This window comes from Parafrankia soli, assembly GCF_001854695.1.
GTDB lineage: Bacteria > Actinomycetota > Actinomycetes > Frankiales > Frankiaceae > Parafrankia > Parafrankia soli.
In genome coordinates this window covers 172,214-229,884 of record NZ_MAXA01000235.1, presented here as the reverse complement: position 1 = coordinate 229,884, position 57,671 = coordinate 172,214, and the positions used below count along the sequence as shown (strand labels likewise).

The 57,671-nt window shown below is 73.3% G+C and carries 40 protein-coding genes (2 of these 40 running past the window's edge); 32 read left to right on the top strand and 8 right to left on the bottom strand.

What is annotated here, in order from left to right; translation table 11 throughout:
- Both BBK14_RS38485 and BBK14_RS24745 read left to right on the top strand, forming a co-directional pair.
- A protein-coding gene (locus BBK14_RS38485) for a hypothetical protein (protein WP_157904328.1) crosses the window boundary here: on the top strand, positions 1-1,462 show its 3' portion. 125 nt of this gene lie to the left of the window's left edge; the window shows 1,462 of its 1,587 coding nt (coding positions 126-1,587); the start codon falls outside the window, past its left edge; it ends in the stop codon at positions 1,460-1,462.
- Positions 1,463-1,572: 110 nt separating this feature from the next.
- Positions 1,573-2,373 (top strand): YqjF family protein, encoded by an 801-nt coding sequence (locus BBK14_RS24745; protein ID WP_071065635.1) that lies wholly within the window; start codon positions 1,573-1,575, stop codon positions 2,371-2,373.
- A 2-nt stretch (positions 2,374-2,375) separates the two neighbouring features.
- Here the strand turns inward: BBK14_RS24745 and BBK14_RS24740 are convergent, their stop codons facing one another.
- Entirely contained in the window at positions 2,376-3,131 is a 756-nt protein-coding gene (locus tag BBK14_RS24740; protein WP_071065634.1) for an O-methyltransferase, read from the bottom strand.
- 123 nt (positions 3,132-3,254) lie between these two features.
- Between BBK14_RS24740 and hisD the strand changes: the two genes are divergently transcribed.
- From hisD to hisH, 4 genes are all read left to right on the top strand, one after another.
- Positions 3,255-4,550: a histidinol dehydrogenase gene (gene hisD / locus BBK14_RS24735; protein WP_198541422.1), complete on the top strand. Its 1,296-nt coding sequence runs from the start codon at positions 3,255-3,257 to the stop codon at positions 4,548-4,550.
- Positions 4,547-5,926 (top strand): histidinol-phosphate transaminase, encoded by a 1,380-nt coding sequence (locus tag BBK14_RS24730; protein ID WP_071065632.1) that lies wholly within the window; start codon positions 4,547-4,549, stop codon positions 5,924-5,926. Before hisD ends, BBK14_RS24730 begins: the two co-directional genes overlap by 4 nt.
- A gap of 133 nt (positions 5,927-6,059) precedes the next feature.
- Positions 6,060-6,647: an imidazoleglycerol-phosphate dehydratase HisB gene (hisB, locus tag BBK14_RS24725; RefSeq protein ID WP_020459523.1), complete on the top strand. Its 588-nt coding sequence runs from the start codon at positions 6,060-6,062 to the stop codon at positions 6,645-6,647.
- Positions 6,644-7,258 (top strand): imidazole glycerol phosphate synthase subunit HisH, encoded by a 615-nt coding sequence (gene hisH / locus BBK14_RS24720; protein WP_071065631.1) that lies wholly within the window; start codon positions 6,644-6,646, stop codon positions 7,256-7,258. The genes hisB and hisH overlap by 4 nt, the downstream gene beginning before the upstream one ends.
- Before the next feature lie 60 nt (positions 7,259-7,318).
- On the opposite strand, the gene BBK14_RS24715 is transcribed toward hisH, so the two are convergent.
- The gene (locus tag BBK14_RS24715) at positions 7,319-8,293 is read right to left on the bottom strand and encodes an ABC transporter ATP-binding protein (protein ID WP_071065630.1); all 975 of its coding nucleotides are present in this window, start codon (positions 8,291-8,293) and stop codon (positions 7,319-7,321) included.
- A gap of 95 nt (positions 8,294-8,388) precedes the next feature.
- Between BBK14_RS24715 and BBK14_RS24710 the strand changes: the two genes are divergently transcribed.
- Positions 8,389-9,576, top strand: a complete 1,188-nt coding sequence (locus BBK14_RS24710; protein WP_071065629.1) for an RNA-guided endonuclease InsQ/TnpB family protein — start codon at positions 8,389-8,391, stop codon at positions 9,574-9,576.
- Between the two features lie 45 nt (positions 9,577-9,621).
- Here BBK14_RS24710 and BBK14_RS24705 read toward each other — a convergent pair whose 3' ends face one another.
- Both BBK14_RS24705 and BBK14_RS24700 read right to left on the bottom strand, forming a co-directional pair.
- Complete coding sequence (locus BBK14_RS24705) at positions 9,622-10,611, bottom strand: ABC transporter permease (RefSeq protein ID WP_083391220.1); 990 nt, start codon at positions 10,609-10,611, stop codon at positions 9,622-9,624.
- A 3-nt stretch (positions 10,612-10,614) separates the two neighbouring features.
- Complete coding sequence (locus tag BBK14_RS24700) at positions 10,615-11,499, bottom strand: ABC transporter permease (RefSeq protein WP_083391219.1); 885 nt, start codon at positions 11,497-11,499, stop codon at positions 10,615-10,617.
- Between the two features lie 109 nt (positions 11,500-11,608).
- On the opposite strand from BBK14_RS24700, the gene priA reads away from it, so the two are divergent.
- From priA to BBK14_RS24665, 7 genes are all read left to right on the top strand, one after another.
- Positions 11,609-12,346: a bifunctional 1-(5-phosphoribosyl)-5-((5-phosphoribosylamino)methylideneamino)imidazole-4-carboxamide isomerase/phosphoribosylanthranilate isomerase PriA gene (gene priA / locus BBK14_RS24695; protein ID WP_071065628.1), complete on the top strand. Its 738-nt coding sequence runs from the start codon at positions 11,609-11,611 to the stop codon at positions 12,344-12,346.
- Positions 12,343-13,107: an imidazole glycerol phosphate synthase subunit HisF gene (hisF, locus tag BBK14_RS24690; protein ID WP_071065627.1), complete on the top strand. Its 765-nt coding sequence runs from the start codon at positions 12,343-12,345 to the stop codon at positions 13,105-13,107. The genes priA and hisF overlap by 4 nt, the downstream gene beginning before the upstream one ends.
- 397 nt (positions 13,108-13,504) lie before the next feature.
- Entirely contained in the window at positions 13,505-15,649 is a 2,145-nt protein-coding gene (locus BBK14_RS24685; RefSeq protein WP_071065626.1) for an ABC transporter ATP-binding protein, read from the top strand.
- Positions 15,646-17,412, top strand: coding sequence for an ABC transporter ATP-binding protein (locus tag BBK14_RS24680; RefSeq protein ID WP_071065625.1), 1,767 nt, complete (start codon positions 15,646-15,648; stop codon positions 17,410-17,412). The genes BBK14_RS24685 and BBK14_RS24680 overlap by 4 nt, the downstream gene beginning before the upstream one ends.
- 94 nt (positions 17,413-17,506) lie before the next feature.
- Complete coding sequence (hisI, locus tag BBK14_RS24675; protein ID WP_071065624.1) at positions 17,507-17,971, top strand: phosphoribosyl-AMP cyclohydrolase; 465 nt, start codon at positions 17,507-17,509, stop codon at positions 17,969-17,971.
- The gene (locus BBK14_RS24670; protein ID WP_071065623.1) at positions 17,968-19,536 is read left to right on the top strand and encodes an anthranilate synthase component I; all 1,569 of its coding nucleotides are present in this window, start codon (positions 17,968-17,970) and stop codon (positions 19,534-19,536) included. The genes hisI and BBK14_RS24670 overlap by 4 nt, the downstream gene beginning before the upstream one ends.
- Positions 19,533-20,153, top strand: a complete 621-nt coding sequence (locus BBK14_RS24665; protein WP_071065622.1) for a Trp biosynthesis-associated membrane protein — start codon at positions 19,533-19,535, stop codon at positions 20,151-20,153. The genes BBK14_RS24670 and BBK14_RS24665 overlap by 4 nt, the downstream gene beginning before the upstream one ends.
- A 3-nt stretch (positions 20,154-20,156) precedes the next feature.
- Here BBK14_RS24665 and BBK14_RS24660 read toward each other — a convergent pair whose 3' ends face one another.
- A complete protein-coding gene (locus BBK14_RS24660) occupies positions 20,157-20,387 on the bottom strand; it encodes a hypothetical protein (protein WP_131626002.1) in 231 nt (76 codons plus the stop codon).
- A 971-nt stretch (positions 20,388-21,358) separates the two neighbouring features.
- On the opposite strand from BBK14_RS24660, the gene trpC reads away from it, so the two are divergent.
- The 16 genes from trpC (at position 21,359) to BBK14_RS24580 (ending at position 49,132) form a co-directional block, all read left to right on the top strand.
- On the top strand, positions 21,359-22,165 hold the full coding sequence (gene trpC / locus BBK14_RS24655) for an indole-3-glycerol phosphate synthase TrpC (protein ID WP_020459536.1): 807 nt from the start codon (positions 21,359-21,361) through the stop codon (positions 22,163-22,165).
- A gap of 149 nt (positions 22,166-22,314) precedes the next feature.
- A complete protein-coding gene (gene trpB, locus BBK14_RS24650) occupies positions 22,315-23,703 on the top strand; it encodes a tryptophan synthase subunit beta (RefSeq protein WP_420849189.1) in 1,389 nt (462 codons plus the stop codon).
- Between the two features lie 38 nt (positions 23,704-23,741).
- On the top strand, positions 23,742-24,662 hold the full coding sequence (gene trpA / locus BBK14_RS24645) for a tryptophan synthase subunit alpha (protein ID WP_083391218.1): 921 nt from the start codon (positions 23,742-23,744) through the stop codon (positions 24,660-24,662).
- A gap of 223 nt (positions 24,663-24,885) precedes the next feature.
- Entirely contained in the window at positions 24,886-25,986 is a 1,101-nt protein-coding gene (gene lgt, locus BBK14_RS24640) for a prolipoprotein diacylglyceryl transferase (RefSeq protein WP_071065619.1), read from the top strand.
- A gap of 528 nt (positions 25,987-26,514) precedes the next feature.
- A complete protein-coding gene (gltB, locus tag BBK14_RS24635; RefSeq protein ID WP_071065618.1) occupies positions 26,515-31,167 on the top strand; it encodes a glutamate synthase large subunit in 4,653 nt (1,550 codons plus the stop codon).
- Positions 31,168-31,454: 287 nt separating this feature from the next.
- Complete coding sequence (locus BBK14_RS24630; RefSeq protein WP_071065617.1) at positions 31,455-32,900, top strand: glutamate synthase subunit beta; 1,446 nt, start codon at positions 31,455-31,457, stop codon at positions 32,898-32,900.
- Between the two features lie 245 nt (positions 32,901-33,145).
- Positions 33,146-33,745, top strand: a complete 600-nt coding sequence (locus BBK14_RS24625) for an adenylate kinase (protein WP_071065616.1) — start codon at positions 33,146-33,148, stop codon at positions 33,743-33,745.
- Positions 33,746-34,166: 421 nt separating this feature from the next.
- Positions 34,167-36,329, top strand: coding sequence for a phosphoinositide-specific phospholipase C-related protein (locus tag BBK14_RS24620; RefSeq protein ID WP_071065615.1), 2,163 nt, complete (start codon positions 34,167-34,169; stop codon positions 36,327-36,329).
- 203 nt (positions 36,330-36,532) lie between these two features.
- Positions 36,533-37,414 carry a L,D-transpeptidase family protein gene (locus BBK14_RS40600; RefSeq protein WP_241831818.1) on the top strand — a complete coding sequence of 294 codons (882 nt, stop codon included), beginning with the start codon at positions 36,533-36,535 and terminating at the stop codon, positions 37,412-37,414.
- Positions 37,415-37,667: 253 nt separating this feature from the next.
- Positions 37,668-38,123 carry a tellurite resistance TerB family protein gene (locus BBK14_RS24610; protein WP_071065614.1) on the top strand — a complete coding sequence of 152 codons (456 nt, stop codon included), beginning with the start codon at positions 37,668-37,670 and terminating at the stop codon, positions 38,121-38,123.
- 240 nt (positions 38,124-38,363) lie between these two features.
- Complete coding sequence (locus tag BBK14_RS24605; RefSeq protein WP_071065613.1) at positions 38,364-39,305, top strand: sulfite exporter TauE/SafE family protein; 942 nt, start codon at positions 38,364-38,366, stop codon at positions 39,303-39,305.
- 327 nt (positions 39,306-39,632) lie between these two features.
- On the top strand, positions 39,633-40,754 hold the full coding sequence (locus tag BBK14_RS24600; RefSeq protein WP_071065612.1) for a type IV toxin-antitoxin system AbiEi family antitoxin domain-containing protein: 1,122 nt from the start codon (positions 39,633-39,635) through the stop codon (positions 40,752-40,754).
- Between the two features lie 70 nt (positions 40,755-40,824).
- The gene (locus BBK14_RS24595) at positions 40,825-42,756 is read left to right on the top strand and encodes a methylmalonyl-CoA mutase subunit beta (protein WP_071065611.1); all 1,932 of its coding nucleotides are present in this window, start codon (positions 40,825-40,827) and stop codon (positions 42,754-42,756) included.
- Complete coding sequence (scpA, locus tag BBK14_RS24590) at positions 42,756-44,978, top strand: methylmalonyl-CoA mutase (protein WP_071065610.1); 2,223 nt, start codon at positions 42,756-42,758, stop codon at positions 44,976-44,978. Before BBK14_RS24595 ends, scpA begins: the two co-directional genes overlap by 1 nt.
- Positions 44,975-45,973, top strand: coding sequence for a methylmalonyl Co-A mutase-associated GTPase MeaB (gene meaB / locus BBK14_RS24585; RefSeq protein ID WP_255565674.1), 999 nt, complete (start codon positions 44,975-44,977; stop codon positions 45,971-45,973). Before scpA ends, meaB begins: the two co-directional genes overlap by 4 nt.
- 285 nt (positions 45,974-46,258) lie before the next feature.
- Complete coding sequence (locus BBK14_RS24580) at positions 46,259-49,132, top strand: Hsp70 family protein (RefSeq protein ID WP_071065609.1); 2,874 nt, start codon at positions 46,259-46,261, stop codon at positions 49,130-49,132.
- Between the two features lie 271 nt (positions 49,133-49,403).
- Here BBK14_RS24580 and BBK14_RS24575 read toward each other — a convergent pair whose 3' ends face one another.
- Positions 49,404-52,214, bottom strand: a complete 2,811-nt coding sequence (locus BBK14_RS24575) for a WD40 repeat domain-containing serine/threonine protein kinase (RefSeq protein WP_071065608.1) — start codon at positions 52,212-52,214, stop codon at positions 49,404-49,406.
- A 504-nt stretch (positions 52,215-52,718) separates the two neighbouring features.
- On the opposite strand from BBK14_RS24575, the gene BBK14_RS24570 reads away from it, so the two are divergent.
- Together BBK14_RS24570 and BBK14_RS24565 are read left to right on the top strand one after the other, a co-directional pair.
- Positions 52,719-53,537, top strand: coding sequence for a class I SAM-dependent methyltransferase (locus BBK14_RS24570; RefSeq protein WP_071065607.1), 819 nt, complete (start codon positions 52,719-52,721; stop codon positions 53,535-53,537).
- A 274-nt stretch (positions 53,538-53,811) separates the two neighbouring features.
- Positions 53,812-55,134 carry an ABC transporter substrate-binding protein gene (locus BBK14_RS24565; RefSeq protein ID WP_071065606.1) on the top strand — a complete coding sequence of 441 codons (1,323 nt, stop codon included), beginning with the start codon at positions 53,812-53,814 and terminating at the stop codon, positions 55,132-55,134.
- A 179-nt stretch (positions 55,135-55,313) separates the two neighbouring features.
- Here BBK14_RS24565 and BBK14_RS24560 read toward each other — a convergent pair whose 3' ends face one another.
- Complete coding sequence (locus BBK14_RS24560) at positions 55,314-56,360, bottom strand: hemolysin family protein (protein WP_071065605.1); 1,047 nt, start codon at positions 56,358-56,360, stop codon at positions 55,314-55,316.
- Positions 56,357-57,671: the 3' portion of a hemolysin family protein gene (locus BBK14_RS24555; protein ID WP_071065604.1), read on the bottom strand. 221 nt of this gene lie beyond the right edge of the window; 1,315 of the gene's 1,536 nt are visible here — the last part of the coding sequence; its start codon lies beyond the right edge, outside the window; the stop codon is at positions 56,357-56,359. Before BBK14_RS24555 ends, BBK14_RS24560 begins: the two co-directional genes overlap by 4 nt.

Genomic DNA, 57,671 nt, shown 5'->3' with positions numbered 1-57,671 from the left:
CCTCACGGCCGGCCCCGCCGGCGGCGTGTCCGCTCCCGGCGCCGTTCCCCTGCCCGTTCCCGCCGGTAGGACGGCGGCGGCGCTGGCCGCTCCCGGGTGCGGCTCGGGTCGGGTGGGCCACTCGCGTCTGCTGGTCGGCGAGAGCACCACCTTCGGCGGGTGCGGCTTCGCGCCGGGCACGCTCGTCGAGATCGCGGCCAACGGCGTCCCGTCGGACGCGACCACGGCGGACGCCGCGGGGAGGATCGCGGTCCCGGTCAGCTTCATGTCGCTGGGGACGAAGCTGCTCACCGCGACCGGCGCCGGTGCCCCGCTGGCCGCGGCTCCGGTCGCCGCCCCGGGCGCGGTCCCGCTCCCGGCCACCGGCGTGCCGGCGGCGGCCGGGGCCACAGGGGTCCCGGCCGCAGGGACGTCCCCGCTCACCCTCACCGCGACGGTTCTCGTGGTCGGGTCCCCGACGGGGGCGGACGATGACGCCGACAGCTCCGACTATGGGCACGGCGGACACAGGCCCCCGAAGGACCGCGGTAGCTCGACCACCACGCCCACCACGCCCTCCGGGCTGACGCTGGGGGAGGTCATCGCGCTCCTGCAGCTTCTCCAGAGCCAGCAGCGCGCCACGGTGGTCTCCGACCGCGGCTCCATCCCGCGACTGGGCGGCCTGACCCTGGGCGATCTCGCGGGCGACGAGGTGGCGGACGAGGAGGAGGCGGCGGCCGCGGGGGAGGCGGCGGCCGCGGACGAGGCGGCCGTGGCATCCGAACGGCGGCCCCCGGCGGCGTCCGCCGGCGCGGCCCCGCCCGAGTCCCCGGCTCCCGCTGCCGGCGGTGCGGCGGGTGGGCCGCCCGGTGGGCCTGGCGGGACCGGGAAGGGTCAGGCTGGGGGTGAACTGCCGTTCACCGGGCTGTCGGGTATCTCGCTGACCGTCCTGGCCGGCGCGCTCCTCATCGGCGGGTTCTGGTGGATGCACCGCCGCCGCGAGCAGTACTGGCGTCAGCCCCCGCCCGGCTTCGTCGGCCCGCCCTGGGCGCTCCGCGGTTGGCCGGACCCACCGTGGCCTGCCGCCCGCGCCTGGTCTGACGGCGGCTGGCCGGACGGCGGTTGGCCCGGTGGTGGCTGGCCGAGCGGTCGCCGGCCCGGTGACGGCGGGGCGCCCGGCCCCGGCTGGCCCGGGGGCTGGTGGCCCGGCGGCTGGTGGCCCGGCGCGGCCGGTGGATTCGCCTCGCCGGGCGCTCCCAGGGGCGCATCCGGGCCGGGCACCTCCCGGCCGGACGGCTCCTGGCCGCGCGCGTCCGGCCCCGGCTCGCCGGACTCCGACTCGGAGGAGTCGGAGTTCCTCGAAGAGCCCGAGACTCTCGGTGAGGCCGGGCTTCTCGATGGGCCGGACCCCGATGGGCCGGAGCGCGGTGGGCCGGAGCGCGGTGGGCCGGAGCGTCCCGGTGGAACCGGGGCGTCCTGGTGAGGCAGAGCGTCCCGCTGACACGGGGTCGGGGCGCGGGTCTGGGGCCGGTCCCCGTTCGGGCCCAATGAGACATCGGTGCGACCTGAGCCACCTGGTGCGACGATGTCGGTATGTGTCCGGATCATCCCGGCCTGCCGGATGGGCGCGACTGGTCGGACCGGCCTGTCGTCGAGCCCAGCTGCCCGTTCACCGTCGACCGGCCCACGATGACGCAGCGCTGGGAGCGGCTCACGTTCGTGCACTGGCCCGTCGATCCCGAGGCCGTCGGCCGGCTGCTGCCCCCCGAACTCGCCGCCGACACCTACGACGACCGGGCCTGGGTGAGCCTGGTGCCCTTCTACATGCGCGTCGCGACGCCCGGCGGGCGCGCCGTGCCCTGGGCGTCCCACTTCTGCGAGACGAATGTCCGGACCTACGTCGTGGACCGGCGGGGCCGGCGCGGGATCTGGTTCTTCTCCCTGGAGGCCGCCCGGCTCGGCGCGGTGCTGGTGGCGCGCAACGGCTTCCGCCTGCCGTACCTCTGGGCCTCGATGACGCTCACCGAGACCGGCGGGCCGTCCGGCGGGCTGTCCGGGGGGCCGGGCGAGATCCGGTACGAGTGCCGGCGCCGCTGGCCCGGCCCGCGGGGTACCTCGAGCCGGGTGCGCATCCGGATCGGCCCGCGCTACCAGCCCGGCGAGCTCGGCCCGCTCGACCACTTCCTCACGGCGCGCTGGATCGTGTTCAGCTCGACCGGATCGAGTCACCGCGCGGTGCGGGCCCACCACGAGCCCTGGCCGCTGTGGCGGGCCCACCCGGAGGAGATCGACGACGGTCTCGTCCGCGCCACCGGCCTGCTGCCGCTGCCCGGCGAGCCACTGGCGCACTACTCACCCGGGGTCGACGTCCGGATCGGCCGTCCGGAACGGTAGGGCTACGGCAGCTTGCGGGCGATGGTCAGGCCGTCCGCGACGGGGAGCATGACCACCTGGACGCGGGGGTCGTCGGCCACCATCCGGTTGAACGTGCGCACGGCGACGGCGCTCGGCTCCGTCACGTCCGCGTCGAGGACCCGGCCGGACTGCAGGACGTTGTCGACGATGATCAGGCCGTTGGGCTTCATCCGGGGCAGCAGCAGCTCGTAGTAGGTGGGGTAGGAGGTCTTGTCGGCGTCGATGAAGGCCAGCTCGAAAACCGGCTCCGCCGGCAGCGCGGCCAGCGAGTCGGCGGCGGGCCCCAGCCGCAGCTCGATGCGGTCGCTCACCCCGGCGCGCTCCCAGTACCGGCGGGCGACGGACGTCCACTGCTCGCTGACGTCGAGGCACAGCAGTCGGCCGCCCGCGGGCAGGCCGCGGGCGATGCTCAGCGCGGAGTAGCCGGTGAACGTGCCGATCTCGATCGCCCGGGACGGCGCGAGGGCCGCGGTCAGGATCGTCAGCAGCGAGCCCTGCTCGGCGGGAATCTGCATCCGGGCGACGCTCCCGAGCGCCGCGGTCTCGGCCGCGAGGTCACTCAGGACGCCGTCAGGCGGGGAGCCGTGCTCCATCAGGTAGGCGTACAGCGGCCGCGCCAGGAAGCCCGACTTGCCGTCGTACCTGCCTGTGCCATTGGGGGAGGCGCCCGGATCGGGGGCGGTACCCGGAGCGGGGGCGGCGTCCGAACTGGGGGCGGCGTCCGAACTGGAGCTCACCGCCGCAGGTTACCCCGCTCGGGCCGGGTCCCGGTGCCACCGCGCCCCGCGCCGTATAACGGTGTGGTATTCCCAAACAGTTCCACTGCTCGGACCGGCGGTCGGGCCGATACGCTCGTGGGCGTGCTCAGAAGGCTCGATCTGCGCTCCGCGCAGCCCACCACGTCGGACGTCCGTCGGCTCTTCCCGCGGGCGGCCGTGGACGTCGACGTCGCGATGGACGCGGTCCGTCCCGTCTGCGACGACGTGCGCGACCGTGGTGACGCGGCCGTCCTCGACGCCGCGGAGCGCTTCGACCGGGTCCGCCCGGCCGAGCTGCGGGTACCGGCCGACGCGCTCGCGAGCGCGCTCGCGGCCCTCGACCCGGCGGTCCGTGACGCGCTGACCGAGGCGATCCGCCGCGCGCGGCTGGTACACCGGGCCCAGCTCCGGGAGCCGGTGGTCGTCGAGGTGGCCCCCGGCACGAAGGTCACCGAGCGCTGGATCCCGGTCGGCCGGGTCGGCCTCTACGTGCCGGGCGGGCGGGTCGCCTACCCCAGCAGCGTGGTCATGAACGTCGTCCCCGCGCAGGAGGCCGGTGTCGCCTCGCTGGCGGTGGCCTCGCCGCCCCAGGTCGACAACGGCGGCCTGCCGCACCCGGTCGTGCTGGCCGCCTGCGCCCTGCTCGGGGTCGACGAGGTCTACGCGGCCGGCGGCGCCCAGGCCGTCGCGATGTTCGCGCACGGCACCGAGAGCTGCCCGGCCGTCGATGTCGTCACCGGCCCCGGCAACGTCTACGTCACCGCGGCGAAGCGGCTGCTGCGCGGGCTGGTCGGCGTCGACGCCGAGGCGGGCCCGACCGAGGTCGCCATCCTCGCCGACGGCTCGGCCCGCCCCGACTTCGTCGCCGCCGACCTGATCGCGCAGGCCGAGCACGACCCGATGGCCGCCTGCCTGCTGGTCACGACGTCGCCCGAGCTGGCCGACGCCGTCGACGTCGAGCTCGACAAGCAGGTCCCCGCCACCCGGCACCGGGAGCGGGTCACCGAGGCGCTGGCCGGCCAGGGCGCCGTGGCGATCGTCGCCGACGTCGACGCGGGTCTCGCGGTCGTCGACGCCTGGGCCGCCGAGCACCTGGAGATCCACACCGCGGACGCGGCGGGTGTCGCCGCCCGGGTGCGCAACGCGGGCGCGATTTTCGTCGGTGCCTACGCACCCGTCCCGCTCGGGGACTACCTCGCCGGCTCGAACCACGTCCTGCCCACCGGCGGCACCGCGCGGCACTCCAGTGGCCTCGCCGTGTCCGCCTTCCAGCGCCAGGTCCATGTCGTCGAGTGCGGCCCCGAGGCGCTCGCCGACATCGCGCCCCGCATCGCCGCGCTCGGCGGAGCCGAGGACCTGACCGCCCACGTCGACGCGGTGGAGGTACGGGCCCGATGACCGGGAACATCAGCGGAGCGGGCGACGCCGCCCCTCCGGGCGCCACCGCCGGCACGGGTGACGGCGCCGGGCCGGGGGAGACCACAGTCCTGGGCGACGCCGCTGGGCCGCCTGACGCCGCCGGTCCCGCCGGCGCGCTCCCGGGGGCGCCGGCCGGCCAGGGCGCGCCCGTCGGTGGCCACGGGAGGCTGCGTTCCGCCGCGGTCACGCCGGCCGACCGGGCCCCGTGGCGGCCCGTCACCCTGGACGACCTGCCCCTGCGAGACGACCTGCGGGGGATGTCCCCGTACGGCGCGCCGCAGATCGACGTCCCGGTGCGGCTGAACACCAACGAGAACCCGCACCCGCCGTCCGCCGGGCTGGTGGACGCGCTCGGCAAGGCGGCGACCCTCGCCGCGACCGAGGCCAACCGCTATCCCGACCGGGAGGCCGAGGCCCTGCGCGCCGACCTGGCGTACTACCTGACCCCGGACGCCGGTTTCGGCGTGCACGCGGCCCAGGTGTGGGCGGCCAACGGGTCGAACGAGATTCTCCAGCAGCTCTGCCAGGCGTTCGGCGGTCCCGGGCGGGTGGCGGTGGGCTTCGAGCCGTCCTACTCGATGCACCGGCTGATCGCGCTGGCGACCGCCACCGACTGGGTCGCCGAGTCCCGCGCGGCGGACTTCACCCTCGAAGCCGACCGGGTCACCGCCGCGATCCGCCGGCACCGCCCGGCGCTGCTGTTCCTGTGCTCGCCGAACAACCCCACCGCCACCGCGCTCGGCACGGAGGTCATCGCGGCCGCCTGCGACGCCATGGCCGAGGTCAGCTCGGGTGTCGTCGTGGTCGACGAGGCCTACGGCGAGTTCCGCCGGGCCGGCGTCCCCAGTGCGCTCACCCTGCTGCCCGACCACCCCCGGCTGGTCGTCACCCGGACGATGAGCAAGGCGTTCGCGTTGGCCGGCGCCAGGGTCGGCTACCTCGCGGCGCATCCGGCGGTTGTCGACGCGCTGCAGCTCGTCCGCCTGCCCTACCACCTGTCGTCGTTCACCCAGGCGGTCGCGCGCACCGCGCTCGCCCACGCCGACGAGCTGCTCGGCACGGTGGACGCGGTGAAGGCACAGCGCGACCTGCTCGTTCGTTCCCTGCCGGAGTTCGGCTGCGTGACCGCTCCGAGCGACGCCAACTTCGTGCTGTTCGGTCACTTCACCGACCAGCGGGCCGTGTGGCAGGGCCTGCTCGACGCCGGTGTGCTCGTCCGCGACGTCGGCCTCGACGGCTGGCTGCGGGTGACGGCCGGCCTGCCGAACGAGATGGAGTCCTTCCTCGACGCGCTGCGCCGGGTGCTGACCGCCCGCCCGGCCCTCCTGCGCGCCGCCGCGGAGATCAGCTCCTGAGCGACCGGGCCTGACCGACCCGACCCGAACATCCGGACCGACCCGAACATCCGGACCGGTACGACCGCCCGGACCGACCAAACAGCCGGCCGGCCGGTCCAGCGCCGCACCGGTGGAGAACCCGAGGGAAACGATGGCACGCACCGCTCGCGTCGAGCGCAAGACCAAGGAGTCGCACGTCCTGATCGAGCTTGACCTCGACGGGACGGGCCTGGCGTCGGCGGAGACCGGCGTCCCGTTCTTCGACCACATGATGGAGCAGCTCGGCAAGCACGGGGGCTTCGACCTCACCGTGCGCACCGAGGGTGACCTGCACATCGACGCGCACCACACCGTCGAGGACACGGCCATCGCGTTCGGCACCGCGCTGCGCGAGGCGCTCGGCGACAAGGCGGGCATCCGCCGTTTCGGCGACGCGACCGTGCCGCTCGACGAGGCGTTGGTGCAGTCGGCCGTCGACCTTTCCGGCCGGCCCTACTGTGTGCACGTCGAGCCGGAGCTGGTCGGCCTGATCGGCACCTACGACACCACGCTCACCCGGCACATCTTCGAGTCGATCACCGCCTCGGCGCGGATCGCGCTGCACGTGCGGGTGCTGTCCGGGCGCAACGCCCACCACGTCGTCGAGGCGCAGTTCAAGTCGGTGGCCCGGGCCATGCGCGACGCTGTGGCGCTCGACGCGCGGGTCGCCGGCGTACCGTCCACCAAGGGCGTGCTTTGAGCGGCCCGCGGCCGGACGTCGTCGTCCTCGACTACGGCTCGGGGAACCTGCGCTCGGCCGAGCGGGCGCTCGCCCGGGTCGGTGCCGAGGTGACGGTGACGGCGGATCTCGACGCCGCCCGGGCCGCCGACGGGCTCGTCGTCCCCGGGGTCGGCGCCTTCGCGGCGTGCATGGCGGGTGTGGATGCGGTCGGCGGCGGCGAGGTCGTGCGTGAGCGGCTGGCTGCCGGCCGACCGGTCCTCGGGATCTGCGTGGGCATGCAGATCCTCTACCAGCTCGGCGACGAGCACGGTGTGCGGACGGAGGGCCTCGGCGTGCTCGAGGGGAGCGTGCGCCGGCTGACGGCGCCGGTCCTGCCGCACATGGGCTGGAACGTCGTCACGCCCCCACCGGAGTCGGTCCTGTTCGAGGGCATCGACGCGGAGACGCGTTTCTACTTCGTGCACTCTTACGCGGCGGCGGCGCGGGCGGGTGACACCGTCGCCGAGCACGGCGAGGCGTTCGCCGCCGCGGTCGAGCGCGGACCGCTCGCGGCCACCCAGTTCCATCCGGAGAAGTCCGGCGACGCCGGTGCCCACGTCCTGCGGAACTGGCTGCGCACCCTGAGCTGACCACCTGCAGCGGCCAGCCGCCGCCGCCACAGGCGCAGGCGTCGGCTCCGGCCCTGTTGATCAGGGGGCGTCGGGGGCGAGTCGGTCGGTGGTGTAGAGGCGGGCGATGACGTCCTCGATCGCCGGCTCGCCGACCGAGAGGTCGACCAGCGGGTAGCGGGCCGCGATCTCGCTGACCAGCGGTGCCGCGCTGCCACCCGCCGGGAGCTCGAGCCACTGCCGGGCGCCGTGCACCCGCACGACGCGCGCCCCCTCGACGGTCATCGCCGGCAGCGGCTCGGCGAGGTCGACCCGCAGCGTCCGCGTGCCGCCGAGGCGCTCGCGCAGCGTCTCGAGCTCGCCGTCGAAGGCCAGCCGGCCATGGTCGATGACCATCACCCGCCGGCACAGCTGCTCGACGTCGGTCATGTCGTGGGTGGTGAGCACGATCGTCGTCCCCGCCTCGCGGTTGGTGCGTGCGAGGAACGCGCGGACCGCCGTCTTCGAGACGACGTCCAGGCCGATCGTCGGCTCGTCCAGGTAGACGATCTCCGGGTCGGGCAGGAAGGCGGCCGTGATGTTGCCGCGCATCCGCTGGCCGAGCGAGAGCTGCCGCACCGGGGTGTCGAGGATCGGCGCCAGCGCCAGCATCTCGACGAAATGCTTGAGATTGTTCCGGTATCGCAGCGCCGGGATCCGGTAGATGCGGCGGATCAGTTCGAAGCTGTCGCGTAGTGGCAGGTCCCACCACAGCTGCGAGCGCTGGCCGAAGACCACCCCGATGCGCCGGCTGAGCCGCAGGCGCTGCCGGGACGGGTCCAGCCCGGCCACCCGCAGCCGCCCACCGGACGGCGTCAGGATGCCGACCAGCATCTTGATGGTGGTGCTCTTGCCCGCGCCGTTCGGGCCGAGGTACCCGACGATCTCCCCGGCCCGGACCGTGAACGACAGGTCCGCGACGGCGTGGACGTCCACCCGTTCCCGGCGCATCCAGCCGGCCCGCCGCCGCAGGACGAACGTCTTGCTGACCCCCTCGACGTCGATGACGTTGGTCATCGGGAACTCGCCGTGGATACCCCGGCCTTCAGGCCGGGGAGGAAACGGCGTCCCACATTGGAACGCATGTTCGATCCTTTCGGTAGGATGTCGGCATGTCCCGCTTTCGCCTATACCCGTCTGCCGAACAGGTCGGCGGGCTGGTTGAGCACTGTGGGCATGCCCGTTTTATATGGAATCTGGCTGTCGAACAGCAGGCATGGTGGACGCCCTACCGGGGCAGGGCGCCGAACCATCTGGAGCGCTGCCGGCAGTTGACCGAGGCGCGGGCGGAGTTCGACTGGCTGCGAGCCGGGTCGCAGACCGTTCAGCGGCAGGCCCTGCGGGATTTCGACCAGGCGGTGCGAAACTTCTTCGGTGGTTCGCACCGGCGGCCGACCTATCGGAAGAAAGGTGAAGCCGAGGGCTTTCAGATCGTGGGGAAGAACGCCAGGGTCGAGAATCTGAACCGGAAGTGGTCGCGGTGCTGGGTACCCAAGGTTGGCTGGGTCAGGTTCCGTCGCACCCGCAGGATCGGTGAGGCCAGATCCTATCGGGTGACGCGGGACCGGGCTGGCCGCTGGCATGTCGGGTTCGCGGTGGCCCCCGTGCCGATCCCCGCCCCCGGTACCGGCGAGGTGGTCGGCGTCGACCGGGGTGTGGCCGTGTCGGCGGCCCTGTCGACCGGGGAGCTGCTGCGCTGCCCTGGCCTGCGGCCCCGGGAGGCCGCACGGTTGGTCAGGCTTCAGCGCAGGCTCGCGAAGGCCAGGCGGGGCGGCAACCGGCGCGCCCGGCTTCGTTCCCGGCTCGCCCGGATCAGGGCGCGGGAAGCCGACCGGCGGAAGGACTGGGTGGAGAAGACCTCCACCGATCTCGCCCGCCGTTTCGATGTGATCCGGGTCGAGGATCTGAAAGTCCGCAGTATGATCCGTTCCGCTCGGGGCACGGTCGAGAACCCGGGGCGGAACGTCGGGCAGAAGGCCGGCCTGAACCGGGGCATCCTCGGCAACGGCTGGGGTTTGCTCGTCCGGCGCCTGGAACAGAAAGCACCCGGCCGGGTGGAGAGGGTCCCGGCCGCCTACACCAGCCGGCGTTGCTCGGCCTGCGGGCATACGGCGCCCGGGAACCGCGAGAGTCAAGCGGTGTTCCGGTGCGTCGCCTGCGGGCATGAAAGCAACGCCGACGTGAACGCTGCACGTAACATCGCCGCGGGACGTGCGGTGAACGCGCGGGGAGGCGGCCCGGTAGGGCTTCCCGTGAACCGCGAATCTCAACGAACCACACCCCCTCTGGTGAGTGTGTAGGAGTTGGAATCCCCCACATTCATGCGGGGGAGGACGTCAAGGCACTCAGCTCCCGGTACTGCGGTAGTGGCGCAGACCGAGGCGCCAGGCCGCCCCGGCGAGGGCGGCGGTGACCATGGCCACGGCGGGCGAGAGGAACCGGGTGACCCCCGGCAGGCCGAACGGGTCCGGCTGGTCGAGCACGAACAGTGCCGGCTGCCAGTTCACGAAGGCGATCGGCAGCACCACGGTCATCAGCAGCGCCGTCCGGCGGCCGTAGACCGTCAGCGGGTACTGCGTCGCGAGCGCCGCGCCCTGCCGGACGGCGCCCACGGCGACGGACGCGTCCGGAGCGACGAACAGCACCGCCGCGGTGCCCACCGAGAGGCTCGCACTGATCACGATCCCACTGGTGATCATTAGTGGGAGGACGGCGACCCGGGCGGGGGTCCAGGGGACGTCCAGCGCGGTGAGACTGATCACGAGGACGGCGGCGGGCTGCACCACCCGGCCCAGCCGCTGCGGGGAGAAGTCCGCGGTCGCGGCCTGCACGAGCACGCTGACGGGGCGGGTGAGCATCGGGTCCAGCTTGCCGTCCTTGATCGGCCAGCCGAGGCGGTCCAGCGGGCCGACCGCGGCCTCGGTGGCGGCGAAGGCGAGGGCTGACGTCCCGTAGAGGAAGGCGACCTCGGCGAGCGAGAAGCCGTCGAGGTCGGGCAGGTGGGCGAACACGATGCCGATCGCGGCGAGGTCCAGCACCGTCGCCGCCATCTCGACGAGGGTGTACAGGACGAGTGAGAGCCGGTACTGGGCCGTCGAGCGGAAGGCGGCGCCGACCAGCAGCAGGTAGTGGCCCGCCTCCGCCCGTACCAGCCCGAGCCGCCCGCCCACGCCGCTGTCGGCAACCGTCGCGTGGGTGCCGCTCGCGTGGGTGTCACTCACGTGGGTGCCGGTCGCCGTGGTGCCGGCAGTGCTGATGCCGGCGGCGGCGGCGCCTGCGCCTGCGCCTGCGCCTGCGCCTGCGCCGGCGGCGGCGGCGGCCTCGTCCGTGGTCACCGGTCAGCCTCCCTGTACGACGAGGCGGCGCAGCGCGGCGGTCGTCAGGACGCGGCCGGCCAGGCACAGCAGCAGCGCCCAGACCGCCTGGTAGGCGAGGATCCGTTCCGGGCCGGCCGCCGCGCTCCCGAGGTATGCCGTGCCGCCGGCCGGCGACCCGAGGTAGAGGTCCATCGGCGCCTGGACGACGGCCCCGAACGGCAGGAACCCGGCGATCGTCCCGAGCACGCCGGGGAACAGCCCGAGGGGCAGCACGGCGCCGGAGAAGAACATCATCACGAGCGCGGCGACGGCCTGCACCCCCCGGTCGTCGGTCAGCCAGAACGCGCTGAGCGCGACCAGGTAGCGCAGGCCGAAGCTGACCAGGAGGGCCAGCACGAGACTCGCGGCGAACAGCGCTCCGGTGCCCGAGGACCGGGGGAGCCGCGGGTCGAACAGGAACGCTCCGACCACACCCGCGGGTATCGCACGGGTGGTCAGGTACACCCCGGCCCGCCCGACCTCCAGGCCGAGCCACCACCGCTGGAACCCGACGGGCCGGACGACGTCGGTCTCGACGCCGCCGTCGCGCACCCGCCAGGCCAGGTCGACCATGCCGCCGAAGACGGCGAAGGTGCTGACGAGGGCCTGCCCGACCACGGTGAAAGTGACCGCCGCGGTGGCGTCGTAGCCGGCGAGCCCGGGGCGCTGTTCCCACACGGCCAGTGCCAGGTGGCCGCGCAGGACGGTCAGCACGATGTTGGAGATGACCGAGGCCGCGACCGTCGCCCGGTCGGTGACGTACCGGCGCGCGGCGGCGGACGCGATCGCGGCCCACATCCGCGCGCTGGCCAGGGCGCGCCCGGTGGTTCCGGGCGTCGACGCCTGGCCTGCCACGTCGAAGGTCATCGCCGACCACGCTAGAGCGATCCGTGGTCGGAGGATCTCAGGTTGCGGCAACTCGTGTGGTCCGGTGGTGCGCCTCCTCGAGGGCCGGGGTGACCCGTAGGGTGGGGATGTGACGTTGACGTTGCTACCCGCGGTGGATGTGGCCGACGGCCTGGCCGTCCGCCTGGTCCAGGGCGAGGCCGGAACCGAGACCTCCTACGGCGACCCGCGCGAGGCGGCGCTGGCCTGGCAGCGCGACGGCGCCGAGTGGATCCATCTGGTCGACCTCGACGCGGCCTTCGGCCGCGGGTCCAACCGTGACCTGATCGCCGAGGTCGTCCGCTCGGTCGACGTGGCCGTGGAGCTCTCCGGCGGCATTCGGGACGACGACTCCCTCGACGCCGCGCTGGCCACCGGCGCGGCCCGGGTCAACATCGGCACGGCGGCGCTCGAGGACCCGGAGTGGGTGCGCAAGGCGATCGACCGGGTCGGCGACCGGATCGCCGTGGGCCTGGACGTCCGTGGCACCACCCTCGCCGCGCGGGGCTGGACGCGTGAGGGCGGCGAGCTCTACGAGGTGCTCGCACGGCTGGACGCCGACGGCTGCGCCCGCTACGTGCTCACCGACGTCCGCCGGGACGGGACCCTCACCGGCCCGAACGTCGAGCTGCTGCGGGCCGTGACGGCCGCGACGACCCGGCCGGTGGTCGCCAGCGGCGGCGTCTCCTCCCTGGAGGACCTGCGCGTGATCGCGAGCGTGCCCGGTGTCGAGGGCGCCATTGTCGGCAAGGCGCTCTACGCCGGCGCGTTCACCCTGCCCGAGGCGCTCGCGGTCGCGGCGGAGGGGCCCGCGGCGGGCGCGCCGTGACCGTCGCCGTCCGGGTGATCCCCTGCCTCGACGTCGACGGCGGGCGGGTCGTCAAGGGTGTGAACTTCACCGACCTGCGGGACGCGGGCGACCCGGTCGAGATGGCCCGGCTCTACGACGCCGAGGGCGCCGACGAGCTGACCTTCCTCGACATCACCGCGTCCAGCGGAAACCGGGAGACCACGTACGACATCGTCCGGCGCACGGCGGAGCAGGTCTTCATCCCGCTCACCGTCGGCGGCGGGGTGCGCTCGGTCGACGACGTCGACCGGCTGCTGCGTGCCGGCGCCGACAAGGTGGGGATCAACACCGCGGCCGTCGCCCGCCCGGAACTGGTCCGCGAGTGCGCGCTGCGGTTCGGCAGCCAGTGCATCGTGCTCTCGGTGGACGCCCGTCGCTCCCGCGAGCCGGGCGGCCCCGCCTTCGAGGTGACCACCCACGGCGGGCGCCAGGGCACCGGCATCGACGCGGTCGCCTGGGCCGCGCGGGCCGTCGAGCTGGGCGCCGGCGAGATCCTGCTGAACTCGATGGACGCCGACGGCACCCAGGACGGCTACGACCTGGAAATGATCACATCGGTCCGCGCGGCGGTGAACGTACCGGTGATCGCCAGCGGTGGCGCCGGCAGCCTCGACCACTTCGCCCCCGCGGTCGGCGCCGGCGCCGACGCCGTGCTGGCCGCCAGCGTCTTCCACTTCGGGCGGATGCGGATCTCCGAGGTGAAGAAGGTGCTGCGCGACGCCGCCATCGCGGTGCGCTGACGGCTGCGGGCCGGCCTGGCCGGCCAGGCCGGCCCGCGGTGCGTCCGGCTGTGGCACGGCCGGCCTCCGCCGGGGCACGGATCAGTCGATGGCGTCGGTCGTGGGCATTTCCTCGAACGCGGGTCGAACGTCGGTTGTCCATCAGCGGTCGGTTGGGTCATTGCCGGGCCGGCGGCCTTCGCGCGGGCCAGGATGTCGGGCGCGCCTTGGTCGTCCGGGTGGTGAGCCGGCGGGCACCGTGTCCGGGTCGCGCTGGTGAGCAGGCGTCTGACCGGGACTGTTACCGCCGGGTTGCGCGTTGAGTGACGAACGGCCGCGTCACCCGGGGGACGGCGTGCGGCGGCCGCCGATGCCGCGGGGGGTGTTCCGCGGCCGCCCGTGAAACGGAGGAGTGCCAGTGCCTGGTGACCCCGCGTCCGGCGAGGTGACCCGCAGGAAAGCAGCCCCCGGCGGTGCCGGTTCGCCTGGGCCCCCCGCCGCGGCATCCCGGCCTGCCGCGGAGCCCCAGCCCGTCGCGGCGGGCTCGCCCACGGTGATCAGGCGCGGGCTGGGCGTGCTCGCGATCGCCGTCCGGGAGGAGCCCAGGGTCTTCCTGATCGCGCTGGCCGGCAGCTCCCTCTACGCGCTGGCGACGGTCGCGAGCTCGCTCGCCCTTGGCGAGATCACCGAGCGCGTCCTCGTCCCGAGCATCGACGACGGCGCCGCCGACTGGAGCGCCGTCATCGGCGCGGCGCTGATCATGGTCGGCATCGGGTTCGCCCGGGCGGCCGGGATGTTCTTCCGCCGCCTAGTCTCCGGAATGATGCAGTACCGGCTGCAGGCCACCTACCGGCGTCGGGTCACCCGCCAGTACCTGCGGCTGCCGCTGGCCTGGCACCAGCGGCACTCGACCGGTTCGCTGCTGTCCAACGCGAACGCGGACGTGGAGGCCACGTGGGCGCCGATCGCGCCGCTGCCGTTCGCCGCCGGCGTGCTGGTCATGCTCGCCGCGGCGCTGGCCCTGCTGATCGCGACCGACCCGCTGCTGGCCCTGGTGGGCTGTGTCGTGTTCCCCGCGTTCGGTGTCGTCAACGTGGTCTACGGCCGGTGGGTGTCGCCGCTCTACGGCCGCGCCCAGCGCCTGCGAGCCGAGGTCAGCGGGGTCGCCCACGAGTCCTTCGACGGCGCGCTCGTCGTGAAGACCCTGGGTCGGGAGGCCGACGAGACGGCCCGCTTCGCCGTCAAGGCCGGCGAGCTGCGCGACGCGATGGTCCGTGCGGGCCAGGTCCGGGGCATGTTCGACCCGGTCATGGAGGCGCTGCCCAACCTCGGCGTGCTGGCCGTGATCGTCGTCGGAGCGGTCCGCATCGACGGCGGCTCGCTCACCGTCGGTGAGCTGGTTCGGGTCGCCTACCTGTTCACCCTGCTGGCCTTCCCGATCAGAGCGATCGGATGGGTCTTCGGTGAGCTGCCCAGGTCCGTCGTCGGGCACGAGCGGGTCGACGCGGTGCTCACGGCCCGCGGCGGTCTCGGCTTCGGCTCCGCCGCCCTCGCCGGCTCCGGCCCGGCGGCGCTGCGCGTCACCGGCGTCGGATACGGCTACCCGGTGCAGACCGCCGGCGACCACGACGACGTCACGGACACCTCCGCGAACATCCCCGCCGCCAGGACGCCGTCCACCGAGGCGGGCTCGCCGGCCTCCGGGGCGGTGTGGCAGGCGCTGCACGGGGTGACCTTCGACGTGGCCCCCGGCCGGGTGGTCGCGCTGACGGGGCGCACCGGTGCCGGCAAGTCGACCCTGGTGAACCTCCTCGCCCGCCTGGTCGACCCCAACTCGGGCACCGTCCGGATCGACGGCGTGGACCTGCGTGACCTGGCGATGGGCGAGGTGACCCGCGCGGTCGCGCTCGTCCCCCAGCAGACGTTCCTGTTCGACGACACCGTGCGGGTGAACGTCGCCCTCGGCCTGGACGTCGACGACGAGACCGTGTGGGAGGCCCTGCGCCGGGCCCAGGCGGAGCGCTTCGTCCGTGCCCTGCCAGCCGGCCTCGACACCAGGGTGGGGGAGCGGGGGACCACGCTCTCCGGCGGTCAGCGCCAGCGGATCGGCCTCGCCCGCGCGCTCGTGCGCGACCCGCGGCTGCTGATCCTCGACGACGCGACGTCCAGCGTCGACCCGCGGATCGAGTCGTCCATCCTCGCCGGGCTGCGGGAGCGGGCGGGGGCGTCGACGGTGGTGATCGTCGCGCACCGGCGGTCCACCGTCGAGCTCGCCGACGAGGTCGTGCACCTGGAGGACGGCCGTGTCACCGCGCAGGGCACCCACCGGGAGCTTCTGGCCAGCTCGCCCGGCTACGCGGAGCTGCTGACGGCCTACGACGAGGACACGGACGCCGGGACCGGCGACGGGCCGACCCCGGGAACGCGGGGGGAGTCCGGGCCTCACCAGGTGCCGGCGCCGGGCTCTTCCGGGCTGAACCCCGCCGCATCGGGTACCGCCGCGCCTGTCGACGCGGCCTCGGTCGGAGTACTGACGGTTCCGGACCAGGAGGGCGCACGATGAGCTCCGACGGCCTGTGGGCGACCGGGGGCCGGCTGCGCCGGCTCGTGCCGGAGCTGACCGCCGGCATCGCCGGAACCCTGGCCCTCGCCGTGACCGCCACCGTGGGCAAGGTGGTGATCCCTGTCGTGGTCCAGCAGACGCTCGACCGCGGTGTCTGGGAGGGCGGAGCGGACCTCGGCCTCGTCGGAGTCTCGGTGGCCCTCGCCGCGGTCGCCATCCTGATCACCGCGCTCGCGGCGTTCCGGATGAACGTGCGGCTCTACCGCGTCTCCGAGAGCGCGCTGGCCACCCTGCGCGTCCGGGCCTTCCGTCACGTCCACGACCTGTCGATGCTGAGCCAGTCCGCGCAGCGGCGCGGCTCGCTGACCTCCCGGGTCACCAGTGACATCGACACGATGTCGCAGTTCCTCCAGTTCGGCGGCGTCATGCTGATCGTCGCCACCGGGCAGATGCTGATCGCCACGATCCTCATGTTCGTCTACTCCTGGCAGCTGGCCCTGCTGGTGTACGCGTTCTTCGTCCCGCTGGTCATCGCCACCCGGCGTTTCCAGAAGCGGCTGGCGGTGCGGTACGGGAAGGTGCGGGAGCGGGTCGGGGACATGCTCGGCGCGATCTCGGAGTCGGTGGTCGGCGCTCAGGTCGTGCGGGCCTACGGCGCGCAGGACCGCACCTCCCGGCGCATCGACGGCACGGTGGAGGACTACCGCGCCGCGCAGACCCACGCCCAGACCCTGGTGGCGGGGGTGTTCGCCGGAGTCGAGACGGTCGCCGCGCTCACCACCGCGGGGGTGGTGATCGTCGGGGTCGCGATCGGCGTCGACGGATCGCTGACCACCGGGCAGCTGGTGGCCTTCCTGTTCCTCCTCACGCTGTTCGTGATGCCCATCCAGTCACTGACCGAGGTACTGAACGACGGCGCGAACGCCTTCGCCGGGCTGCGGCGGGTCCTCGACGTCCTCGACACCCCGTCGGACGTCCGCGACCCGGCCGAGGAGACCGGTGGCGTGGCGCTGCCCGACGGGCCGCTCGGCGTGCGGTTCGACCATGTCGGATTCGCCTACCCGGGCGGCCCGCCGGTGCTCCACGACGTGACGCTCGACCTCGCGTCGCACCGGCGGGTGGCCGTCGTCGGGGAGACCGGCTCCGGCAAGACGACGATGGCGAAGCTGCTCACCCGGCTCATGGACCCCACCGACGGCACCGTGCTGATCGGCGGCGTCCCGCTGAACCAGGTGCGGTTCGACTCGCTGCGGGGCCGGGTGGTCATGGTGCCGCAGGACGGGTTCCTGTTCGACCTCACCGTCGCCGGCAACGTCCGGTACGGGCGGCCGGACGCCTCCGACGCCGAGATCGTGAACGCCTTCGCGCAGCTCGGCCTGGGCGACTGGCTCGCCGGCCTGCCCGCCGGCATCGCCACCCCGGTGGGGGAACGCGGTGAGCTGCTCTCCGCCGRCGAACGCCAGCTCGTGGCGCTTGCCCGTGCCCAGCTCGCCGACCCCGACCTGCTCGTCCTCGACGAGGCGACCTCCGCCGTCGACCCGGCGACCGAAGTGAAGATCGCCACGGCCCTGCTCGAGCTCACCAGGGGACGCACCTCCGTCACCATCGCGCACCGGCTCTCCACCGCGGAGGCYGCCGACGAGGTCGTCGTGGTCGACGCCGGGCGGGTCGTCCAGCGCGGGACGCACACGGAGCTGGTCGCCGTGCCCGGGGTCTACCGGCGGCTGCACGAATCCTGGGCGGCCGGGGTCTCGTCACACTGACCGCCGCCCGGAGGGGTGACCCCGGTCGGCGGGTCCCGGCCCGCCTGCCGTGGTGACCTGGAGGCCTGCTGGCCGCGGCGGGCAGAATGGGCGGGTGACCGCACGTGCCTCCGATCTCGACCCCGCCATCGCCCGGCAGCTCAAGCGGGACGGCTCCGGACTGTTCCCGGCCGTCGCCCAGCAGTACGACTCGGGTGAGGTGCTCATGGTCGGATGGATGGACGACGAGGCGTTGCACCGGACCCTCACCACCGGTCGGGCCACCTACTGGAGCCGCAGCCGGGCCGAGTACTGGGTCAAGGGCGACACCAGCGGGCACGTGCAGTGGGTGCGGTCGGTCGCCCTCGACTGCGACGGCGACACCGTGCTGGTCCAGGTGGACCAGGTGGGCCCGGCCTGCCACACCGGCACGCGTACCTGCTTCACCGGCCGCGAGCTGCAGGTCGGCGGCGCCCGGCCCCTGCAGCCCCCGGCCGTGAACCCCACGCCGACGCCGCCCTCCACGCCCATGTCCATGCCGGCAGTGGCGCCGGCGCCGACGACGGGAGCACCACGATGACCACCGGCGAGATCACACCGAGCCGGGCGGAGTTCCACGAGCTCGCCGCGCGCCAGCCGGTCGTCGCGGTGTCCCGCCGCCTGCTCGCCGACGGCGAGACACCGGTCGGGGTCTACCGCAAGCTGGCCGGCGGACCGGGGACGTTCCTGCTCGAGTCCGCCGAGCACGGGGGCGTGTGGTCGCGCTACTCCTTCGTCGGCGTCCGTGCCGCGGCCACACTCACCGAACGGGACGGGCAGGCCGCCTGGACGGACGGAACCCCGCCGCCCGGTGTCCCGCTCGACGGCGACCCGCTCGACGTCCTGCGTGCCGTGGAACGCCAGCTCTGCTCGGCCCGGCCGAGCGGCACTCCGCCGCTGCTGGGAGGCCTGGTCGGGTACCTCTCGTACGACATCGTCCGGCGCATCGAGCGGCTGCCCGCCCGGGCAACCGACGATCTCGGGATGCCCGAGCTGCGGATGCTCCTGACGACCGACCTCGCCGTCCTCGACCACACAGACGGATCGTGCCAGCTCGTCGCGAACATCTTCACCGGCTCCGGGGACCCGGCCGAAGCAGCGGACCTGGCTGGCCCAGGAGCGGCGGGCGGACCGTCCGCACGGCGGGCGGAGCTGGACGCCGCCTACGACGATGCGGTGCACCGCATCGAGGTGATGACGGCAGATCTCGGCAAGTGGAGTGAGCCGACCGTGGCGACCACGACCGGGGCGTCCACGGGCGTGCGCGACTTCGCCTCCGCAACCCCGCCCGGCGGCTTCCACGCCGCCGTCGAGCGGTCGATCGAGGAGATCCGGGCGGGGGAGTGCTTCCAGATCGTGGTCTCCCAGCGGTTCGAGCGCCCCACCACCGCCGACGCCCTCGACGTCTACCGGGTCCTGCGGGCGTCGAACCCCAGCCCCTACATGTACCTGCTGCGGTTCGCCGATCATGATGTGGTCGGCTCGTCGCCGGAGGCGCACGTCAAGGTCACCGGCCGCCGGGCGTTGCTGCACCCGATCGCGGGCAGCCGGCCGCGGGGCGAGACCCCCGAGCGCGATGCCGAACTGGCCGCCCAGCTCCTGGCCGATCCGAAGGAACGGTCCGAGCACGTGATGCTGGTCGACCTGGTCCGCAATGATCTCGGGCGGGTCTGCGTGCCCGGATCGGTGCGGGTGGTCGAGTTCGCGTCCGTCGAGCGGTTCTCGCACATCATGCACATCGTCTCCACCGTGATCGGTGAGGTGGCGCCCGAGCGCAGCGCGGTCGACGTCCTCGCCGCGACCTTTCCCGCCGGGACGTTGTCGGGAGCGCCCAAGGTGCGGGCCATGGAGATCATCGACGAGCTCGAGCCGACGAGGCGCGGCCTGTACGGCGGGGTCGTGGGATATCTCGATTTCGGCGGTGACCTCGACACCGCGATCGCCATCCGCACAGCGGTCCTCCGTTCAGGAATGGCCTACGTGCAGGCCGGCGCCGGGATCGTGGCGGACTCCGTTCCCGACACCGAGGATCTCGAGAGCCGGACGAAGGCCGCGGCGGTTCTCCGCGCGATCGAGGTGGCGGAGTCGCTCCGCCCGCCGGTATGACAGCGCCCGCCGACCTGCCCGCGCCCGCAGGAAGCCCCACTCCCGGCGCCCGCCGGGAGCGGGCGCTCGCCATGGTCGCGTGCCTGGTCGGATCCGCCGTCGTCCTGTTCAGCGCCAGCGCGACCTGGGTCTCGGCCCAAGTTCAGGCCGGCACGGGCGGGCAGGCCTCGGCCGTGGCGGCGCCCCTGCCGGTGAAGTGGTCGGGAGAATCGCTCGCCCCGGCCGCCACCGCGCTGGCGCTGCTCGGGCTCGCCGCCACCGTGGCGATCATCGCGACCAGGCGCGTGGGGCGGACCCTGGTGGGCGTGCTCCTGGCGGGTGCAGGGGTCGCGATCTTCCTGATCGCCGGCGGGATCGCCCTCGACCCGATGGCCGCGGTGCGGGGGACCGACGAGGTCAGGGCGCTCGTCCCCATCGGGGATCCGACCATCCTCGATCTTTCCCGCACCGTGGCTCCATGGCTCGCCTCCTTCGGTGGTCTCGTGCTCGCGATCACGGGTGCCGTCGTCGTCGCACGCGCCGGGACCTGGCCGGCCATGTCCGGCCGCTACCAGGCCCGCGCAGCCGCACCCGCTGACGCCTGGGACGCCATCGAGCGGGGCCAGGACCCCACCTGACCATCAGGACTGCTCCTCTCGTTCAGGGACCGCGTCCCGCGCGGGGGCGGGAGCGCCGTCGACCTTCTGCTCGGGATCTGCCGTCGTGAGCCGGAGCCGCTGGCCGGCCAGGGCGGCGAAGGTCAGGTCATTGCGCTCGATGTCCGCCTCGAGCAGGGAGATGAGCTCGTCCATCCGCGCGATGCGGCGGTCGAGATCCTGAACCTGCGCGATCAGCAGGTCATGCTCCGTCACCGGACCGCTCACGGGAACGCGGGACGCCGTTCCCGGGCCTGGCCGCGGAGGGCAGCCGGGCGTGTCTGGCGCGCCGCTGAGCCCCGCCCGACCCGTGCCGCCGGCACGCTCCTCAGACGCTCTGTGGCCCTCGGTACCGCCTCCGCCGGTCTCGGTCTGGGCACCTGGCGGGGTGGTGAGCCGCGGCGGCGCCGCGCCCACTGATCCGCAGGCCACGGGACTCGCCGGGGAGGGGTCCGCGGCACCCGCTGTGCCGGTGGCCGCCGGGCCCGTGGGCCGGGGAGCCGCGGAGTCACCCGGGCTCGTGGCGGGGCGGCCGGGCGCTGGGCGCTCCGGCGCCGCGCCGCGTACTCGGGACGATGATCGCGAATTCTGGCCGATCCTCTCGTCGGCGCCACCTTCCGGCGCACTCGGAACGGGCGGCCCGGCGGGGGTGGGAATGCCGCCGGAGACCCGGCGAGCGGACCACACGGCGGCGGCGGACCAGGCCGCGACGAGCCGTTCCGAGCCGCCCCGGCGGGCCCGCGGGTAGGCCGTATCTGACCTCCGTGCCGCGTCCGCGGCGTCTCGAGGCCTCGGCTCGTCACTCCACATCGCGCCTCCCGAATCCACTCGTGTTCGAACGTGTGTTCGATGATACGGGTCGGTGGCGGACCGTCAAAGTGCCGGGTGCGCGGGCGTGTCGCGAGGTGTCTGCCCAGGTGTCGTGCCGTGGTCGCGCGAGTGCGTCCGGTGTCAGGGCCAACAGGAGCACCACTACCGTCGGTCGGGGCTCCGTCGCTCGTCCCGCGATCCCTCGGGTTGGTCTGGCCTCGACGTCGACGTCAGGGGCGCGGCCACTCGGATGGCCAATGCGTGGACAACCACGAATCGTGACGGCTCGGCGCCGCGGGTGGGGGCGACGGGCCTCGGGCTCGAGACTGCCCTACCATCGGCGGCATGGCAGCCGCGACTGGCGCGAGCGCGGGGCGATGAACGCTCTCGAGGAGATCCTCGACGGGGTCAGAGCAGATCTGGCCGTCCGTGAGCGGGAAACGTCCCTGGCAGCTCTGAAACAACGTGTTGAGCGTGTACCCGATCCCCGGGACGCGCTGGCGGTGCTGCGCGCACCGCGGGTTTCGGTGATCGCGGAGATCAAGCGCCGCTCGCCGTCCAGGGGTGCGCTCGCGACGATCGCCGATCCGGCGGCGCTCGCCTCGCTCTACGAGCAGGCGGGCGCCGCGGCGGTCAGCGTCCTCACCGAGCAGCGGCGGTTCGGCGGCTCGCTGGCCGATCTGGACGCCGTCCGGGTGGCCGTCGACATCCCCGTCCTGCGCAAGGACTTCGTGATCTCGCCGTACCAGGTCCTCGAGGCGCGGGCGCACGGCGCCGACATGGTCCTGCTGATCGTGGCCGCGCTCGATCAGCCGAGGCTGATCGGGCTGCTCGAGCGGGTCGAGTCGTTGGGCATGACCGCGCTGGTCGAGGTGCACGACGAGACCGAGATGCTGCGGGCTCTCGACGCGGGCGCCCGGCTGGTCGGGGTCAACGCCCGCAACCTGCGCACCCTCGAGGTGGACAGGGAGACCTTCGCCCGGCTCGCGCCGATGGTCCCGCAGGGGGTCCTGAAGGTCGCCGAGTCCGGCGTGCGCGGCCCGCGCGACCTGCTCCAGTACGCAGGTGCCGGGGCCGACGCGGTGCTGGTCGGGGAGGCCGCCGTGACCGGCGGCGACCCGCGCCAGTTCGTCGCCGATCTCGTGACCGCCGGAACGCATCCCGCCACCCGTATCGCGCACTGACCCGCCGACCGCTCGGGCGCCGTGTAAGGCGGTCGGCCGAGCGGTCGCCGGCCAGGCCCGCACGGGTGCTCTGTGTTCGGAGCGTCTCCGAGCGGGGCCCGGCCCCGCACGTCACCTCGGTGGGGGTGGGCGCCGGTACAGTCGGGGCCGTGACAGCTCGATCCGTCGACACCACCGCCGACCCGACCTCCGCCATCGATCCGAGCCGTGCCACCGACCCGAGCCGCGCGACCGGCCCGGTCGAGGTCGGCACGTGGTCGGCCGCCCAGGCGGCGGGGAACTGGCAGGCCGTACCGGACGCCGCCGGCCACTACGGCCGTTTCGGCGGGCGGTTTGTCCCGGAGGCGCTGTTCGCGGCGCTCGACGAGCTCACCGCGGCCTACGAGGCCGCCCGGGTCGACCCCGCCTTCGTCGATGAGCTCGACCGCCTGTTGGCGAGCTACGCCGGGCGCCCGACGCCGCTGACCTCGGCCGACCGGCTCACGGAGCGGATCGGTGGCGCGCGCATCCTGCTCAAGCGCGAGGATCTCGCGCACACCGGCTCACACAAGATCAACAATGTTCTCGGGCAGTGCCTTCTCACCCGGCGGATGGGCAAGACCCGGGTGATCGCCGAGACCGGAGCCGGTCAGCACGGCGTGGCCACCGCCACCGCCTGCGCCCTGCTGGGGCTGGAGTGCGTCGTCTACATGGGCGAGGAGGACACTCGCCGGCAGGCGCTCAACGTCGCCCGGATGCGCCTGCTCGGTGCCGAGGTGGTCCCCGTCGAGTCGGGCAGCCGCACCCTGAAGGACGCCATCAACGAGGCCATGCGTGACTGGGTGGCCACCGTCGACTCGACCCACTACTGCATCGGGTCCGTGATGGGCCCGCACCCGTTCCCGATGATGGTCCGTGACTTCCAGCGGATCATCGGCGTGGAGGCACGTCAGCAGACGCTCGACCTGCTCGGCCGCCTGCCCGACGCCGTCGTCGCCTGTGTCGGGGGCGGGTCGAACGCGATGGGCGTCTTCCACCGCTTCATCCCGGACACCGAGGTCGCCCTGATCGGCTGCGAGGCCGGCGGCGACGGAGTGGTGACGGGCCGCCACGCCGCGGCGATCGCCGGGGGCGCGCCCGGGGTCCTGCACGGCATGCGGACCTTCCTCCTCCAGGACGCGGACGGTCAGACCCAGGTCTCCCATTCCATCTCGGCCGGGCTCGACTACCCGGGCATCGGCCCTGAGCACGCCCTCCTGCACGAGACCGGCCGAGCCAGCTACCGGGTGGTCGACGACAGCGCCGCGATGGAGGCACTGGCGCTGGTCGCGCGGACGGAGGGCATCCTCGTCGCGATCGAGAGCGCACACGCCTTCGCCGGCGCGTTCGAGGTGGCCCGTGAGCTCGGCCCGGACGCCGTCGTCCTGGTCAACTGCTCCGGCCGAGGAGACAAGGACGTCGACACGGCCGCCCGCTGGTTCGATCTGCTGGACACGGACGACACGGACGCCGAGTCCCGGGGCGAGGGCGCAACCCCGGCCACCGAACCGTCCGCCTGACGACAACGACGAGGAACGGACGCACGGTGCGGAGTCAAGTGGCGCACGACCAGTCGGCCCAGCAGGCACGGGCCCAGGAGCAGCCGGCAAACGACCAGCCGGCGCCGAGCCGGCTCGAGCCGTCCGGGCAGCGGCCCGCCCGACCCGGCGGGCCGAGCCCGCTCGACGAGGCCTTCGCGGCCGCGCGCAAGGACGGGCGGGCGGTGCTCGTCGGCTATCTCCCCGCCGGGTTCCCGACGGTGGACCGCGGCATCGCGGCGATGCGGGCGATGGTCGCGGCGGGCGTGGACGTCGTCGAGGTCGGCCTGCCCTACTCGGATCCGACGATGGACGGCCCGGTCATCCAGGACGCCGCGGACACCGCGCTGCGCGGCGGCGTGACCACCAGGGACGTGCTGCGCACGGTCGAGGCGGTCGCCGAGACCGGGGCCCCCACCCTGGTGATGACCTACTGGAACCCGGTGGAGCGGTACGGCATGGAGGCGTTCGCCGCCGACCTGGCCGCCGCCGGCGGGGCCGGGGCGATCACCCCCGACCTGCCGCCGGAGGAGGCCGGCCCGTGGCTCGCGGCCAGCGCCACCCACGGCCTCGACCCGGTCTTCCTGGTCGCGCCGAGCTCGACCACCGAACGGCTGCGCCTGGTGACGGCGCACAGCGGCGGCTTCGTCTACGCGGCGTCGACCATGGGCGTCACCGGTGCGCGCGCCGCCGTCGGTGTGAAGGCGGCCGGCCTGGTCGCCCGGGTCCGGGAGGTGACCGACCTGCCTGTGGCGGTTGGCCTCGGCGTCAGCACCGGTGCCCAGGCGTCCGAGGTGGCCGGCTTCGCCGACGGCGTCATCGTGGGCTCGGCGCTGGTCCGGGCCCTGGCGGCCGACGCGCGGGACGGTGCCTACGGCGTCGGTGCGATCGAGCGGCTGGCGGTCGAGCTCGCCGCCGGCGTGCGTTCGGCCACCGCCTGACCAGGCGGCCTCCGGTCGTCCCGCGCTCGCCGCGGTCCGCGGGCGCCGCCATCCGCGGGCGCCGCCATCCGCAGGCGTTCGCCGCTGTCCGCCGCCATCCGGCGGTGTGGACGGGCGTGGGTCCGTCGGCGGTCGGCGGGCTGGCCTCGCTGCCGGCTGAGTACGGGGAGATAGCCTGACGCTCGTGGTGCTCGCTGCGATACCCAGTCCTTCCCGAGGGGTCGTGCATCTGGGACCAGTCCCGTTGCGCGCCTATGCGTTGATGATCGTCCTGGGGATCATCGTCGCTGTCGCCGTCACAGCCCGGCGGTTGCGGGCCCGGGGCGCGGATCCGGTGATCGCCAGCGAGGTGGCGTACTGGGCGGTCCCGTTCGGGATCGTCGGTGCGAGGATCTACCACGTCGTCAGCAGCCCCGAGGCCTACTTCGGTACGAACGGCGATCTGCTGGCCGTGTTCGAGGTGTGGAACGGCGGCCTGGCGATCTGGGGCGCAGTCTCCGGCGGCGCGCTCGGCGCCTGGATCGCCTGCCGTCGGATGCGCGTCTCGTTCGGCCTGTTCGCCGACGCGCTCGCGCCGGGCCTCGCCCTCGCGCAGGCGATCGGGCGCTGGGGTAACTGGTTCAACCAGGAGTTGTACGGCCGCGCGACGGACGTGCCCTGGGCGGTCCGCATCGACCCGGCCCACCAGATGATCCCGGGCGTGGCGACGTACCACCCGACGTTCCTCTACGAGTCGCTGTGGAACCTCGCGGTCGCCGGGGTGCTTCTGCTGGTCGACAGGCGTTGGCGGCTGGGCCGCGGCCGGCTGTTCTTCCTCTACGTGGCGCTTTACACCATCGGAAGGCTGTGGATCGAGGCCCTGCGGATCGACACCGCGGAGAAGGTCCTCGGGCTGCGGATCAACATCTGGGTCTCGATCGCGGTCTTCCTGCTGGCCCTGCTGGCGCTGGCGTTGGTCCGTCGCCCGATCGACCCGGATGTCGGCTGGACCAGCCCCGCCGCCGCCACCGCCACCGCCACCGCCGCCGCCGCCGCCACCGGCGACGGCGAGACGGCAGCCACGGGTGCCGTCGCCCCGGTCGGTGCCTCCGTCGGCTCCGCCGCGGATTCCGGCGGTGTGGCCGCCGGTGGTAACACCGCGGCGGCTCCCGGCACGGGGCCAGCCGACGGCCAGGCCGCGCCCGGCGGACCCGCCGGGCCGAGTGGTGGTGCCAGCGGTGCCAGCAGTGCGGTCGGCGGTACCGGGACCGCCGGTGACCCGGTCACCGAGCCAGCCGCGCCCGGCCTGCCGGCGCCGTCCGGCCACGACCAGCGGTCGGGGTAGGCCGCCTCGCCCAGGCGGCGGGGATCACCGGCGCGGTCGCCGGGCCCGCGACCGGGTTGACGTTTCGGGCGAACCCCCGCCCGACCAGGAGACCCCGTGTCCCCGGGACGTCGGCGTCCCCGGGGGACGTTCGCGGCCGCCGGACCCTGGAATCGGTCCGTTCCTCGGCCGGGCGGACCGGTGGCTGGACGAGATCCGTACACTGCGGACCGGGAGTGTGTCGTCACCCGGGCCGGCTGTCCGTCCGGGCCGGGTCGCCGGGCGACGCGTTCGGTGACAACGATGTTGCCTCGCTGTGACATTTTCTGTCATCGACGCCTTTTACCTGAACTTCGTTGATCGTCCAGGAAATCTGCCGTCATCTTGCTGTGACCTGGCGGACATTAGCGATCACGGCGGATCCGGCGCGCTCATGGCACACTCGGTAGAGGCGTGGAGCTGGCGACCAGCCCGTCATCTCGTCGCGCCGCCCTCCGGACAGCGTCGTCCGCTCCCATCGGCCCTTGAAGATGGACAGGACACCGCCGGATGCCGACTGCGCAAGGTCTCTACGACCCCACCTTCGAACACGACGCCTGCGGCGTCGGCTTCGTCGTCGATGTGCACGGCCGGCGCAGTCATGAGCTGGTCGATCAGGGTCTGACCGTGCTGCGCAATCTCGATCACCGGGGTGCGTCGGGCAGCGATCCCGACACCGGTGACGGCGCGGGCATCCTCGTCCAGGTCCCGGACGTCTTCTTCCGTGACGTCGTCGAGTTCGCGCTGCCCGCGCCCGGTCGGTACGCGGTGGGCACCGTGTTCCTGCCGCAGGTCGCCGGCGAGCGCGACGACGCCGTCCGGACCATCAGCCGGATCGTCCGCCAGGAGGGCCTGCGTGTCCTGGGGTGGCGGGAGGTGCCGACCGTCAGCCACATCGTCGGCCACGCCGCCCGTGAGGTCGAGCCGTGGATGCGGCAGGTCTTCCTCGCGCTGCCCGGCACGCCGACGCGGCCGCGCGTCGCGCCCGTCACGGCCGACGGCGCCGAGATCGCCGGCGCTGCCGGGGCCGCTGACGGCGTAGGCACGGCGGTCCTCGCCACCGATCCGTCCGCGCCCTCGACCGCGACCGGGCCCGACGGCTTCGACGCCATGGAGCTCGAGCGCCGCGCGTTCTGCGTGCGCAAGCGGGTGCGCCGGGAGACCGGCGTGTACATGCCCTCGCTGTCGTCGCGGACCATCGTCTACAAGGGCATGCTGACCACCCATCAGCTTTCCGCCTACTTCCCGGACCTCGACGACCCGCGGTTCGCCAGCGCCATCGCGCTGGTCCACAGCCGGTTCTCGACGAACACGTTCCCGAGCTGGCCGCTGGCCCACCCGTACCGGCTGATCGCCCACAACGGCGAGATCAACACGGTGCGCGGCAACCGCAACTGGATGCGGGCGCGGGAGGCGCTGCTCGCCAGCGACCTCATCCCCGGCGACCTGTCCCGGCTGTTCCCGATCTGCGCGGACGGCGCCAGCGACTCGGCCAGCTTCGACGAGGTGCTGGAGCTGCTGCACCTGGGCGGCCGGTCGCTGCCGCACGCGGTGCTGATGATGATCCCCGAGGCGTGGGAGAACCACGAGGAGATGGACGCGGCCCGCCGGGCCTTCTACCGCTTCCACTCCGCGCTCATGGAGCCCTGGGACGGGCCGGCGTCCATCGCGTTCACCGACGGCACGGTCATCGGCGCGGTGCTCGACCGCAACGGCCTGCGTCCGTCCCGGTACTGGGTGACCGACGACGGCCTGGTCGTGATGGCCTCCGAGGTCGGCGTGCTCGACATCCCGCCGCACCGGGTGGTGCGCAAGGGGCGCCTGCAGCCGGGCCGGATGTTCCTCGTCGACACCGCGCAGGGCCGGATCGTCAGCGACGACGAGATCAAGTCCGAGCTGGCCTCCGCCGCCCCGTACGAGGAGTGGCTGCACGCCGGGCTGATCTCCCTCGACGACCTGCCCGAGCGTGAGCACGTCCTGTACGGGCACTCGTCCGTCATGCGCCGCCAGCAGGTGTTCGGCTACTCCCAGGAGGAGCTGCGGATCATCATCGGCCCGATGGCCCGTACCGGGGCCGAGCCGATCGGGTCGATGGGCACCGACACCCCGGTCGCGGTGCTCTCCAGCCGGCCGCGGCTGCTGTTCGACTACTTCACCCAGCTGTTCGCGCAGGTCACGAACCCGCCGCTGGACGCCATCCGGGAGGAGCTGGTCACCAGCCTCGGGCGCACGCTGGGCCCGGAGGGGAACCTGCTCGCGCCGTCCCCTGCGTCGGCGCGCATGGTGCACCTGCCGTTCCCGGTGATCAGCAACACCCAGCTGGCGCGGATCATCGGCATCAACGACGACGGTGACATGCCCGGGTTCGCCTCGGTGACCGTGCGTGGTCTCTACGACGTCGCCGGCGGCGGGGCGGCGCTGGCCGCGCGGCTGGCGGAGATCTGTTCCGGCGTCAGCGAGGCGATCGCCGACGGTGCCCGCATCGTGGTCCTCTCGGACCGCGACTCCGATGAGCGCAAGGCGCCGATCCCGTCGCTGCTGCTGACGGCCGCCGTCCACCACCACCTGATCCGGGAGAAGACCCGGACGAAGGTCGGCCTGATCGTCGAGTGCGGCGACGCCCGGGAGGTCCACCACATCGCCCTGCTCACCGGGTACGGCGCGGCGGCGGTCAACCCGTACCTGGCGTTCGAGTCGATCGACGACCTCCTCGCCCGCGGCGAGCTCACCGGCATCGAGCGCGAGCAGGCCGAGAAGAACCTGATCAAGGGCCTCGGCAAGGGTCTGCTCAAGGTGATGTCCAAGATGGGCATCTCGACGGTGGCGAGCTACACCGGCGCCCAGGTCTTCGAGGCGATCGGGCTCGCCCAGGAGCTCGTCGACCAGTACTTCGTCGGCACCCCGAGCCGGCTGGACGGCGTCGGCATCGACGTCATCGCCGAGGAGGTCGCGGCCCGCCACCGGCGCGCCTACCCGACCGTCCCGTCCGAGCTGGCGCACCGCACCCTCGAGGTCGGCGGCGAGTACCAGTGGCGGCGCGAGGGCGAGCTGCACCTGTTCAACCCGGAGACGGTCTTCCTGCTCCAGCACTCCACCCGCAGCCGTCAGTACGACCTGTTCCGTCAGTACACCGCGAAGGTCGACGGCCTCTCCCGGGAGAACGCGACGCTGCGCGGGCTGTTCGAGCTGCGTACCCGCGGGCGGGCGCCGATCCCGATCGACCAGGTCGAGCCGGTGTCGGAGATCGTGAAGCGGTTCGCGACCGGCGCCATGTCGTACGGCTCGATCAGCGCCGAGGCGCACGAGACGCTGGCGATCGCGATGAACCGCCTGGGTGGGAAGTCGAACACCGGTGAGGGCGGCGAGGACGCGCGCCGGTTCCTTCCCGACGAGAACGGCGACCTGCGTCGCTCGGCGGTCAAGCAGGTCGCGAGCGGCCGGTTCGGCGTGACCAGCGAGTACCTGGCGAACGCGGACGACATCCAGATCAAGATGGCGCAGGGCGCGAAGCCGGGGGAGGGCGGCCAGCTGCCCGGGCACAAGGTGTACCCGTGGATCGCGAAGACCCGGCACTCCACGCCGGGCGTGGGTCTGATCTCGCCGCCGCCGCACCACGACATCTACTCGATCGAGGACCTCGCCCAGCTCATCCACGACCTGAAGAACGCCAACCCGAAGGCCCGGGTGCACGTCAAGCTCGTCGCCGAGGTCGGCGTCGGGACGGTGGCCGCGGGAGTCTCCAAGGCGCACGCCGACGTCGTGCTCATCTCCGGCCACGACGGCGGCACCGGCGCCTCCCCGCTGACCTCGCTCAAGCATGCCGGCGCCCCCTGGGAGCTCGGGCTCGCCGAGACCCAGCAGACGCTGCTGCTCAACGGCCTGCGGGACCGGATCGTCGTCCAGGTCGACGGCCAGATGAAGACCGGGCGGGACGTCGTCGTCGGCGCGCTCCTCGGCGCCGAGGAGTTCGGTTTCGCCACGGCGCCGCTTGTCGTCGCGGGCTGCGTGATGATGCGCGTCTGCCACCTCGACACCTGCCCCGTCGGCGTGGCGACCCAGAACCCGGAGCTGCGCGCGCGTTTCACCGGCCGGCCGGAGTTCGTCGAGGCGTTCTTCACCTTCATCGCAGAGGAGGTCCGGGAGCACCTGGCCGCCCTCGGGCTGCGCAGCATCGCCGAGGCGGTGGGGCGGGTCGACCTGCTCGACGCCCGCGCCGCCATCGACCACTGGAAGGCCTCCGGGCTCGACATCACCCCGCTGCTGCACACCCCGGAGCGGCCGTTCGGCGGCTMGCTGCACTGCACCGCCAGCCAGGACCACGGGCTCGACAAGGCCCTGGACAACTCCCTGATCCAGCTCTGCGAGGGCGCGATCGAGGACGGCCGTCCGGTCTGGCTGGAGATGCCGATCCGCAACGTCAACCGGACGGTCGGGACCATGCTCGGCTACGAGGTGACGAAGCGGTACGGGGCCGCCGGCCTGCCCGACGACACGATCTCGCTGCGGTTCACCGGCTCCGCGGGGCAGAGCTTCGGGGCGTTCGTGCCGCGCGGGATGACCCTCACCCTCGAGGGCGACGTCAACGACTACACCGGCAAGGGGCTGTCCGGCGGGCGGATCATCGTCTTCCCGCCGAAGGAGTCGCCGCTGCGCGCCGAGGAGAACACCGTCGCGGGCAACGTGCTGCTCTACGGCGCGACCGCCGGCGAGGCGTTCTTCCGCGGCATCGTCGGCGAGCGGTTCTGCGTGCGCAACTCCGGAGCCACCGCGGTCGTCGAGGGGGTCGGCGACCACGGCTGCGAGTACATGACCGGCGGTACGGTGGTGGTTCTCGGGCCGATCGGGCGCAACTTCGCGGCCGGCATGAGTGGCGGCGTGGCCTACCTGTACAAGCCGGTCATCCAGCGCATCAACACCGAGATGGTGGACGTCGATCCGCTCGACGACGACGACCGGTCCGCGCTGCGCGGCATCGTCGAGAAGCACTACCGGGAAACCGGTTCGGCCATCGCGTCCCGGTTGATCGCCAACTGGGCCGGCGCCCAGGAGGACTTCGTCAAGGTCATGCCGAAGGACTACAAGCGGGTACTGGCGGCGATGCGGAGCGCCGAGGAGCAGGGCCTGTCGGTGGAGGATGCGATCATGGCCGCCGCGCGCGTCTGACCGGCGCGGCAGCCCACCTCGCGGCGATCCTTCGCGCGAGCGCGGTTTTCGGAGGACGATTCTCCGCACCGCTGCAGATCAACCGCCAGACCGTACGACGCGCCAGACCGAATGACGCGCCAGCCCGACCGGACGTCGACCGAGCGGGCGTCGACTGACCCAACGACCGACCGAACGAACGTCGACCGACATCACGGCCGGGAACGCGATGCCGGCGTCCCCGAACCATCAGCGGGGCACGCGGGGCGGACACGTCACAGCGGCCTCATGGAACCGACAGGAGCGGCATGGCTGACCCGACCGGCTTTCTCAAGCACCGCCGGGAGCTGCCCACGCGCCGACCGGTGGACGTGCGCATCACCGACTGGCGCGAGGTGTACGAGTCGTTCCCGGAGCCGGCGCTGCGTGACCAGGCGGGCCGGTGCATGGACTGCGGCATCCCGTTCTGCCACGAGGGCTGCCCGCTCGGGAACATCATTCCCGAGTGGAACGACCTCGCCCGCCGCTCGGACTGGTCCGAGGCGATCGAACGGCTGCACGCGACGAACAACTTCCCGGAGTTCACCGGGCGGCTGTGCCCCGCGCCGTGCGAGGCGGCCTGCGTGCTGGGCATCGGGGACGACCCGGTGACCATCAAGCAGATCGAGGTCACCATCATCGACCGTGCCATCTCGGACGGGTCGGTCGTGCCGGTGCCGCCGTCGGTGCGCACGGGCCGCCGCGTCGCGGTCGTCGGCTCGGGCCCGGCCGGCCTCGCCGCCGCCCAGCAGCTCACCCGGGCCGGCCACGAGGTGGTCGTCTACGAGCGGGCCGACCGCGCCGGCGGCCTGCTCCGCTACGGCATCCCCGAGTTCAAGATGGAGAAGCGGGTCCTCGACAACCGTCTGGCCCAGATGGAGGCCGAGGGGACGTCGTTCGTCACCTCGTGCAACGTGGGCGTCGACATCACCGCCGACGAGCTGCGCTCGTCCTACGACGCGGTCGTCCTGGCCGGCGGGTCGACGGTGGGGCGTGACCTTCCCGTCCCCGGGCGGGAGCTGCGGGGCATCCACCTGGCCATGGAGTTCCTGGTCCCGGCGAACCGGGTGCAGCAGGGGGACCTGGCCGAGACGACGATCTCCGCTGCCGGCAAGCGGGTCGTGATCATCGGCGGTGGCGACACCGGGGCGGACTGCCTGGGCACCTCGCACCGGCAGGGCGCCCTGTCCGTCCACCAGCTCGAGATCATGCCGCGGCCGCCCGCCTCCCGGCCGCCGGCGAACCCGTGGCCGTCCTTCCCGATCGTCTACCGGGTGTCCAGTGCGCACGAGGAGGGCGGCGAGCGGGTCTTCGCCGTCTCCACCGAGCGCTTCGTCGGCGATGACGAGGGCAACGTGCGGGCCCTGCTCATGCACGAGGTCCAGATGGTCGACGGGCGCTTCCAGAAGATCGAGGGCAGCGAGACCGAGCTGCCGTGCGACCTGGTGCTGCTGGCGATGGGCTTCGTCGGCCCGGAGCGCCCCGGCCTGCTCGAGCAGCTCGGCGTCGACCTGGACGCCCGCGGCAACGTCGCCCGCGATCTTGGTTGGTCGACGTCGGTGCCCGGCGTGTTCGTGGCCGGTGACATGGGCCGTGGTCAGTCCCTGATCGTCTGGGCCATCGCGGAGGGGCGCTCGGCGGCCGCCGCCGTCGACCGGCACCTGATGGGGACGACCGACCTGCCGGCTCCGATCCTGCCGACCCGCCGGCCCTGACCCCGAGCCCCGGCCGAGCGAACGCCCGGCCGGGGCTCGATCGTCGTCGGCCCGGTCCGGGTGGGGCCATTGGACCCGTCCACCCGGCTCCACCCGTCCGTGGGTCCCTGGTTGCGGATCGGGACGGATTTCACCTGTTGGGGAGGTCGACCGTTGGGTGAAATCGCTCGCGTCGCGTCCGGTCTGCCCCGGTTCACCGTCGCGGCGGCTCTACTGGAAGCCAACCAGCCGGTACCGTGCAGGCCATGAGGCTCGTGCTGCTCGGCCCGCCCGGCGCCGGCAAGGGGACCCAGGCCGCGCGGATCAGCGCGCGCCACGGCGTGCCGGCGATCTCGACCGGTCAGCTCTTCGACCAGCAGATCTCCGCCGGGTCGCCGCTGGGCCGGCGGGCCGAGCACTATGTCCGGGCCGGTGAGCTCGTCCCGGACGAGATCGTCCTGGACATGGTCGCCGAGCGCCTCGCCACCGGCATCGACTGCGGGGTGGGGTTCCTGCTCGACGGCTTCCCCCGGACGCTGCCGCAGGCCGAGGCGCTCGACCGCATGCTGACCGCCACCTGCGGGCCACTCCACCTGGTCCTCGACCTCGACGTCGACGAGACCGAGGTACTCGCCCGGATCGGCCGGCGCTCGCTGTCCGAGGGCCGCCTCGACGACAACCAGGAGACGGCGCGGCGGCGGCTGAAGGTGTTCGCCGAGGAGACGGCCCCGCTGCGCAGCCACTATGCCGAGCAGGGTCTCCTGCGCACCGTAGACGGCACCGGCACGCCGGACGAGGTCGCCGCCCGTATCGAGGAGATCCTCGCGGCGGCGGCCCATCCCGAGTTGCGGGCGGCCCGTCCCTGACGTGACCTTCGGGTGTCCGGGCGGGTCGAGAGATCCCGTGGCGGGATAAATTGGACCTGTCAGTGACGGCATGCGGTGACAGGTCGGGGATGGCCGGATGGGTTCTGGGATGCCGGCGCGTTCTGGGATCCGGGCGCGCGCTCGCCGGTGGGTGGCCATGTCCGGCTCGGGAGCTGAGGGTCCTGCGGGTCCTGCGGGTTCCGCCCCGGATGTAAGGCACGGCCTGCCCGCCCCCAGGGACGGCGGTCCCTCCTCCACGGCTGGCCCGACCGGCGCGACCGGAGCGGAGTCCGCGGCCGCGCCGGATTCGGCGAGCCCCGCCGGCTTCGCTGGTGCTGGTGGCTCCGGTCGCTCCAGGCGCGGGTGGCGTTCCGGCCGCCTCCCGGATGCCGGGCGGTCCCGGGCCTCGGGCGGGCGGGTCGTGCGGGACAGCCCCCGGCGTCGGGCGGGCCAGTGGGGGCTGGCCGTGTTGCTGGCGCTCCTCTGGCTGCCCTTCGTCGTGCTCGCCACCTCGCGCACGACCGTTCTGAGTGCGGACTTCTACTCCCAGGCGCTCACCGAGGCGAACGCCTACGACCGCCTCTACACCGAGGTGCTGCCCGACCCCGCCGTCGAATCCCTGCTCTCCGGCCTGCCCGTCGACCCCACCCTGGTCACCGCGAACCTGCGCACGGTGCTGCCTCCGTCGACGGTGGAGGCGATGACCGACGAGCAGATCGGGCGCATCGTCGACTACCTGCACGCGCGCCAGGACGACATCGAGTTCAGCGTCGACCTGACCCCGATCTTCGGCAACATCTCCGGCCTGGCCAACCGCTACATCGCGGGCGAGATCGGCACCGGCACGAGCTACCAGGTCGAGTCGGTCACCCAGTTCACCCGCTCCGTCCTCGACGCGCTCGACGACATCGTCGCCGGTCGACCGCCCACCGCGCTGCCCACCATGGAGCTCTCGGCGCAGGACACCGACCGGGTGGTGGAGGCGGTGCTCGGCCGGCTGAAGCCGGCGGACCGCGACGCGGTGGCCGCCCCCCTGCGCGCGGACCTGCGCTCCGGTGACGTGGCCGGAGCGCTGGCCCGGGTCGGTCCGCTGCTGTTCGAGGGCGACGAGCGGGCGGTCGGCGAGATGCGCGCCCACCTCACCGACGGCGCCGTGCTCAACCTGGGCGTCCGCCTCTCCGACCTGCGCGACGAGCCCGCGATCAGCGCCGTGTCCAAGCTGCACGACGTCTCGGCGGCGCTCGACGGGCTCAGCCTGGCGCTGCTGGGCCTCGCCGGGCTGATCTGCGTGGCGATCGTCGCACTGGCAGCCGCCCGCGGCCGGTCCCGGATGCGGGCGCTGGCGGGGGCGGTCGTCGTCGCCGGGGTCGCGGCGGGCGTCCTGGGCGTGGTGCTGCGGATGCTGCTGCCGAACCCGCTGCTCGCCCTGGAGAAGCCCGGTGGGCCGCTGCCGCCCGGCGCCGGCGCGGTGCTCGCCGACTTCTCCCGGCACGCGTACGGCGACATCGAGTCCGACTACCTGCGCATCGTCGCCTGGACGCTCGTGGTGGGGCTGACGATCCTCGGCGGCGCGCTGCTCGTGGCACTCTCCGCGCGCTGGGGCCGGGCCGGCCGGCGCCGCCGCCTCGCCGCCGGCTTCACCGTGGCCGCCCCGATGATGATCGCGCTGACCTGGGTCGCCTTCCCCGGTGCCGCGGCGAACGCGCGGGAGCTGTGTAACAGCCAGATCCGCCTGTGTGACAGCCGGTACGACGAGGTGACCTACCTGGCCACCCACAACGCGATGGCGACCAGCGAGGACCGCTTCCTCGGCCCGACCCAGGACCCGTCGCTGGTGCACCAGCTCGACCTCGGGGTGCGCGCCCTGCTGCTCGACGTCCACCACTGGACGACGCCCGAGCAGGTGGACGCCGTCCTCGAGACGTTGCCGCCCTCGACCCGCACGGCCATCGAGCCGCTGACCCGCAACGCCCGGTCGGCCCGGCCGGGGCTGTGGCTGTGCCACAACCTGTGCCAGCTCGGGGCGCTCGACCTGACCGCGGAACTCGGCCAGGTCCGGGACTGGATGGACCGAAACCCCACCGAGGTGGTGACGTTGATCATTCAGGATCAGGTGCCCGCGCCGGAGATCGCCGGCGCCGTCGCGCAGGCCGGCCTGTCCCGCATCGTCGCCACCCCGCCGGCCGATGAGGACGGCGAGTGGCCCACGTTGCGGGAGATGGTCGAGTCCGGCCGGCGCCTCGTCGTCTTCGCCGAGAGCCAGGACATGCCCGGGACATTCCTGCGTAGTTTCTACCGCTACGCGTCGGACACCCCGTTCTCGGTGGACTCCCCGGAGAAACTGACCGGCTGCGCCCGCCTGCGGGGAGCCGCGGGATCGCCGCTGCTCCTGCTCAACAACTGGGTGACGGACGCGGCACCCAGCCGGCAGGCCGCCGTGGTCGTGAACCGTGCCGACCGGATCCTCGCGCGGTCCAGGCAGTGCGAGACCGAACAGGGCCGGCGCCCCACCTTTGTCGCGGTCGATTTCGTCAACATCGGTGACGCCGCCGCCGCGGTCGACCGGTTGAACGCCGTCAACTGACCGCTTTGCGGCTAATGTCGGAGGCTATCTGGCTGATTCATAATTCTGAATGACAGGTTGCGCATTGTCGGTGCGGGAGATGAGACGTCCCCGCCGGGGGATGTTTACTGCGCGCAAGGCAATATACGGCTATGGGTGGTATGGATCCTCGGTGCAGATCTCGCCGTTTCGAACACGCCAGATCAGCGACCGGCACACTGGTGATGTCCGCCGTGCTGGTGGGAGTACCCGCCGGTCCCGGCCTCGGTGGCCACGGCCTGGCGGCGGCCTGGGCGACGACCGGCGCGGCCGCACCGGCACCCCCGTCAACCGGCCCACCCGCCCTGCCCGGCCCACCCGCCCTGCCCGGTTCACCTGTCCTGCCCGGTTCACCTGTCCTGCCCGGTTCACCTGTCCTGCCCGGTTCACCTGTCCTGCCCGGTTCACCTGTCCTGCCCGCACCGCCGGCTCCGCCGGAGCCGGTTCTCGCGGCCGGGACGGACCTTCCGGGCCTGCTCGGCCCGGGTGACCAGGGGGCGCCCGTGCTCGCTCTCCAGCGGCGGCTGGTCGAGCTGGGCTACTGGCTCGGCGAGCCCAACGGGATCTACGGAGTCCTGACGGTGCAGGCCGTCCTCGCCGCCCAGAAGGTCGCCGGACTGGAGCGGGACGGCTTGGCGGGCCCGGCCACCTGGGCGTCGCTCCGGCAGGGCCCCCGACCGCTGGCCGTCACCGGTTCGGGCCTGGCGCTGGAGGTCGATGTCACGCGCCAGCTGCTGCTCGTCGTCCAGGACGGATCGGTCCGCCAGATCCTCAACACCTCGACCGGGACGGAGCGCTGGTACGAGGTGCGCGGCCAGCGCCTCCTCGCCGACACCCCGCGGGGTACCTGGCATGTGTACCGGCAGGTCGACGGCGTGGACCCGGGCCCGCTCGGCGGCCTGTACCGGCCGAAGTACTTCCACACCGACGGGATCGCGGTGCACGGCTACGTGTCCGTGCCGGGCCGCGCGGCGTCCCACGGCTGCGTTCGGGTCACCAACGAGGCGATGGACTGGCTGTGGGCGGCGGGTATCGGTGCGATCGGGACGACGGTGCTGGTCCGCTGACGGCCCCGGCCGGGTGCCCCCGCCGGGGCCGAACGCGGCCGAATCGTGCGAACGGGTCGGGTGGGGAGCGTCGTCCGCGGTCCGCGCGTTCACCTCGTGGGAGTCTTGTCTGGTTCAGGCCCGGTCCCGGGCCGGGCCTGGACCGACCCGGCACGCCCGACTCCGGTCGGGTGCGTACGACCCCGCGACCTTCGTGAGCGAAAGACGCCGGGATCCTCGTGACACCGGACACGCCACCGGCAAAGGAGCACAGGTGCCGATCTGGAACCAGCTACGACAGTCCGCGCAGAGCATGCAGGTGCAGCTCAACGCGAAGAAGAACGATCTCAAGAGCGGCGCGTTCCGCGACGCGAGCATGGCGATGTGCGCGCTCGTGGCCGCGGCGGACGGCAGCGTCGACCCCGCCGAGCGGCAGCGGGTCGCGTCGCTGATCGTCGGCAACGACGTGCTGTCGAACTTCGCGGCCGACGACCTCCAGCGGCGGTTCAACGACTACCTGGGCAAGCTGCAGGCCGACTTCGACTTCGGCAAGGTCTCGATCCTCCAGGAGATCGGGAAGGTCAAGAAGAAGCCGACCGAGGCCCGCGCCGTGATCCAGATCGGCATCGTCATCGGCGGCGCCGATGGCAACTTCGACAAGACCGAGCAGGCGATCGTCCGCGAGGCGTGCTTCGCGGTGGGGATCAACCCGGAGGAGTTCGACCTCTGACCGTCGCGGGCCCGCGGTCGCTGGTCGGGGGAGCCAGGAGTCGATAGTCGGTCGCCGGGAACGCGGTGATCGGTGACTGCCCGGGCCGGCTCCCTCGGCCCTGTTCGGCCGCCGTGACCTGGGCCGCAATTCCTGGCAGCGGCCACCCGTCCGGACGAACGTGATTTTGTCGTCTCCAGCCCGGCGCGCCCGGTGGCGTTCCGGCGGACCAGCGGCTCGTCACGACCAGACGGAGGACAGGTGGGACCAGCCGACGCTGTTCTCGTCGCCGGGGCCGGCCTGCTTGCGGGGGCCGTGAACGCCGTGGCGGGCGGCGGCACCCTGATCGCGTTCCCGGCGCTACTCGCCACCGGTCTGCCCGCCCTCACCGCCAACATCACCTCCTCGGTCGGGCTCGTCACYGGGTACGCGGGCGGGGCCCTGGGCTACCGGCGAGAACTGGCCGGACAGACGTCCAGGTTGAAGGCGCTCGGCCCACCGGCGATGCTCGGCGGCCTGGTCGGCGCGGTCGTCCTGCTGCTGACGCCGTCGGACGGCTTCCGGTCCGCCGTGCCGTTCCTGGTGATCGTGGCCTGCCTCCTCCTGGCCGCGCAGTCGAGGCTGGCCGCGCTCGTCGCCCGCCGCCGGGCAGCCGCGCTGGGGACCACCCGGCCCGCGGCGGGCGAAACCTCGCCGGTGGGCGTGGCGGGCAGCTCCCTGGCGGGTGGCGCGGAACCTGCGCGGCCGAGAGCCCGGCGCGAGCTGGCCACCTCCGGCCCGCCACTCGGCGTGCCGGAGGACCGGCGGGCGCTCGGTGGGCTGGTCGGCGTCGAACCCTCCGTCGGAGCCGTCACCTGGCCGACCCGGATCGGGGTGTTCATCGCGGGGGCGTACGGCTCCTACTTCGGGGCCGGGCTCGGTGTGGTTCTGCTCGGTGTTCTCGGAATCCTGCTGGTCGACGAGCTCCAGCGGACGAACGCCCTCAAGACCCTGCTCTCGTTCGGTGTGAACGCGATCGGCGTCGTGGTCTTCCTCGTCACCGCTCAGGTGTCCTGGGCCTACGCCGGAATCCTTGTCGTGACGTCGGCGGCCGGTGGGGTCCTCGGCGCGCGGGTCGCCCGACGGCTTCCCGCGTCAGCCCTGCGCGCTGCTGTGATCGTGCTCGGTCTGGTGGTGGCTGTGGTCCTGTTGATCCGCGGCTGACGGGGTCGTGCCCGGTGGCTGGTGACGCTGATCGAAATCGCGTCCGGTGGCGGGTAATCGCCGATCGAGGTCGCGCCGGGTGGCCGGTATCCCCGTGAACCAGGCGTGTTCTGAGTATCGCTCGGAGGCGTGTGGTAGCCGCCACGACTGCTCGCCATTTATCGGCTTTCTCGCCCTTTCGGGGCGAAATCATCCGGGATTCAGCCCCGAAGGGGCGAGGTGGTTACCGAAGGGCGAGGAAGTTCCCCTCCGGAAAACCCGGAAGGCTCACGAATTAGAATTTTCTACCCGCTGGACGGCATCGGTACTTCGGGCGAAAGTGCCCGTGTGTCGAAAGGTGCGTCAGGTGCATGGAGCCATGAGGGCCTGGGAAGCGCTGTGTGCCTCGCTCGCCGCCAGCACGGGTTGATCACAACCCGACAGGCCCTCGGCGTGGGCCTCACGCCAGATCTCCTGAGACACCTGGTGCGCTCGGGGATCTGGCTGCGCGCCCGGCAGGGCATCTACGTCCTCCCCGGCGCCACGCTGAGCGCGGATGGCGAGGTCGGCGGTCGCCTCTCTGATCACGGGCCGCCGCCTGACTCCGTACCGAGCCGGTGGGCCACCTCCGGAGCGGCCACCTCCGGAGCGGCTACCCCCGGGGCGGCTACCGCCGGAGCGACATCCTGGCCGGCCGCCGATTTCACCGACCCGACCGCGAAGGCCCGGTTGCCGTTTCGGCTGCGTGTTCGCGCCGCGCTGCTGGCGCGTCCCGGCGCGGTGGCGTGCGGCGTGACGGCTGGGCGGCTGCTGGGCTTCGAAGGGCTTCCGCGGCTCGCCGACGACGAGCCGGTACACCTCCGGCTGCCGGTGCACGGTTCCCGGAGGCAGATGGAGGGGGCGGTCAGCCACTTCGGGCCGGTCGCGGTCGGCGATCTGGTCGAGCTCGACGGAATCCCCGTCACCGGTCCGGACCGGACCCTCGCGGACCTCGTCCTGGCCGGTTCACGAGAGGACGCGGTCGCGATGATCGACGCCGCGTTGCGCCGCCGGCTGGTGACAGGGCTGGACAGGGTGATCGCGGCCTGCGTGAAGCGCCCCGGTGCCCGCCGGGTGGCCTCCTACTGGGCGCTCGCGGACGGGCGGGCGGAGTCCGTGCTCGAGACACGCCTGCGGCTCCTGCTCCACGACGCCGGTGTGCCTCCGCCGTGCATCCAGTGGCCCGTCACGGACGGTACCGGGCGGGTCCTGGCCCGGCTCGACCTCGCCTGGCCCGGCGCGATGCTCGATGTCGAGGCGGACGGAGGTGCCGTCCACGAGCTTCCGTCGGCTCTTCACCGGGACCGCGAGCGGCAGAACCAGCTGCTGGACCTGGGATGGCGGGTCCGGCGGGTCACCTGGGCCGACGTGCTTCGTACACCGACGAAGGTCGTCGCCGCGGTCACCGGATGGCTGGCGGCAGGCCCGTGACCGGCCCGGGAAGCTGTGACGGGAGGAACAATCCGGGCTCGTGGGGCCGTGGGCCCCTACGATCCGTCCCATGACCGTTCCACCGGTGGAGCTGGCGCTCGCCGCCGATTTTCCGGACTCGACGAGGGACGACTGGCGGCGGCTGGTCCTCGGGGTGCTGCGAAAGTCGGGGGTTGCGGGCGAGGCCACCGCTCCGGGTGAGGCCGAGGAGCTGATCGCGACCTCGACCTACGAGGGCATCCGCATCCGTCCGCTCTACGACGCGGCGGACGCCGCCGGCGCGGCCGGTGCGGGCCTGCCGGGGCTGGCGCCGTTTGTCCGCGGCGGCCGGCCACAGGGCGCCAACACCGACGGCTGGGACGTCCGTGCGCTGCACGCACACCCCGACCCGAAGGCCGGCGGTCAGGTGGTGCTCGCCGACCTGGAGAACGGCGTCACCTCGCTGTGGCTGCGACTCGGTCCGGCGGGCCTGCCTCTCGACGGGCTCGCCGAGGTCCTGCGGGATGTCTACCTCGACCTCGCTCCGGTCGTCCTGGACGCGGGCGCGCTCACCGGGGAGGCTGCCGCCGCGTTCCTGGCGCTGGCCGACGAGCGGGGTGTTCCGGCGTCCCAGCTCACCGGCGTGCTCGGCGCGGACCCGCTGGGGCTCGCGGCGCGCACCGGGGCGGCGCCGGACTTCAGCGTGGCCCGCGCGCTCGCCCCGCGCGTCGCCGCCGAGTACCCACGCCTGCGGACGCTGGTCGTCGACGCCCGGCCGTACCACGACGCCGGCGGGAGCGACGCCGAGGAGCTCGGCGCCTCGTTGGCGACAGGTGTGGCCTACCTGCGCGAGCTGACCGACGCCGGGCTGGGCGTGGCCGAGGCCCTCGGCCAGCTCGAGTTCCGCTACGCGGTGAGCGCCGACCAGTTCCTGTCGATCGCCAAGCTGCGGGCGGCGCGGCGGCTGTGGGCCCGGGTGGCGGAGGTGTGCGGTGCCGCGCCCGCGGAGCGGGTGCAGCGCCAGCACGCGGTCACCTCGTCCGCGATGATGTCCCGCCGTGACCCCTGGGTGAACATGCTCCGCACCACCGTGGCCTGCTTCGCGGCGGGGGTCGGCGGCGCGGACGCGGTCACCGTGCTGCCCTTCGACATCAGGCTCGGGCTCGCCGACGACTTCGCCCGTCGGATCGCGCGGAACACGCAGACGCTGCTGCAGGAGGAGTCGAGCCTGATCCGGGTGATCGACCCGGCCGGGGGCTCCTGGTACGTCGAGTCGCTCACCGACTCCCTCGCCGAGGCGGCGTGGGCGGTCTTCACTGAGATCGAGCGTGCCGGAGGGATCTCGGCCACGCTGGCGGACGGCTCGCTGCGGGCCCGCCTCGCCGTGACCTGGGCGGCCCGTGCGGACGCGATCGCGCACCGGCGTGATCCGCTGACCGGTGTCAGCGAGTTCCCCAACCTGGGCGAGAAGCTCCCCGAGCGGCCGCCCGCCCCGGCGGAGGCCGGCCTGTCCGGCGCCACGGCCGCGACCGGCACGACCGAGGCCGGTGGCGGCCACGGGCTGCCGACCGTCACCTACGACCAGGATTACGAGGCGCTGCGCGCCCGGTCGGACGCGCACGCCGCCGCCACCGGCGCCCGGCCCGCGGTCTTCCTGGCCACGATCGGCGGGGCCTCGGCGTTCACCGCCCGCGCGACCTTCGCCGCGAACCTGTTCCAGGCCGGCGGCCTGGCCACGCCCGACTCGGGCCCGGGCACGGATCCGGCCGCGATCGCGGCCGCGTTCACCGCGTCCGGCGCGAAGGTCGCCTGCCTGTGCTCGGGGGACAAGGTGTACGCCGAGTGGGCGGCCCCGGTGGCCGAGGCGCTGCACGCGGCGGGGGCCACGCGGATCTGGCTGGCCGRCAAGGCCGGCTCGCGCGCGGAGACCGACGCCGCGGCGGGCGTGAGCGGGTACGTCTTCACCGGCTGCAACGCCGTCGAGGTGCTGCGGACGACCCTCGCAGAGGCGGGAGTGGCCTGATGTCATCGATCCCCGACTTCGCCGAGATCGCGCTCGGAGCACCCAGCGGCGCGGACGCCGACGAGGCCCAGTGGCGGGTCGCGCTCGAGCAGGCCACCGGCAAGGACGCCGACGCGCTGACCTGGGACACCCCCGAGGGCATCGCGGTGAAGCCGCTGTACACCGCGGCCGACACGGCCGGCCTTGACTTCCTCGGCACCTACCCGGGCATCGCCCCCTACCTGCGCGGCCCGTACCCGGCGATGTACGTGACCCAGCCGTGGACGATCCGCCAGTACGCGGGGTTCTCCACCGCGGCCGAGTCGAACGCCTTCTACCGGCGCAACCTGGCCGCCGGCCAGAAGGGCCTCTCGGTGGCCTTCGACCTGCCGACCCACCGCGGGTACGACAGCGACCACCCGCGGGTCACCGGCGACGTGGGCATGGCCGGTGTGGCCATCGACTCGATCTACGACATGCGCCAGCTCTTCGACGGCATCCCGCTGGACCGGATGAGCGTGTCGATGACCATGAACGGCGCGGTGCTGCCGGTCCTGGCGCTGTACATCGTCGCCGCCGAGGAACAGGGGGTGGCACCGGAGCAGCTCGCCGGCACCATCCAGAACGACATCCTCAAAGAGTTCATGGTCCGCAACACCTACATCTACCCGCCGCAGCCGTCGATGCAGATCATCTCGGACATCTTCGCGTACACCTCGAAGCGGATGCCGCGATTCAACTCGATCTCCATCTCCGGCTACCACATGCAGGAGGCGGGCGCGACCGCCGACCTGGAGCTCGCCTACACGCTGGCGGACGGCGTCGAGTACATCCGGGCGGGTCTGGGCGCCGGCCTGGAGATCGACGCCTTCGCCCCCCGGCTGTCGTTCTTCTGGGCGATCGGCATGAACTTCTTCATGGAAGTCGCCAAGATGCGCGCGGCGCGCCTGCTGTGGGCGCGGCTGGTGAACCAGTTCGGCCCGACCAGCGCCCGTTCGACGTCGCTGCGGACGCACTCGCAGACCTCCGGATGGTCGCTGACCGCCCAGGACGTCTTCAACAACGTCGTGCGCACCTGCGTCGAGGCGATGGCCGCCACCCAGGGGCACACCCAGTCGCTGCACACCAACGCCCTCGACGAGGCGCTGGCGCTGCCCACCGACTTCTCCGCCCGCATCGCGCGCAACACCCAGCTGCTGCTCCAGCAGGAGTCCGGTACCACCCGGGTCGTCGACCCGTGGGGCGGCAGCCACTATGTCGAGCGGCTCACCTACGACCTGGCCCGCAAGGCCTGGGCGCACATCACCGAGGTCGAGTCGACCGGCGGGATGGCGCAGGCGATCGACGCCGGCATCCCGAAGATGCGCATCGAGGAGGCGGCGGCACGCACCCAGGCCCGCATCGACGCCGGACGCCAGCCGCTCGTCGGGGTCAACAAGTACYGGGTGGACGCGGACGAGGCCATCGACGTCCTGAAGGTCGACAACTCGGCGGTCCGGGTCGGTCAGATCGAGAAGCTGCGCCGGCTGCGCGAGGAGCGTGACACCGCCGCCGTCGAGTCGGCGCTGCACGCGCTGACCGCCGCGGCCGACGCGGCCCGCGACGGCAGCCGGCCGTCCGACCCGGGGCACAACCTGCTCGCGCTGGCAGTCGACGCCGCCCGCGCCAAGGCGACCGTGGGTGAGATCTCCGACGCCCTGGAGAAGGTGTACGGGCGGCACTCCGGTCAGATCCGTACGATCTCGGGTGTGTACCGGGATGAGGCCGGGCCGGCCGGCAACATCGTCGCCGCCCGCGAGGCCGCGGCGGCCTTCGAGCGGGCCGAGGGCCGGCGCCCACGGATCCTCGTCGCGAAGATGGGCCAGGACGGGCACGACCGTGGCCAGAAGGTGATCGCCACGGCCTTCGCCGACATCGGCTTCGACGTGGACGTCGGCCCGCTGTTCCAGACGCCCGCCGAGGTGGCCCGCCAGGCCGTCGAGGCGGACGTCCAGATCATCGGCGTGTCCTCGCTCGCCGCCGGGCACCTCACGCTGGTCCCGGCGCTGAAGGAGGAGCTGGCGGCGCTCGAGCGCGACGACATCCTCGTCGTCGTCGGTGGGGTCATCCCGCCGCAGGACTTCGACGCCCTGCGCGCCGCCGGTGCCGCCGCGATCTTCCCGCCTGGCACGGTCATCGCGGACGCGGCGATCGAGCTGCTGGCCACGCTGTCCGACCAGCTCGGCCACACCACGGCGCCTTGACCGCACTGGCCCGCCGGCCCGTCGACGTCGCCGCGTACGTCGACGGTGTCCTCGCGTCGTCGCGGATGTGGGTCGCGCGCGCCATCACACTGGTCGAGTCGACCCGGGCCGACCACCGGGAGGCGGCCCAGCAGCTGCTGGTGACCCTGCTCCCGCACGCGGGGAAGGCCCGCAGGGTCGGGATCACCGGCGTCCCCGGGGTCGGCAAGTCGACGTTCATCGACGCGCTCGGCACGACGCTCACCGCGGCCGGGCACCAGGTGGCGGTGCTCGCGGTCGACCCGTCGTCCACCCGCACGGGCGGGAGCATCCTCGGCGACAAGACCCGGATGGAGGCCCTGTCCGCCGACCCGGCCGCGTTCATCCGGCCCTCACCGACCGCGGGGACCCTCGGCGGCGTCGCCAAGGCCACCCGCGAGGCCATGGTCATCATGGAGGCCGCCGGGTACGACGTGGTGCTTGTCGAGACGGTCGGGGTCGGCCAGTCCGAGACCACGGTCGCCGACATGGTCGACACCTTCCTGTTCCTGACCCTGGCCCGGACGGGCGACCAGCTTCAGGGCATCAAGAAGGGCGTCCTGGAGCTGGCGGACGTCATCGCCGTCAACAAGGCGGACGGGCCGCACGAGCTCGACGCGCGTCGTGCCGCGCGTGAGCTGGCCGGGGCGATCCGGCTGTTACAGGGCGGCGCGCGGGAGTGGCAGACCCCGGTGCTGACCTGCAGCGCCGCGGAACGCACCGGCCTGGACACGGTCTGGGGGCAGGTCCTCAAACACCAGGACACCCTCGACGCCTCCGGCGAGCTCGCCGCCCGCCGCCGCCGCCAGCAGGTCGACTGGATGTGGGCGATGGTGCACGATCGCCTGCTGTCCCGCCTGCACGACGACCCGCGGGTCGCGAACCTGACCGGCGGCCTGGAACGCCAGGTCGAGGACGGCGAGCTGACGCCGACGCTCGCCGCCGACGCGATCCTCAGGGCATTCGAGTCCGGTTAGCCCGAGCGGCCGCCGAGGCAGCGCCCGACCGGTCGACACGAGCGGTTCTGAGCTGCGGTGGAAGGCGTTTCCGGCATCGGCACGGGGCTCCGCGCCGATGTCCGGTACCGGATAGGGAAAAGTCGGTCTGTACGCCTACGATGTGCCGGTCGGCCTGTTTCGTTGACAGTTAAACGACCCGTTTTGAGCTCTGACGGTGTCGGGTGGCATCGGGGCGGGTCGGGGGACCGCGCGGCGTGCATCGCCTGCCGTGGCGGGCGGCGAACGAGCACACCCGGAGGACCAGTGGGTTACCAGCTTGGCATCGACGTCGGATCGGCTACCACAGTCGTCGCCGCCACGGACGGGGGCTGGCCCGCCGTGCTGACCCTGGGCGGCGCCCGAGCCGTGCCGTCCGTCCTGTACATGCCCCAGACGGGCGGTGTGCTGTTCGGGCGCTCGGCTGAGAGGCGGGCCCGCACCGATCCCGACCGGGCCGCCCGGGGGTTCCTGCGCCGGCTCGGCGAGCCCGGCCACCTGCTGGTCGGCGGCGCCGCGTACAGCCCGGACGGGCTGCTCGCCCGGCTGGTCGGCCACCTGGTCGGGCAGATCGTCGCGGCCCGGGGGGAGGAGCCCGAGCAGATCGTCGTCGCGCATCCCGCCTTCTGGCCCGCGCACCGCCGCGAGGTGTTCGCCTCCGCCGTCAGCCAGCTCTCGGACGTCTCTGCACCCGTCGCGACCTGCGCGGCCGCCGACGCGATCGGCACCCTGCTCGCCCGCCGCTCGGGGACCCGCACGGTCGACCTCGTCGGCGTCTACGACTTCGGCGCCGGGCACTTCGACGCGGCGGTGCTGTCGTTCAGCCCGTTCGGGTTCCAGCAGCTGGGCACATCGGTCGGGGTGAACCACGCCGGCGGGGCCGACTTCGACGAGCTGCTGGTCGAGCGGGTACTGGCCGAGGCCGGCGCCGGCCGGGAGCGGCTCGACCGCTCCGATCCCGCGGTCACCGCGGCACTCGCCCGGCTGCGTGAGGAGTGCGCCCAGGCGAAGGAGTACCTCGCGGAGGAGGACGAGATCGAGGTCGCCCTCGCGCTCCCCGGCCTGCCCTCGACATCGGTGGTGCTGCGCCGCGCGGATCTTGAGACCCTCGTCGCGCCGGTCGTCGACGACACGGTCCGGGCGTTCCGGCGGACCCTCCGAACGGGTGAGGCGACCCCCGAGGATCTCTCCTCCGTGCTCCTCTACGGCGGTGCGGCGCGGATGCCGATCGTCGCCGCCCAGATGCGGGCGGCGTTCCCGAGCGTCGGCCGGTGGGAGTACGGCTCGGACGACGACATCGCGACGGGCGCGGCGCTGATCGCCGCGCGGCTGGCCGCCCAGTCCTCCCGCGAGGAGGTCACCTCGGTCATCCGGCCGCCGGACAGCAGCCCGCCGATCCTCTCCACGCCGCCGCTGAGCTCTGTCCCGCCCCTGCGCCCGGTCCCGCCGGTCGGGTCAGTGCCGCTGGTCGGGTCAGTGCCGCCCGGCGCCGTGGCGTCGACCGGCGGGCCGGCCGCCGGTGACGGCGACACGTCCAGCGGGCCGGTTCCCCCCGGCGGGGCGGTGTTCGGGGGAGCGGCCGCCGGCGTCAGCGCCTCCAGCCTGGGCTACACCTCATGGCCCGACCGGACGGGACAGCCGCCCGCCGCCGACCCCGACGCCACGGCGATCGGCCACCATGGCGGCTCGGCGGACGACACCCTGATCTCCCGCGGCGGCCACGGAACACCGCCACCCACCACGGCCCCGCCACCCACCGGGCCGACGTCCACAGGCGCGACGTCCACCGGGGAGCCGGCCGGCGCGGGGTACCAGGGCGGTTGGGGGAGCAGCTCGTACCCTTACGGCGACGCCGCGCACACCGTGGCGGCCGGCTCGTCGGCCGGTGGCGACCGCACCCAGGCGGTCGCCACGCCCGGCGGCCCCGGGACGACAGGAGCGCCCGCGGCCACCGGAGTCACCGGAGTCACCGGGATCGCTGGGACCGCCGGCGGCGGTGATCCTCAGTCGGCCGCGCCGACACCGTCCCAGGCCGGAACGTTCGGCGGGAGCTCCGCCGGCACCCGGGCCGTCCCGCGCGGCGGGCTGTTCGGCGGCTGGTCCCGCGCGACGATCGCCGCGGCCGTGGCCGCGATCGTCTTCGTCGCCGGCGGCACCACCCTGGGCATCGTGCTGACCGGAGGCGGCGACGACACGCCGTCCAACGGCATCGTGCCGATCGCCGCGCCCACCGCCACGCTGCCGCCGCCCGCGGCGACGACCGCGCCGCCCGCGGCCCCGACACCCGGACCCAACACGGTGCTTGTCGCGGGCTCCAGCGAGGTCGCGCCGATCACCGAGACCGCCTACGCCGGGTTCCGCAAGGTTCAGCAGAACGTGACCGTGAACGTTGAGGCGTCGACGACGGAGGACGGCTTCGCCAAGCTCTGCGCGGGTGGCGTTGACATCGTCGGCGCGTCCTTCGAGTTCGACCCGTCCTTCTCGAAGGACCCCGGCTGCGCCGACCAGATCGTCGGGTTCGAGGTCGCGCACCACACGCTGCCGATCGTGGTGAACCCGCAGAACACCTGGGCGCGCTGCATGACCCTCGACCAGGTGCGCGAGGTCTGGGACGCCGGCTCGACGATCAACCGGTGGAACCAGATCGACCCGTCCTTCCCGGACGAGCCGATCGCGTTCGTGGGGCCGTCCCGGAACACCGTCCAGGCGCAGGTGTTCAACTCGACGGTGAACGACTCCAGCTCCCGGTCCCGGCAGTACCAGGAGACCGACCTGAGCGGGGTCGCGAACGACGTCGCCGGTGACCGGTTGGCCATGGGCTTCCTGGACTTCCCGACGTTCGAGACCTTCGGGCCCCGACTGAGGGGCCTGGAGATCGACAACGGCGAGGGATGTGTCGAGCCGAACGCGGTGACGGCCGGAACGGGCTTCTACCTCCCGCTGTGCAAGCCGGTGTTCGTCTACGCCCGTAAGGACTCGCTGCAGAAGCCCGCGACCGCCGCGTTCATGCGCTACTACATGGAGAACGGCGAGGAGATCGCCTTCGACGCGCACTACGTCCCGCGGACCAAGAGCACGATCGACGAGAACGTGGCCCGCGTCGACGAGCTGACAAAGGGAGTACCACCCGTCACGGCCTGACCCGTGCGTCCACGGCGCCGCGGTTTCGCAGAACCGCGGCGCCGTCAGCCACACAGTTCCGCCGGCTCGCCGCGAAGGGCGTCCGCCGCAGGCACGCGATGCCCGCGGTGGACGCCCTTCGCGGTTTCCGTCGGGCTGCGGTGTCTGCCGGGCTGTCGTTCCTGCCGGGCTGTCGTTCCTACCTACCGGGATGTCGTTCCCGCCGGGTCAGCCCGCGGCGGACATCGGGCGGCGGCGATCAGCCCGAGGTGGAGATCAGATGGCGGCGGGATCAGGCGGTGCACGGGTCCCGGAACGGGAGCTCGCTGATCCGCTGCTCCCATTCGGCCCGGCTGATGCGGGCGTCCGGGTCGGCGCAGGCGATCGTCGTGAGCTTCGCGGCGTCCGTGGTCCACACCGCGACCTGCCCGGACTCGGTGCTCAGCGCGAGCCGGTCGTCCGCGGCGTCCGTCGCCAGGGCGAGGATCGAGCTCTTCAGATCACCGACCCGGACCATGGGCACGGCACTCGAGGTGTCCCAGTAGGCGACGACGCCCGCCTGGTCACCGCTGACGGGCTGGCCGCCGGCACCGAACACGACGGCGTCGACCGGGGCCGTGTGGCCGTGCAGCTCACTGGTGAGACGGGCGGCCATCGGGTCGCGCACATCCCAGACACGGACGGTGCGATCGTCGCCACCGGTGATCATCTGGTGGCCATCTGTGCTGAAGGCGACGGCATTCACCGCACCGACCGCGCCGGACGCCACCCCTGCCCGGACCGGTTTACGAGGGTCCGTGATGTTCCACAGCTGGACGTCGCCACCGATGCCCGCGGTGGCCAGCAGTTTCCCGTCCGGGGTCAGGGCCATGTCCGTGATCACGGCGGTGGTGAGCTGGAGGCGCAGCATCGCGGGCGCGGCCGGGTTCGAGACGTTCCACAGACCGAACGTGCCGTCCTGGGCGGCCGCGGCCAGCAGCGATCCGTCCGCGGACAGCGCCACATGAACGGGACGGGACAGGCCGTCCATCTGGGCGACCTGCTGGGGGTTCGCCGGATCGGTGACCTGCCACAGGCGGGCCGCGCTCTGCGTTCCGCCGGTCGCGAGCCGCGTGCCGTCGCCGGTGAACGCGATGCCGTCGGACGGGTCGTCCGAGCGGCGTTCGCTGATCAGCGCCGGTTCGCCGCCGTCGGTCAGCCGAAACAGCCGGAGTACGCCGTCCGCGCTGGTGGCGGCGAGGACGGTGCCGGCGGGGTTGATGGCGATATCCCCGTAGGGGACGTCCGAGGCCGGGGTGCGCACCGCGGACGCACCTGCGAACGAGGCGACCATGGCGTCCTCGGCGGCCTGGACGGCCGCGATCCGGTAGGCGGCGAGGCTCAGCCGAGCGGCGAGCGCCGGGTCCTGCGCGCGGCTGGCCGCGGCGGTCGCGGCGAGGTGCGCCGCGATGGCCTCGCGGTCCGCGCTCGACCCATCGTCACCACCGCCGCCACCGAGGGTAACGATCGGTACGACGACGGCGGCGACGAGTAGAGCCGCGAACCCGGCGAGGACCATGGTGCGGCGCCTGGACCCGTGGCCGGACTCCGCGCCCTGCGACGGATCGGCACCCGCTCCTTCGCCGGAGCCGGCCGGGGCCGGGGCACCCGGCACCGGTGACACCGGCCCGGACGACTCGGCTGGTCGCGCGAGCGGCCCCGCGGGCACCGGCCCCGACCATCCCGGCCCGCCGGTGCCCTGTCCGCCGGCCGGTTGGCCGCCCTGGCCTTGGGGCGCGGGTGACAGCGGGTATGGAGGCGGCTGGGAGATCGGTCCTGACGGTGTGCGGGGCTGGGCGGAGCCCGGTGAGGAGACACCGGGAAACGACGACGCCGGCGGCGGGGTGCCCAGCGCGGGCCCGGCACCGGCCCGCGGCGCGTGTGTCAGCGGCCCGTGCGCCGCCGCCGCGGTTCCGCTCCCGCCACGGCCTCCGACAGCGCCCCCGCTCCTGCTTCCGACGGCGCTCCCGCCTCCGCCAGCACCTGCTCCGCCAGCACCTGCTCCGGGTGTTCCGCCTGCTCCGGACACGTCGCCTGGTCCGACCGGCCCGCTCGCGGCCGCTCCGGCGGCTGCGCCGGCGGCGGTTCCCGAGGCTGTCCCCGCGCGGTCGCGGCGCCCGCCTCGGGACCAGCGGCGGCCGCGGGGCGCCCCGGCCGTGCCCGCCGTGCCTTCGGTGCCGCCCGGCGGCCCGGGTGCCGCGCTCCGGTCGGGGATGGCCACCCCGCCCATCAGCGACGCGCGCAGCTCCTCGGCGCTCGGCCGGGTGGCCGGGTCCTTACGCATGGCGAGCTCGACGAGCTCGCGCAGCTCGCCCGTCACGCCGTCGAGCTGCGGCTGCTCGTTGATGATGCGGTAGAGGACAGCCTCCATCCGGCCGTGCCCGAACGGCGGGTGCCCGGTCGCCGCGAAGATCATGATTGATCCCCAGGCGAAGATGTCGACCGCGGCGGTGATCGGCAGGTCGAGGATCTGCTCCGGCGACATGTAGCCGGGCGTGCCGATCGCCTGCTTCACGTTGCGGGACAGGTCGCTGACCGTGTCGTACTCACGCGCCAGCCCGAAGTCGATCACCTTCGGGCCGACCGGGGAGAGCAGCACGTTCGCCGGGGTGAGGTCGCGGTGCACGATGCCGGCGGCGTGGATGGCCGACAGCGCGGTGGCGACGCTGACCGCGAGCTGTTCGAGATCGGCCGGCCGCATCGGGCCGCGTGCGGCCACGTGGCGGGAGAGTGTCGGGCCCTCGACGAACTCCGTGACCAGGTACGGCTGCGGCCCGTTCGGGTCGGCGTCGAGCACGGCCGCGGTGGTGAAGCGGCGGACCCGGCGGGCGCTCTCGGTCTCGCGGGCGAAGCGGGCGCGGAACTCCGGCCGGGAGGCCAGCTCGGGGCGGATCACCTTGATCGCGACGGCGGTGCCGTCCGGCGCCTGGCCTAGGAAGACGGCGCCCATCCCGCCCTGGCCGAGCCGGCCCACCACCCGGTAGGCGCCGAGCTGTACCGGGTCCTCGGTCCGCAACGGGCGCGCGGTGTTCCCGGACACCGGTGGTGGCGTAGCTCCGGTCACGCGGCCCCACTCCTGCGGTTGTCACGGCAGCCGCGGGCTGCCGAGGTCGACGACCCGGCGCGGGCAGGCCCGGCGCCACTGCCCGGCGCGCCGTGCGACGGACTCGAGCGCCGCCCCCACCCGGTCGGCCAGTGCGCCGCCCGCCGATCTTCCGACCTACGAGCCACACTGATGATCGTTCCGTGCTGCCAGCCGCCTGAACGACATCCGCACACGATCACTCGGCAGCGGTCAGCCAGCAGCGGTCACTCGGTAACGATCATCCGTGCACACCGCGCCAAGCTGATCCTACGGCACGCCGGTTGGCGAGATCCCAGGTCTGGCAGGCCTGTTCGTTGCTCGTGGTGAACCCGGCGGGTCCGGCGGCTCTCGTCGCTCGGACCCGGCCGAACCGGTCGGATCAGTGCCCGACGGCGGATACCGTGCATCCCGGCCGTCCACCGGCGCGTTCTTTCGTGCGACCGTTGGCCGGTTCGCCCCGATGGTGTCGATCTGGGAGGTCACGTGCTCCGCCGCGCAGCGAAGTTCGAGGTCACACTCACCCCGACGTCGGAGACGCTGCTGGCGCCGGTGGCCGACGAGCCGCGGCGGTGGCTGCTCGGCCGGGCGCTGGACGACTTCGTCGCCGACGTCGGCGCGCTCGACGAGGTCGCGCCGCGCATGGTCCCGGGTGTGACCCGTCCGAAGATCGACACTGCTGTCGACGAGGCCACGCCGACCGTCGCCGACGGCACCCTGCTCGTTTCCGGCCAGGAGGTGATGCAGACCTGGGAACGCCCGCTGATGCTGGCGCTCGCGCGCGCGGCCACCCGTCCCGGCGGCTCGGTGTGCGAGGTCGGCTTCGGCCTCGGTATCTCGGCGGGCTTCATCCAGGAGCTCCGGCCGGCGACCCACACGATCATCGAGGCGAACGCGGACGTCGCCACCACGGCGCGCGCCTGGGCCGGAGCCGACGGGCGGCAGGGGGTCGAGATCGTGCCGGGGCGCTGGCAGGACGCCCTGCCGGGGCTGGGCCGGTTCGACGGCATCCTGTTCGACACCTATCCGCTGGACGAGCGCGAGGTGGACGACTATGTGGTGCGTGACGCGACGTTCGCCGAGCACTTCTTCCCGCACGCCGCCGCGCACCTGACGGACGACGGGTCGTTCACCTACTACTCGAACGAGATCGACTCCCTCTCCCGCCGCCACCAGCGCGCGCTGCTGAAGCACTTCGAGACGTTCTCGGTCCGGGTCGTCGACGGCCTGCGTCCGCCGGCGGACTGCAGCTACTGGTGGGCCCCGTCGATGGCGGTGATCGTCGCCTCCGGTCCGCGCCGCTGACCGGGCGCCGCTGTCCGTCCGACAACAGTCCGTGTACGCGCCATTCGGTGGGCGGGCGGGTCGATCTGGTTGCGGTTACTGGGCCTGGCTGCCGTGATGTTGTACGGTTTGCCGAGTCGGTTTGCCCCTAGCCGTACCTAGTGTCCTGGTCTATCCCTTTTCCAGGTGTGCCGGCTTCACGGTGTGCCGGAGTCGTCTTCGGGCCGGGACCGGCCCAGGGGGTTCCGCCCGCCCGCCCGCGCCTGTCGCGGCACCCGGACATCAGGAGAGACCGATGACGACCCGACCGACTCCCGCCGCGCACGAGCGAGAGGCCGGTCGGGTCGGCCAGATCGGCCCGCCGCGGCGGGTCCAGCGGGCGCGCCGGCTCCGTCCGTTGCGGCGGATCGCCGCCGTCGTCGCCGGGCTGGGCATGGCCGGGTCGATCCTGCTCACCGGGTGCTCCGCCGGCGGCACCGACAGGACGGCCGGGGCCCGCGCCTCGTGCACGCCAACGCCGGGCGTCACCCCCGACGAGGTCCGCTTCGGAGCCCTCTACCCGGACACCGGCTCGGGTTCGCCGCTGTCCCGCGCGTTCCGGGCCGGCATCGACGCCAGGCTCGGGGTCGTCAACGGTACCGGCGGCATCCAGGGGCGGCAGGTGCGGTACGACTGGCGCGACGACGAGTCGACGTCCGACGGCGCACTGCGTGGCGCCCGCCTGCTCGTCGACCGTGACCAGGTCTTCGCGATCGTCGGCACCAGCGGCATCGCGACCGAGGCGGTGAGCTACCTCGCCGAGCGCGGCGTGCCGACCATCGGCCAGGATCTGACCGCCAGCGGCGACAACGCCTTCGGCTACTCCAACGTTCTCGGCGGCCAGCTCGGGAACTCGGTCTTCGGAGTGTTCGCCCGTGCGCACGGCGCCACCCGGGCCATTCTGCTGCGGACCGAGCAGATCCCCGCCTCGGGGCAGATCGACGAGCGGATCGCCCACAGCCTGCGCGCAGGCTCGGTCGAGGTCGTCGACACCATCGACTGGACGCCGACCGGCTTCGACCTGAACGCCGTCGCGGCCCGGGTCCGCGCGGCCAACGCCGACATGATCACCGGAGTGGTGCCCCCGCAGGCGCTCGCGGACGTCGCGACCGCCGCCCGGCAGGCCGGGGCGACCATCAAGGTCGTGATGGTGCCGATCGGGTACGACCCCGGCCTGCTCGATCGCCGTCCACAGGGCCTGGCCGGCAGCTTCTTCCTCGTCGACTTCGTGCCCTTCGAGGCGGGGACCCCGGCGCACGAGCGCTACCTCGACGCGATGTCCCGCTACGCCCCCCAGATCGAGCGCCGGGAGCAGACCACCGGTCTGGTCGGCTGGATGACCGCCGACCTCTTCCTCCGGGGCCTCGTCGAGGCCGGTCCGTGCCCCACCCGCGCGGGCTACATCGCCGCGCTGCGCAAGGTGGCGGACTACGACGCGGACGGGCTGCTGCCCAGGCCGGTGGACCTCGCGGTGAAGTCCGCGCCCACCGCCTGCGTGAGCGTGGTCCGAGTGTCCCCGGCCGCGGACGCTTTCCAGGTCCAGATGCCCATGGCCCTCTGCGGCGAGGCGCTGAGCTGACGGCCGTGCTGACGGCCGCCCGCCCGCGTCCGTCCGTCAGCTCAGCTGCCCGGCACCCGGCACCCGGCACCCGGCACCCGGCACCCGGCACCCGGCACCCGGCACCCGGCACCCGGCGACGGGCGACGGGCGGGCACTGAGCCGGCCCAGCGCCCGCCCGGCACCGCCCCCCGCCGGTTTCAGGCGCGCTGACGGGTCGCCTCGTCGCGGATCTCGCCCACCAGCTCCTCGAGGATGTCCTCCAGCGCCACCAGGCCGAGGATCCGGCCCTCGCCGTCGGAGAGCCGGGCCAGGTGCGATCCCGAGTGCTGCATGGTGGCCAGCGCCGTGCGCAGGCTGTCGTCCGCCCCGACACGGACCAGCGGCCGGATCCACTTGGCCGCCACCGGGGCCGAACGTCGGTCCTCGCGGTTCTCCAGGACGTCCTTGAGGTGCAGGTAGCCGACGAGGTCACCGTCGTCCCCGCGGACCGGGAACCGGGTGAAGCCCGTGTCGGCCGCGAGCCGCTCGACCTCGCGGGGCGTGATGGACGGCGGCACGGTGACCAGGCTGTCCGGGCGGAGCAGGACGCTGCGCGCGGTGCGCTCGTCGAACGACAGCGCGCCGGTCAGCAGGTCGTGCTCGTCCTCCGCCAGCAGGCCCTCGCGGTGTGATTCCTCGATGAGCCCGGCCACCTCGTCGCGCGTGTAGACGTTGGTCACCTCGTCCTTGGGCTCGACCCGCGCCGCCCGCAGGGAGAGGTTCGCGATCCGGTTGAGGATCGAGATCACCGGCTTCACCACCCGGACGACCGCGACCAGCGGCGGGGCCATCAGCAGGACCGCCCGGTCCGGCATGGCCAGCGCGATGTTCTTCGGGACCATCTCACCGATCACCACGTGCAGGTAGGTGACGGCGGTGAGCGCGATCGCGAACGCCACCGGATGGCGCAGCGACAGCGGCAGGCCCACGGCCTCGAACGGCCCCTCCAACAGGTGCGCGATGGCCGGCTCGCTCAGCGCGCCCAGACCGAGCGTGCAGACCGTGATGCCGAGCTGGGCTCCGGCCAGCATCAGCGACACGTTCTCCATCGCCTTCAGGGTCACCTTCGCCGCCCGGGAACCGGCGAGCGCCATCGGCTCGATGGTGTCCCGGCGGGCGGAGATGATCGCGAACTCGGCCCCGACGAAGAAGGCGTTGCCGGCGAGCAGCAGCACGGTTACGGCCAGGGCGAGGACGTCGTTCATCGCTCGGACTCCCTGACCCCGGCTGAGACCGACCGCGTGCGCCCGCGCCGGCCCGCGTCGTCAGCGCGGTCCCGGCCGCGGGCCCGGCCAGGCCCGGTGCCCGGCGGCTTCGTGCCCGCCGGCGGTGCTGTGTCCGCCGGGGTCGCAGGTGGCGGAGTCGTGGCTGGCGGAGTCGTGGCTGGCGCCTCGCCCGAGGGCTGCTCCGCGATGTCGGCCCGCGCCGGGTTCGTCGCGGCGTCGCCCCGCGGGTCGAGCCGGATGCGGTCGACGCGGCGGCCGTCCATCCGCTCGACCTCGTAGCGGATGCCGTCCAGGACGATCGTGTCGCCAGTGCCGGGGATGCGCCCGAGGGTGCGCGACATCAGGCCGCCCAGCGTCTGGTAGGCGTCGTCAGCCGGGATCGGCAGGCCGGTGACCTCACTGGCCTCCTCCGGTCGCAGCAGGCCCGAGACGAGCCAGCTGCCGTCCCGGCGGCGCAGCGCCCGGGGGCTGACCCGGTCGTGCTCGTCGACGACGTCACCGACGATCTCCTCGATGAGGTCCTCCGCCGTCACCAGGCCGTCGACCCCGCCGAACTCGTCGACGACGATCGCCATCTGCAGGCCGCCCGAGCGCAGCGTCTCCAACAGCGGCTCGAGGGGCATCGAGGACGGCACCGTCGCCGCGGGGATCATCACGGCGCGTACCTGTACCATGTCGCGCCGCTCCTCCGGCACGCTCACCGCGTGCTTGACGTGGATCAGGCCGACGACGTCGTCGCTGCCGTCGCCGATGACGGGGAACCGGGCGTGCCCGGTCCGCCGGACGGCGCTGATCACCTCGGCTACGGGGGCGTCCGCGTCGATCGACTGCATGCGCATCCGGGGAGTCATCACGTCCTCGGCGACCCGGTCGCCGAAGGTCAGCGAGCGCTGCATGAGCGTCGCCGTCTCCCGCGGCAGCGTTCCGTGCTCGGCCGACCGGCCGAGCAGCGAGAACAGCTCCTGCGGGGAACGTGCCGACGCCAGTTCCTCCTGGGGTTCGACGTTGACCCGCCGCAGCAGCGCGTTCGCGGTGTTGTTCAGCGAGTGGATCACCGGGCTGGTCACCCGGGTGAAGAGCCGTTGCGGACGCTGGACGGCGCGCGCCGTCCCCAGCGGCCTGGCGATGGCCAGGTTCTTGGGCACGAGCTCGCCATACAACATCGTGAACGCGGTCGCGAGCACGAGTGCCAGGGCCACGGAGAGACCACGTGCCAGGCCCTCGGAGGCACCCAGACTCGTGACGGGACCTTCAAGTAGGTCCGCGATGGCGGGCTCGGCGAGGAAGCCG

Bases quoted from the DNA above. Each gene is read 5' to 3' on its own strand.
- BBK14_RS24745 (WP_071065635.1), top strand. From the start codon at position 1,573: ATGTGTCCGGATCATCCCGGCCTGCCGGATGGGCGCGACTGGTCGGAC.
- BBK14_RS24730 (WP_071065632.1), top strand. From the start codon at position 4,547: ATGACCGGGAACATCAGCGGAGCGGGCGACGCCGCCCCTCCGGGCGCC.
- hisB (WP_020459523.1), top strand. From the start codon at position 6,060: ATGGCACGCACCGCTCGCGTCGAGCGCAAGACCAAGGAGTCGCACGTC.
- BBK14_RS24715 (WP_071065630.1), bottom strand. From the start codon at position 8,293: ATGACCAACGTCATCGACGTCGAGGGGGTCAGCAAGACGTTCGTCCTG.
- BBK14_RS24710 (WP_071065629.1), top strand. From the start codon at position 8,389: ATGTCCCGCTTTCGCCTATACCCGTCTGCCGAACAGGTCGGCGGGCTG.
- BBK14_RS24700 (WP_083391219.1), bottom strand. From the start codon at position 11,499: ATGACCTTCGACGTGGCAGGCCAGGCGTCGACGCCCGGAACCACCGGG.
- BBK14_RS24670 (WP_071065623.1), top strand. From the start codon at position 17,968: ATGACCACCGGCGAGATCACACCGAGCCGGGCGGAGTTCCACGAGCTC.
- BBK14_RS24665 (WP_071065622.1), top strand. From the start codon at position 19,533: ATGACAGCGCCCGCCGACCTGCCCGCGCCCGCAGGAAGCCCCACTCCC.
- trpC (WP_020459536.1), top strand. From the start codon at position 21,359: ATGAACGCTCTCGAGGAGATCCTCGACGGGGTCAGAGCAGATCTGGCC.
- BBK14_RS24630 (WP_071065617.1), top strand. From the start codon at position 31,455: ATGGCTGACCCGACCGGCTTTCTCAAGCACCGCCGGGAGCTGCCCACG.
- BBK14_RS24625 (WP_071065616.1), top strand. From the start codon at position 33,146: ATGAGGCTCGTGCTGCTCGGCCCGCCCGGCGCCGGCAAGGGGACCCAG.
- BBK14_RS40600 (WP_241831818.1), top strand. From the start codon at position 36,533: ATGTCCGCCGTGCTGGTGGGAGTACCCGCCGGTCCCGGCCTCGGTGGC.
- BBK14_RS24565 (WP_071065606.1), top strand. From the start codon at position 53,812: ATGACGACCCGACCGACTCCCGCCGCGCACGAGCGAGAGGCCGGTCGG.
- BBK14_RS24560 (WP_071065605.1), bottom strand. From the start codon at position 56,360: ATGAACGACGTCCTCGCCCTGGCCGTAACCGTGCTGCTGCTCGCCGGC.